Annotated in this window: 34 protein-coding genes, 3 tRNA genes and 3 pseudogenes; 23 read left to right on the top strand and 17 right to left on the bottom strand. The window is 75.1% G+C overall.

What is annotated here, in order from left to right; translation table 11 throughout:
- Positions 1-93 precede the first annotated feature (93 nt).
- The 4 genes from ACPC54_RS39170 to ACPC54_RS39155 form a co-directional block, all read right to left on the bottom strand.
- Positions 94-768, bottom strand: a complete 675-nt coding sequence (locus ACPC54_RS39170) for a nucleoside/nucleotide kinase family protein (protein ID WP_498972000.1) — start codon at positions 766-768, stop codon at positions 94-96.
- Positions 769-786: 18 nt separating this feature from the next.
- Complete coding sequence (locus tag ACPC54_RS39165; RefSeq protein WP_498971998.1) at positions 787-1758, bottom strand: S66 peptidase family protein; 972 nt, start codon at positions 1756-1758, stop codon at positions 787-789.
- Positions 1759-1956: 198 nt separating this feature from the next.
- The gene (gene trpS / locus ACPC54_RS39160) at positions 1957-2997 is read right to left on the bottom strand and encodes a tryptophan--tRNA ligase (protein ID WP_498971996.1); all 1041 of its coding nucleotides are present in this window, start codon (positions 2995-2997) and stop codon (positions 1957-1959) included.
- A gap of 186 nt (positions 2998-3183) precedes the next feature.
- Positions 3184-4755, bottom strand: coding sequence for an APC family permease (locus tag ACPC54_RS39155; protein WP_498971994.1), 1572 nt, complete (start codon positions 4753-4755; stop codon positions 3184-3186).
- 364 nt (positions 4756-5119) lie between these two features.
- Here ACPC54_RS39155 and ACPC54_RS39150 point away from each other — a divergent pair, with 364 nt between their 5' ends.
- On the top strand, positions 5120-6127 hold the full coding sequence (locus ACPC54_RS39150; protein ID WP_498971992.1) for a hypothetical protein: 1008 nt from the start codon (positions 5120-5122) through the stop codon (positions 6125-6127).
- Positions 6128-6231: 104 nt separating this feature from the next.
- On the opposite strand, the gene ACPC54_RS39145 is transcribed toward ACPC54_RS39150, so the two are convergent.
- Entirely contained in the window at positions 6232-6762 is a 531-nt protein-coding gene (locus ACPC54_RS39145; protein ID WP_498971990.1) for an NUDIX hydrolase, read from the bottom strand.
- A 97-nt stretch (positions 6763-6859) separates the two neighbouring features.
- Here ACPC54_RS39145 and ACPC54_RS39140 point away from each other — a divergent pair, with 97 nt between their 5' ends.
- Positions 6860-7813, top strand: a complete 954-nt coding sequence (locus ACPC54_RS39140; RefSeq protein ID WP_498971988.1) for an ATP-grasp domain-containing protein — start codon at positions 6860-6862, stop codon at positions 7811-7813.
- A gap of 89 nt (positions 7814-7902) precedes the next feature.
- On the opposite strand, the gene ACPC54_RS39135 is transcribed toward ACPC54_RS39140, so the two are convergent.
- The gene (locus ACPC54_RS39135) at positions 7903-11964 is read right to left on the bottom strand and encodes an ABC transporter ATP-binding protein (RefSeq protein WP_498971987.1); all 4062 of its coding nucleotides are present in this window, start codon (positions 11962-11964) and stop codon (positions 7903-7905) included.
- Between the two features lie 386 nt (positions 11965-12350).
- Complete coding sequence (locus ACPC54_RS39130; protein ID WP_498971984.1) at positions 12351-13061, bottom strand: TetR/AcrR family transcriptional regulator; 711 nt, start codon at positions 13059-13061, stop codon at positions 12351-12353.
- 132 nt (positions 13062-13193) lie between these two features.
- Between ACPC54_RS39130 and ACPC54_RS39125 the strand changes: the two genes are divergently transcribed.
- The 4 genes from ACPC54_RS39125 to ACPC54_RS39110 all read left to right on the top strand — a co-directional run bounded on the left by ACPC54_RS39125 (position 13194) and on the right by ACPC54_RS39110 (position 19630).
- Positions 13194-14903 carry a carboxyl transferase domain-containing protein gene (locus ACPC54_RS39125; protein WP_498971982.1) on the top strand — a complete coding sequence of 570 codons (1710 nt, stop codon included), beginning with the start codon at positions 13194-13196 and terminating at the stop codon, positions 14901-14903.
- A gap of 134 nt (positions 14904-15037) precedes the next feature.
- On the top strand, positions 15038-17284 hold the full coding sequence (locus tag ACPC54_RS39120; RefSeq protein ID WP_498971980.1) for an acetyl/propionyl/methylcrotonyl-CoA carboxylase subunit alpha: 2247 nt from the start codon (positions 15038-15040) through the stop codon (positions 17282-17284).
- Entirely contained in the window at positions 17281-18267 is a 987-nt protein-coding gene (locus tag ACPC54_RS39115) for a hydroxymethylglutaryl-CoA lyase (RefSeq protein WP_498971978.1), read from the top strand. Before ACPC54_RS39120 ends, ACPC54_RS39115 begins: the two co-directional genes overlap by 4 nt.
- 172 nt (positions 18268-18439) lie before the next feature.
- A complete protein-coding gene (locus ACPC54_RS39110) occupies positions 18440-19630 on the top strand; it encodes an acyl-CoA dehydrogenase family protein (RefSeq protein WP_498971977.1) in 1191 nt (396 codons plus the stop codon).
- A 93-nt stretch (positions 19631-19723) separates the two neighbouring features.
- On the opposite strand, the pseudogene ACPC54_RS39105 reads toward ACPC54_RS39110, so the two are convergent.
- A pseudogene (locus ACPC54_RS39105) lies at positions 19724-20149 on the bottom strand (universal stress protein); the annotation flags it as partial.
- Positions 20150-21231: 1082 nt separating this feature from the next.
- Between ACPC54_RS39105 and ACPC54_RS39100 the strand changes: the two are divergent.
- Positions 21232-22446 carry an HAD family hydrolase gene (locus ACPC54_RS39100; RefSeq protein WP_498971975.1) on the top strand — a complete coding sequence of 405 codons (1215 nt, stop codon included), beginning with the start codon at positions 21232-21234 and terminating at the stop codon, positions 22444-22446.
- A gap of 48 nt (positions 22447-22494) precedes the next feature.
- On the opposite strand, the gene ACPC54_RS39095 is transcribed toward ACPC54_RS39100, so the two are convergent.
- Entirely contained in the window at positions 22495-23310 is an 816-nt protein-coding gene (locus ACPC54_RS39095; protein ID WP_498971973.1) for a GNAT family N-acetyltransferase, read from the bottom strand.
- 989 nt (positions 23311-24299) lie between these two features.
- On the opposite strand from ACPC54_RS39095, the pseudogene ACPC54_RS39090 reads away from it, so the two are divergent.
- The 5 genes and pseudogenes from ACPC54_RS39090 to ACPC54_RS39070 all read left to right on the top strand — a co-directional run.
- Positions 24300-25320: pseudogene (locus ACPC54_RS39090) on the top strand (helix-turn-helix domain-containing protein); the annotation flags it as partial.
- Between the two features lie 883 nt (positions 25321-26203).
- Positions 26204-26806: an oligoribonuclease gene (gene orn, locus ACPC54_RS39085; RefSeq protein WP_498971971.1), complete on the top strand. Its 603-nt coding sequence runs from the start codon at positions 26204-26206 to the stop codon at positions 26804-26806.
- 183 nt (positions 26807-26989) lie between these two features.
- Positions 26990-27065 (top strand) — tRNA-His (locus tag ACPC54_RS39080).
- Between the two features lie 145 nt (positions 27066-27210).
- Positions 27211-27657 carry a DUF4442 domain-containing protein gene (locus ACPC54_RS39075; protein ID WP_498971969.1) on the top strand — a complete coding sequence of 149 codons (447 nt, stop codon included), beginning with the start codon at positions 27211-27213 and terminating at the stop codon, positions 27655-27657.
- Between the two features lie 146 nt (positions 27658-27803).
- Positions 27804-28775: a hypothetical protein gene (locus ACPC54_RS39070; protein WP_498971967.1), complete on the top strand. Its 972-nt coding sequence runs from the start codon at positions 27804-27806 to the stop codon at positions 28773-28775.
- A gap of 30 nt (positions 28776-28805) precedes the next feature.
- On the opposite strand, the gene ACPC54_RS39065 is transcribed toward ACPC54_RS39070, so the two are convergent.
- From ACPC54_RS39065 to ACPC54_RS39055, 3 genes are all read right to left on the bottom strand, one after another.
- Entirely contained in the window at positions 28806-29267 is a 462-nt protein-coding gene (locus ACPC54_RS39065) for a GNAT family N-acetyltransferase (protein ID WP_498971965.1), read from the bottom strand.
- 110 nt (positions 29268-29377) lie between these two features.
- Entirely contained in the window at positions 29378-30346 is a 969-nt protein-coding gene (locus ACPC54_RS39060) for a spermidine synthase (protein WP_498972002.1), read from the bottom strand.
- 201 nt (positions 30347-30547) lie between these two features.
- The gene (locus ACPC54_RS39055) at positions 30548-31060 is read right to left on the bottom strand and encodes a hypothetical protein (RefSeq protein WP_498971963.1); all 513 of its coding nucleotides are present in this window, start codon (positions 31058-31060) and stop codon (positions 30548-30550) included.
- A 268-nt stretch (positions 31061-31328) separates the two neighbouring features.
- Here ACPC54_RS39055 and ACPC54_RS39050 point away from each other — a divergent pair, with 268 nt between their 5' ends.
- On the top strand, positions 31329-32951 hold the full coding sequence (locus ACPC54_RS39050; protein ID WP_498971961.1) for an NsdA family TPR-like regulatory protein: 1623 nt from the start codon (positions 31329-31331) through the stop codon (positions 32949-32951).
- Between the two features lie 28 nt (positions 32952-32979).
- On the opposite strand, the gene ACPC54_RS39045 is transcribed toward ACPC54_RS39050, so the two are convergent.
- Entirely contained in the window at positions 32980-33636 is a 657-nt protein-coding gene (locus ACPC54_RS39045; RefSeq protein WP_498971959.1) for a histidine phosphatase family protein, read from the bottom strand.
- A 294-nt stretch (positions 33637-33930) separates the two neighbouring features.
- On the opposite strand from ACPC54_RS39045, the gene ACPC54_RS39040 reads away from it, so the two are divergent.
- Genes ACPC54_RS39040 through ACPC54_RS39030 form a run of 3 tightly spaced genes read left to right on the top strand, consistent with a single transcriptional unit; the run spans position 33931 to position 38218 of the window.
- Complete coding sequence (locus tag ACPC54_RS39040; RefSeq protein WP_498971957.1) at positions 33931-35232, top strand: hypothetical protein; 1302 nt, start codon at positions 33931-33933, stop codon at positions 35230-35232.
- Complete coding sequence (locus ACPC54_RS39035) at positions 35229-36857, top strand: hypothetical protein (protein ID WP_498971955.1); 1629 nt, start codon at positions 35229-35231, stop codon at positions 36855-36857. Before ACPC54_RS39040 ends, ACPC54_RS39035 begins: the two co-directional genes overlap by 4 nt.
- On the top strand, positions 36857-38218 hold the full coding sequence (locus ACPC54_RS39030; protein ID WP_498971953.1) for an AAA family ATPase: 1362 nt from the start codon (positions 36857-36859) through the stop codon (positions 38216-38218). The genes ACPC54_RS39035 and ACPC54_RS39030 overlap by 1 nt, the downstream gene beginning before the upstream one ends.
- Before the next feature lie 31 nt (positions 38219-38249).
- Here the strand turns inward: ACPC54_RS39030 and ACPC54_RS39025 are convergent, their stop codons facing one another.
- Complete coding sequence (locus ACPC54_RS39025) at positions 38250-38552, bottom strand: hypothetical protein (protein WP_498971951.1); 303 nt, start codon at positions 38550-38552, stop codon at positions 38250-38252.
- Between the two features lie 278 nt (positions 38553-38830).
- Between ACPC54_RS39025 and ACPC54_RS39020 the strand changes: the two genes are divergently transcribed.
- The 3 genes from ACPC54_RS39020 to ACPC54_RS39010 all read left to right on the top strand — a co-directional run bounded on the left by ACPC54_RS39020 (position 38831) and on the right by ACPC54_RS39010 (position 40009).
- Positions 38831-39187, top strand: a complete 357-nt coding sequence (locus ACPC54_RS39020) for a DUF8844 domain-containing protein (protein ID WP_498971950.1) — start codon at positions 38831-38833, stop codon at positions 39185-39187.
- 106 nt (positions 39188-39293) lie between these two features.
- On the top strand, positions 39294-39851 hold the full coding sequence (locus ACPC54_RS39015; RefSeq protein WP_498971948.1) for a bifunctional DNA primase/polymerase: 558 nt from the start codon (positions 39294-39296) through the stop codon (positions 39849-39851).
- Positions 39852-39935: 84 nt separating this feature from the next.
- Positions 39936-40009: transfer RNA gene (locus tag ACPC54_RS39010), tRNA-Lys, on the top strand.
- 124 nt (positions 40010-40133) lie between these two features.
- Here ACPC54_RS39010 and pgi read toward each other — a convergent pair.
- Positions 40134-41795: a glucose-6-phosphate isomerase gene (pgi, locus tag ACPC54_RS39005; RefSeq protein ID WP_498971946.1), complete on the bottom strand. Its 1662-nt coding sequence runs from the start codon at positions 41793-41795 to the stop codon at positions 40134-40136.
- Positions 41796-41971: 176 nt separating this feature from the next.
- Positions 41972-43555 (bottom strand): Na+/H+ antiporter, encoded by a 1584-nt coding sequence (locus tag ACPC54_RS39000; RefSeq protein WP_498971944.1) that lies wholly within the window; start codon positions 43553-43555, stop codon positions 41972-41974.
- Between the two features lie 180 nt (positions 43556-43735).
- Here ACPC54_RS39000 and ACPC54_RS38995 point away from each other — a divergent pair, with 180 nt between their 5' ends.
- The 4 genes from ACPC54_RS38995 to ACPC54_RS38980 all read left to right on the top strand — a co-directional run bounded on the left by ACPC54_RS38995 (position 43736) and on the right by ACPC54_RS38980 (position 46523).
- A complete protein-coding gene (locus ACPC54_RS38995; protein ID WP_498971942.1) occupies positions 43736-44644 on the top strand; it encodes an NADP-dependent oxidoreductase in 909 nt (302 codons plus the stop codon).
- A gap of 73 nt (positions 44645-44717) precedes the next feature.
- Positions 44718-44791, top strand: a tRNA-Lys gene (locus tag ACPC54_RS38990).
- A gap of 131 nt (positions 44792-44922) precedes the next feature.
- On the top strand, positions 44923-45894 hold the full coding sequence (locus ACPC54_RS38985; protein WP_498971940.1) for a GlxA family transcriptional regulator: 972 nt from the start codon (positions 44923-44925) through the stop codon (positions 45892-45894).
- Positions 45894-46523 carry a DJ-1/PfpI family protein gene (locus ACPC54_RS38980; RefSeq protein ID WP_498971938.1) on the top strand — a complete coding sequence of 210 codons (630 nt, stop codon included), beginning with the start codon at positions 45894-45896 and terminating at the stop codon, positions 46521-46523. The genes ACPC54_RS38985 and ACPC54_RS38980 overlap by 1 nt, the downstream gene beginning before the upstream one ends.
- Before the next feature lie 7 nt (positions 46524-46530).
- On the opposite strand, the pseudogene ACPC54_RS38975 reads toward ACPC54_RS38980, so the two are convergent.
- Positions 46531-46613 (bottom strand): annotated as a pseudogene (locus ACPC54_RS38975) (transposase); the annotation flags it as partial.

Genomic DNA, 46613 nt, shown 5'->3' with positions numbered 1-46613 from the left:
CGACCCGGCGCGAACCAGGAAGTGGTGTTTCAAGGGATTGGCCGCCCCGGGACCGTCCGCGCCGATGCGTGTCCGGTGCTCCCTGCCGAGCGACTAGAGAACACTACCCCTGTCCGGCATCGCGGGCAAGTCGCTCCCGGAGACGGTGAGGGTGCAGAGCGAGCGGCCGGCCTTCACGTACTCGCCGTTGGGGTGGTCGTTGCCGCTGACCCACTGGCGGGCGGTGGCCTCGTCGCGCCCGCCGTCGCGGTGGCGGCTCAGCAGGCGCTGCTCGCGGACGGCGTCGTCGGTGTGGACGTACCAGAGCTCGCGCATCCGACGGCGGGCGTCCGGCCAGGGGGCGTCGGCGGAGGCGAGGTAGTTGCCCTCGGTGATGACGAGGCGGGTGTGCGGGCGGACGACGTGGCGGGCCGCGACGGGTTCGTCGAGGGTGCGGTCGAAGTCGGGGACGTAGATGTCCTGGAAGCGGTCCTCGGTGATGCGGCGCAGCAGGGCTACGTACCCGTGGGCGTCGAAGGTGGTGGGGGCGCCCTTGCGGTGGGCGAGGCCGAGGCGGTCGAGCTGGGCGGCGGAGAGGTGGAAGCCGTCGAGGGGGACGTAGGCGGCAGTGCCGGGGCCCTCGATGCGGTCGATCTCGGCGACCAGGTGCCGGGCGAGGGTGGACTTGCCGGCGCCGGGCGGGCCGGCAAGTCCGAGGATCGTGCGGGCGGTGCTGCCCGGGCCGCGGAGGAGTCCGAGGGCGAGGGCGGTGGGCTGGGCCTCGTTCATGGCCGCACCCTAGTGCGCTCAGTGCGCGGCGGGGGCGGGTGTGGTGAGGGCGGGCAGGTCCAGGGTGAGGGTGCCGGCGTCGGCGTCGAGCAGGGCGGGGACGCCGAGCGGGACGGTGAGGCTGGACGGGCAGTGGCCGAAGCCCAGTTCCCAGAGCACGGGTATGCCGAGCGGCCCGAGGCGGTCGAGCATCACCTGTCGCACCCGGTCCGGCCGTCCGCAGCCCTCCCAGGAGCCGAGGGCGATGCCGGCGACGCCGTCCAGGGCGCCGGAGCGCAGGAACTGGGTGAGCAGCCGGTCGAGCTGGTAGGGGTGCTCGTTGACGTCCTCCAGGACGAGGATGCTGCCCGCGAAGGACGGCCGGGCGGCGGGGGTGCCGCGTTCGGCGGCGAGGACGTGGACGCATCCGCCGGCCGTGACGCCGCGGGCCCGGCCGCCGACGAGCGCGGTGGCGGTAGGCGAGGTGAGCACGGTGGTGGCGGCCGGCTCGAAGAGGGTCCGGCGCAGGTGTTCGGCGGTGGGGCCGTCGTCGACGAAGGCGGCGCCTGCGGCCAGCGGCCCGTACAGGGTGGCGAGGCCGAGGCGCTGGGCGAAGGCCTCGTGGAGGGAGGAGACGTCGCTGAAGCCGATGAACGGCTTGGGCGGGACGGCGGCCATGGCCGTCCAGTCGAGCAGGTCGACCATGCGGTGGACGCCGTAGCCGCCGCGGGCGGCGATGACGGCGTCGACGGTGGGGTCGAGCCAGGCGGCCTGGAGGTCGGCGGCACGGTCGGCGTCGGTGCCGGCGAGGTAGCCGAGGCCGGGGTGGGTGTCGAGGACGTGCGGGGAGACGGTGACGCGCAGGCCCCAGGAGCGGAGGATCTCGCAGCCCGCGGTGAGCCGCTCGGGGTCGATCGGGCCGCTGGTCGCGACGACTGCGATGTGGTCGCCGGGGCGCAGGTGCGGCGGTCGGGTCAGCCCCGGTCCGGGTGGGGTCGGGTGCTGGTCCATGGGCCGGTCCGCCTTTCGGGAGGGTGGGGAGGGTGCGGGAGCGTTCGGGCGGCCTCGCACACGTCGAGGCCGCCCGTGACGATATGCCCCCGCGTCGACCGGTCGATGTTCCGATGCGTCGAGCACCGGTACGTCGGGCACGTCGACGCATCGACCCATCGATGTACCGATGCACCGGCCCGAGCGGGTGAGGGCCCTTCAGACGATCGCACCCATCACCTCCCGGACCTCGGCGAGGGTGGCGTCGGCGACGGCGTTGGCCCGCTCGGCGCCGTCGCGCAGGACCTGCCGCAGGTGGCCGCGGTCGCCGGCGAGTTCGGCGCGGCGGGTGCGCAGCGGGCGCAGGTACTCGTTGACGGCCTCGGTGGCGGTGCGCTTGAGGGCGGCGGCGCCGCCGTCCCCGATCTCCTCGGCGACGGCCTCGGGGTCGCGTTCCTGGCAGAGCGCGGTGAGCAGGACGAGGCTGGAGACCTCGGGGCGGCCGGTCGGGTCGTAGCCGATGCGGCGCTCGGCGTCGGTCTTGGCGCCGCGGATCAGGCGGGCGGTCTCGTCCTCGGTGGCGCCGAGGGTGATCGCGTTGCCGCGGCTCTTGCTCATCTTGCCGCCGTCGGTGCCGAGCAGCAGCGGGGCGTCGGAGAGCAGGGCCCGGGGGCTGGGGAAGACGCCGCTGCCGTCCGCGTGCGGGTAGCGCTCGTTGAAGCGGCGGGCGATGGTGCGGGCGACTTCGAGGTGGGGCACCTGGTCCTGGCCGACCGGGACGAGGGTGGCCTTGCAGGAGAGCAGGTCGGCGGCCTGGTGGACGGGGTAGGTGAACATCAGTCCGCTGACGGCGGACTGGCGGGAGTGGGCGATCTCGTCCTTGACGGTGGGGTTGCGGCTCAGTTCGGCGACGCTGACCAGGCTGAGGAAGGGCAGCATCAGCTGGTTGAGGGCGGGGACGGCGCTGTGGGCGAAGATCGTGGCGCGGTCGGGGTCGACGCCCGCGGCGAGGTAGTCGAGGACGAGGTTCTCGGTGTGCTCGGCGAGCCGGTCGGCGACGTCCCGGTCGGTGATCACCTGGTAGTCGGCGACCAGGACGAACAGGTCGACGCCCTGGTCCTGGAGGCGGACCCGGTTCTGCAGGGTGCCGAAGTAGTGGCCGAGGTGGAGCGGCCCGGTGGGGCGGTCCCCGGTGAGCACGCGCTGGGTGGCCGGGTCGGCGGTCGGGGCGGAGGTCCGGGCGGAGATCGGGCTGGTCATCGGGGTTGCTCCTCGGTGCGGCTGCGGTGGTGGCTGCGGCCGTCCGGGGCGAGGGGCCCCGTCCTGCGGAGAAACGCGTCAGGGCCGTCCGAATCCCGGACGGCCCTGGTCAGGCGAGCGTGGTGGCCGTCCTAGGACGGCCACCAGCACAGGCCCGTGAAGCGCTTCATGCGGCCCATCGTAGCGTCAGTCCTCGACGACGAGGGCGGGAATGTCCTTGCGCAGCGTCTCGCCGCGGAAGAACTCCGGCCGGATCCGGCCGTACCCGGTCATCAGCGCGGCGCCGAGGAGCAGGATGCCGACGCCGATGACGAACACCGAGCCGATGCCGAGGACGGAGCCGCTGCCGTAGTCGGGGGCCCAGGCGTCGGTGAGGGTCTGCAGGAAGACGGCGGTCAGCAGCACGCCGCCGAGCAGCGGGGCGACGCCCTTGAGCAGGAGGTCGCGCGGGCTGGTGCGCAGGGTGCGGCGGAAGTACCAGACGCAGGCGAAGGCGGTCAGTGCGTAGTAGAAGCAGATCATCAGACCGAGCGCCAGGATGGTGTCCTGGACGACGTTCTCGCTGATCAGGCTCATGCCGACGTAGAAGACGGCGGTCGCGACACCGGCCGCGACGGTCGCGTAGCCGGGGGTGCGGAAGCGCGGGTGGACGGCACCGAAGCGCGGCGGCACCGCGCGGTAGGCACTCATCGCGAGCAGCGTGCGGGCCACGGGGATGAAGGTGGTCTGCAGGCTGGCGGCGGCGCTGGCGACCACCGCCAGGAACAGCAGGATGCTCCACGGCGAGCCGAGCACCGGACGGGCGAGCGCGGCGAAGACGTTGTCGGCGGTCGCCGGGTTGCCGAGGCCGGTGCCGGCGGTGCCGGCACCCGCGAACATCTGCGCGGCGATCGCGACCAGCAGGTACGAGCCGACCAGGGTGACCATCGAGATCATCGCGGCGCGGCCGGGCGTCCTGGCGCTGCCGAGGGTCTCCTCGTTCATGGTGAGGCAGGTGTCCCAGCCCCAGTACATGAAGATCGACAGCGACAGGCCCGCGGTGAACGCGCTGAACGAGCCCACCTGGAGCGGGTCGAGCCAGGAGGGCGAGAAGCCGATCGAGTCCGGCAGGCCGCCGGAGACGGCCCTGCCGACCGCGATGCCCGAGAACAGCAGCAGGACGGCGAGTTGGAGACCGACCAGGCCGTACTGGAACCACTTGGTGGCCGTCATCCCCCGGTAGCTCATCGCGGTGGCGCCGGCGATCAGCAGGACCACGGTCAGCAGGTGGACGGCCTTGTCCTGGTCGAGGTCGGCGATCCAGCCGCTCCCGGTCATCTCGCCGAGCATCAGGTAGAGGAACTCCGTCGCCACCCCGGCCAGGTTGGACAGCACGATGATGGTCGCGACGGTCAGCCCCCAGCCGGCCATCCAGCCGACCCGGGGGCCGAACGCCCGGGCCGCCCAGGTGAAGGACGTGCCGCAGTCCGGGAAGTCCTTGTTCAGCTCCTTGTACGCGAACGCCACGAGCAGCATCGGCAGGAAGCCCGCCAGGAACACCGCGGGCATCTGCACGCCGACCGCGGTGACGGTCGGGCCGAGCGTCGCGGTCAGGCAGTAGACCGGGGCGACCGTCGAGACGCCCAGCACCACGCTGCCCAGCAGGCCGACCGAGCCGCCCCGCAGGCCCTTGTCCCCCGCTCCCCCGGCCGTCCCACCGTCAGGGACGTCACCACTGGTGCCACTGACCGGGGCACCCTGCGGAGCGCCGGGCGCCATTGCCCGGCCGCTACCTCTGCGCTCTGAGAGCTGCTGATCAAACACCAGCGCACTCTAAGTGCGGACACGAAATGTTGAATAGACCAACTCTTGGTGATTCTTTGCACTTCGTTGGTGTTCGTCCGTGCCGTCCGACCGGTCCCTCCGCGAGCCCCTCGGGACGGCACACGGGTGCGCACGCCCGGCGCGCAGCGGGTGCCGCACGCCCCGGTCGAGGAGCCGCCGCGGATCCCTCGCGCGCGGCATTCGGGCGGCCACCCCCGTAGGGTCGGCGGAATTCCGCGGGCACGCGCCCTGAAATGACGCTTGGAGCTGATCGCGCGGTGCGGGAGGATCATCGGGACCGTCCCCGAAGGGCCCGCCGATGACTTCGCTCCACCCCACCGCCACCGACCCGTCCCAACCGTGCCCGCCGGCGGACAGCGCCGGGGCCCCGCCCCCGCCCGCCGCGCGCTGCGCGATCACGAGGGCCGCCGACGCCGGCCCCGCCGAGGCGGAGCCGTCCGGCTTCACCCGGCCCGACTCGGTGCCGCAGCCGCGTGGACCGCTCGACGCCGCGCTGCGGGACGCCGAACCGCGACGTGCCGAACTGCCGGGCGCCGCACCGCTCGACGCGCCCGTGCCCGTGCCCGTACCCCCGCCCGTACCCCCGTCCGTGCCCGTGCCCTCCGGTCGGTCGGCGCCGGTGTCGGCACCGGCGCCGGCCGCGCTGCCGCGTCCGGCCCGCGAGCGGCCGCACGGCCTCGGCCCCCTGCGGCCCTCGCCCTCACGCCGACTGCGCCGGATGCACCCCGAGCCGGCCCCGACCGGGCAGGAGGCGGCCGCACGGGAGACGGCCGCGACCTGTCCGGCCGGGACGGAACCCCGAGCCGATCTCCGTGCCGGCCTCGGAGCGGCCCGCGAAGGCGCCCCGGCGACCACCGCAGCGGACCCCCGACTCGCCCCGGCCACCGGCACGGTGAACCCTCCGGCGGCGTCGGGCATGGATGCGGGCCCCGGCTGGTCGGCCGGCGGGCCCGGGGCCGGGCCGGGCCGCGCCGAGCCGCCGCTCGGCATCCTGATCAGCGCCGGTCCGGGCCAGTCCGAGACCGTGGGACGGCCGGAGGAGCGGGCACCGGTCCGGGTCGCGGCGCACGCCGTCCGGGTCGGACGCGGCACCAGCCTGGTCGTCCTGCCGTCCTGGCGGCCCGCCATCGCCGTGTCGGTGCCGACCGAGCAGCTGCTGTCCGCGACCGGGCTCGCCGTCGAGCAGTTGGGCGCCGCCCGGCTGACCGTGCTGATGAACCCCGGCGCGCTGCACGACCGGGAGTTGGAGCTGCACGGCTGGGAGTCCGCTCCGGCCGGGCGGGGCCGACGCGGCGGACGCCCGTAGCGGGTCGGATGTCCGTAGCGGGTCGGATGTCCGTAGCGGGTGGGGCACCCATGGCAGGTAGGGCGCCCCGCGGCCCGGTCGCCGTCACTCGGTCGGGCGGTTCCTCAGCGGGCCGCCGGGCCGTTCGGGACGTACCCGAGCTCGACGGGCACCGGGGCGCACCCGTCGACGGCCCAGCCCTCCCGCACGGCGTCCAGCAGCTCCGGCAGCCGGGGCGGCCAGAGCGCGTCGGCGTTCTCGTCGGCGAGGTCGGCCCGGGTCCACCAGCGCCAGTCGAGGATGCGGTCGGTGGCGTGCACCGCGCTGACGTCGCCGACCGGGCCGCGGTGCGGGCCGGTGGTGAGGTAGATGTGCTCGTGCTGGCGCACCGGGGTGCCGTGCCAGGTGAAGTCGTGCTCCCAGGTGCAGAGCAGCGGGCCCGGTTCGAGGTCGGTCCAGCCGGTCTCCTCCCAGAGTTCCCGGCGGGCGCCCTGCTCCGGGGTCTCCCCCGGTTCCAGGCCGCCGCCCGGCATGGTCCAGTGCACGCCCACCTCGTCGTTGTCCGACCGGAGCAGGAAGACCGAGCCGTCCCCGTCCAGGACCACCGTGCGGGCGGCCTGCCGGGGAACGCGCTTACGGCGCAGCAGTTTTCGCATCGGACCACTCTCGCAGCGGCCGGTGAGGGCGTCGAGCGGATCGCGGCACGGCGCGACCGCTCCCCCGCCCCCGTTCGCCGGCCGTACCCTGACCGCCATGCGTGTACCCGCGATCATCTTCCCCGCCGATCCGCTCAACCCGCGCCGGCCCGACCCGCACTTCGCGTGGGAGGCCCGGCTGCTGCGGGAGTTGGGCGGCCGGCACCACCTGGTGGACCACGACGCGCTGCTCGGCGGGGACGCCCGGGAGGCCGTCCGGCGGGTGCCGGAGGACAGCGGCCCGCTCTGGTACCGGGGCTGGATGGTGCCCTCGACCCGCTACGCCGAGCTCGCCGCCGCACTCGCCGAGCGCGGCGGCGCCCTGCTGACCAGCGCGGCCGGGTACGCGGCGGCCCACGAACTGCCCGGCTGGTACGGGGTGTTCGAGGGGGCGACCCCGGACAGCGCGTGGATTCCGTGGGACGGCTCGGCGGCGGGGCCCGGGCCGGAGGAGCTGGCGGCGGCGGTGGCCCGGCTCGGCGGGAGCGGGCCGGCGGTCGTCAAGGACTACGTGAAGTCGCGCAAGCACGAGTGGCACGAGGCTTGCTACGTACCGGAGTTGGCCGACCTGGCGGCAGTCGGGCGGGTGGTGGGGCGGTTCGTCGAGCTGCAGGGCGATTTCCTGGCCGGCGGGGTGGTGATCCGGCGCTACGAGGAGTTCGAGCGTGCGGACACCGGGCCGGCCGGGGGTGACGGCGGCGGGGATCCGGGCGCGGATGCCGAGGACGACGGCACCGGCGGGCGCGCCGTGGAGGCGCGGGTGTGGTGGCTGGACGGCCGGCCGGTGCTGATCGGGCCGCACCCGGACACCCCGCACCTCGCCGTCGAGCCCGACCTCACCGACGTGCCGGCGCTGGTCCGGGCACTCGGCTGCCGGTTCGTCACCACCGACCTCGCCCGGCTGGCGGACGGCTCCGGCTGGCGGGTGGTCGAGGTCGGGGACGGGCAGGTCAGCGACCTGCCGCGCGGGATCGACGCCTCCGGGCTGCTGGCCTCGCTGATCGCCGCCTGACGGCCGGCGGGGCCGGCCGGCTTCGGTCGGATCCGGTCGGGCCCGACCGAACGCGGTCGGGCCCGCTGGCTGCGGCCGCCGTTCGCCGGTTACCCGGCCGGGACCGGCTGGACCGGCTCGGCCTGACCGGCCTGACCGGCCCGCTCGGCCGCGTGGTGGCCGTCCGCGATGAACGCCTGCCAGAGCCGGGCGTACGTCCCGCCCCGGGCGAGCAGTTCGGTGTGCGTGCCGTCCTCGACCACCCGGCCGTGGTCCAGCACGACCACCCGGTCGGCGCGTTCGGCCGTGGTCAGGCGGTGGGCGATGACCAGCGTGGTGCGGCCGCCGCTGAGCCGGTCCGCGGCCCGGTTGACCGCCGCCTCGGTGGCCAGGTCGAGCGCCGCGGTGGCCTCGTCCAGCAACAGGACGTCCGGGTCGACGAGTTCCGCCCGGGCGAGCGCGATCAGCTGGCGCTGGCCGGCCGAGAGGTTCCGTCCGCGGCCCGCGACCTCGTGGTCGTAGCCGCCCGACAGTCGGACGATCATGTCGTGCGCGCCGACCGCCCGGGCCGCCTTCTCCACCTCGGCCGCCGAGGCGTCCGGCCGGCCGTACGCGATCGCCTCGCGTACGGTGCCCGCGAACAGGTAGGCCTCCTGCGGGACCACGCCCAGCCGGTGGCGGTACTGCGCCAGGTCGTAGCGGGTGAGGTCGACCCCGTCCACCCGGACGGTGCCGGCCGTCGCGTCGTAGAACCGGGCGACCAGCTTGACCAGCGTCGACTTCCCGGCGCCGGTCTCGCCGACCAGCGCCACCGTCTGACCGGCCGGGATGCGCAGGTTCACGTCGGTCAGCACGTCCGGGGCGCCGTCCGCACCGCCGTTGTAGGCGAATCCGACGCCCTCGAAGGCGATCTCGCCGCGCAGCCGTCCGGCGACCGGCACCGGGTCGGCCGCCTCGGCGGTGGTGGTCGGGGTGCGCAGCAGCTCGCGGATCCGGCCGAGGCCGACCGAGGCCTGCTGGTAGCCGTCGAACACCTGGGACAGCTGGTTGACCGGCGCGAAGAACAGGTCGATGTACAGCAGGTAGGCGACCAGTGCGCCGACCGTCAGCGTCCCGTCGTCGACCCGGGACGCGCCCACGATCAGCACCAGCGCGGCGGCCACGCTGGAGAGGAACTGGACGAACGGGAAGTAGAGCGATATGTAGAGCTGCGCGCGGACCCGGGCGTCGCGGTAGGCGATGCCGCGGGCGACGAAGCGGTCGGTGTTGGTGTCCAGGCGGCGGAACGCCTGGACGATGCGCATGCCGGCCACGTTCTCCTGCAGGTCGGCGTTGACCGTGCTGATGAGGTCGCGGGACAGCTCGTACTGCTCCCTGGACTTCCTGCGGAACACCAGGGTCGCGATCACCAGCAGCGGCAGCACCGCGAAGACCACCAGGGCCAGGCCCGCGTCGATGATCAGCAGGGCGGCGAAGATGCCGGCGAAGGTCAGCAGGCTGACCACGGCGGTGACCAGGCCGGTCTGCAGGAACGACGTGAGCGAGTCCAGGTCGGTGGTCATCCGGGTCATGATCCGGCCGGTCAGCTCGCGCTCGTAGTAGTCCAGGCCGAGCCGGTTGAGGTGGGCGAAGATCTTCAACCGCAGCGTGTACAGCACGCGCTCGCCGGTCCGGCCGCTCACCCGGTTCTCGGCGCCCTGGACCAGCCAGTCCAGCAGCACGACGACCAGCGCGGCGAGCCCGGCCACCGCGACCCCGGACATCAGGCTCTTGCTCACGCCCTCGTCGATCCCGTCCCGGATCAGCACCGGGAGCACCAGGGCGGCGGCCGCGTCCAGGGCGACCAGCAGGAAGGCGAGCGCCAGCGGGCGGCGGAAGGGGCGCAGCAGGCGGCCGAGGGTGAAGTCGGCGTCGCCCGCCTCGGCCTCGGCGCGGGGGACGGCCGGGGTGTCGGCCGCGGGCGGCAGGGCGGCGACCTTGGCCAGCAGCTCGGGGTCGGCGGTGCGGGCCGCCTTGGTCAGGGCGGGGGTGGGGAGGTCGGGGGTCGGCTCGGCGGCCGGCTCGGGCCGGGCGGGGTCGGCCTTCCCGTTCGATGAGGCCTGCCCGTTCGATTCGGCGGGCCCGTTTGCTTCGGCGGGCTCGTTCGGTCCGGCGAGTTCGTTCGGTTCGGCGGGCTCGTTCGGTTCGGCGAGTTCGTTCGGTTCGGCGGGCTCGTTCGGTTCGGCGGGCTCGGCGGGCCCGGCCTCGGCCGTCCCGCTCTGGGCGGCCGGGGTGCGGCCGGCCTCGGGGTCGGTGATCAGGGCCCGGTACTGGGGACATCGGGCGTCGAGTTCCTCGTGCGTGCCGATGTCCAGCAGCCGGCCCTGCTCCAGGACGGCGATCCGGTCGGCGAGCTGGAGGGTCGAGCGGCGGTGGGCGATCAGCAGCGTGGTGCGGCCGGTCATCACGGACCGCAGGGCGTCGTGGATCTCCGCCTCGATCTGCGGGTCGACCGCCGAGGTGGCGTCGTCCAGCAGCAGGATGCGGGGGTCGGTGAGGATCGCCCGGGCGAGGGCGATGCGCTGGCGCTGGCCGCCGGAGAGGGTCAGCCCCTGCTCGCCGACCTTGGTGTCGTAGCCGTCCGGGAGCGCGCGGATGAACTCGTCGGCCTGGGCGGCGCGGGCGGCGGCGACGATCTGCTCGTCGGTGGCGTCGGGGCGGCCGTACGCGATGTTGGTGGCGACCGACTCCGAGAACAGGAAGCTCTCCTCGGGGACGATGCCGACCGCCGCGCGGACCGAGTCCAGGCTGAGGTCGCGCAGGTCGTGGCCGTAGAGGCGGACGGTGCCGGCGGCCGGGTCGTAGAAGCGGGGCACCAGCTGGGCCACCGTCGACTTGCCGGAGCCGGAGGCGCCGACCAGGGCGAGGGTCTCGCCGGGGGCCAGCGTCAGGCTGAGGCCGTGCAGGACCGGGGCGGGGTGCTCGGGGTCGTAGCGGAACTCGACCTGGTCGAATTCCAGGGCGACGTCCCGGGTCCGTGGGCCGACCGGGGTGCCGGTGGTGGCGGCCGCGGCCGCGGTGGTGCTCGCGTCAGCGGTGGTGTTCGCGTCAACGGTGGCGACGCCGGCCGGAGTCTCCGCGGTGGTGTCGCCGAGGGTGAGGTCCAGGGTGAGCGCGCCCGGGCGCTCCTGGACCAGCGGGCGCTCGTCGATCAGCTGCAGGACGCGCTCGACACCCGCCCGGGCTTGCTGGCCGACCGTGATGATCATGGTCAGCATCCGGACCGGGCCGGTCATCTGCGCGACGTAGGTGGAGAAGGCGACGAAGGTGCCGAGCGAGACCTGGCCGTCGACGGCCAGCCAGCCGCCGAAGAACAGCACCGCGACCTGCGCGAGCGCGGGTATCGCCTGCATCGCGGGGTTGTAGCGGGCGTTGAGCCGGATCGAGCGCAGCCGGGCGGCGAAGAGGTTCCGGGAGGCGCCCTCCAGCTTGTCCAGCTCCTGCGCCTCCTGCCCGAAGCCCTTGACCACGCGGACGCCGCCGATCGCGCCGTCCACCACGCCGGCGACGGCGGCGGCCTCCTGCTGGGCCGCCCAGGTGGCGGGGAACAGGCGCTTGCGGCTGAGCACCGACATCCACCACAGCGCCGGGGCCATCACCAGGGCGATCAGGGTGAGCGGCGGGGACAGCCAGACCATGACGCCCAGCGACATGACGAACATCAGCAGGTAGCCGGTCATCATCGGCAGCATCGAGAGCAGGCCGTTGACCAGCTGGAGGTCGGACGTGGCGCGGCCGACCACCTGGCCGGTGTCCAGGCGGTCCTGGCGGTGACCGTCGAGCCGGCCGAGCGAGCGGAACAGGTCCGCCCGCATGTCGTGCTGGACGTCCAGGGCGAGCTGGCCGCCGAAGTAGCGGCGGACCTGGGTGCAGCCGAAGACCACGGCGGCGGCGAGCAGCAGCACCAGCGCCCACGGGGCCAGGGGCCGGGTGTGGGTGGTGATGACGTCGTCGATGATCAGCTTGGTGACCAGCGGCACCAGCGCGGTGACGGCCATGCCGAGCAGCGAGGCGCCGAAGGCGAGCAGCAGGCTGCGGCGGGACCGCCAGCAGTAGCCGAGCAGGCGGCGCAGCCAGCCGGCGGCCTCCGGGGCGTCACCGGCGGCGGCCGGGCCCGGAGCGTCGTCGGGCACGGCCCGACTCGGGGCGGGGGCCGCGCCGGCCGAGCCCTGGGCCGGGGTCGGGGTGCCGCTCGGGGATGGCTGGGATTGCTCCACCGTAGATCCGTGAGTCTCGGGCATATTTAGGGATGCTAACCATTTCGTCGGGTGGCCGCCACGGCGTTTTCGACCCCGTTGAGCCGAGGGACACGCCCGGGCAGCCCGGATCGTCCGGTCCGGCGGACAGACCAACAGCCTGCGGCCTGCCCCGATTCCCGGTCGAACGCGAATTCGGACCGGCCGGCCGACCGCGCCCCCTCCAGGGTCGCCGAACGGGCGCCGCGCACCCAGCGGCCGGGGGCGGGCGGGCACCGGCCTTTGGACCTAGGGCCGGAGGTGGGGGCGAGGGGGCGGGAGGCTCAGGCCTCGGCTTCGGTCCCGGCTTCGACCCCGGGCTCTGCTCCGGCCTTGCCCCTCGCCTCGGCCCCGGCTCCCGCGCCGGTCGCCGAGTTCGCGGCCGCCGCGAAGGCGCCGTGGGCGAGGGCGTGCAGCAGGGCGGCCATGCCGTCGCGCTGAAGTCCCGCGCGCTCGCCCTGGCCCGGGTTCGAACCGAGGCTGTGCGGGGTCGAGTTGATCAGCCCGAAGACGGCGTGCACGGCCGCCCGGGCCACCGGCTCCGCGCCGGGGGCGGCCAGCGGCGGGTAGGCCTGCCGGACCACGTCCACCCACAGTTCGACGTAGCCGCGCTGCAGCCGCCGGACGGTGCGGCGGTCCTCCTCCTTGAGGTTCAGCAGTTCACGGTCGTGCAGGGTGATCAGGTCGCGGTCGTCGAGGGCGAACTCGACGTGGCCGCCGATCAGCGCGTCCAGGGCGGCGTGCGGTCCACCCCCGCCGCCGGCCCGGCGCCGGCCCTCCTCCAGCAGGCGCTCGCTGATGCCGATCAGCAGATCGGCGAGCATCGCGTCCTTGCCCGCGAAGTGGCGGTAGAGACCGGGGCCGCTGATGCCGACCGCCTTGCCGATCTCGTCCACGCCGACACCGAGGAAGCCCCGGGCGGCGAACAGCCTCGCGGCCTCACGGCGGATCTGGTCACGGCGTGTGAGTGCGGAGGCTGTCGGGACGTTCGGCATGCCGCCCATCGTAGACAGTCGGGTTATCGAGCGTTAACCTGGCCGCGTAAGTTAACGTTCATTAACGTGGGGATCGTGGCCGCACCGCACCCGGCCGCCGTCCTGGTGCCGAGGGCAAGGGAGCTCTTGGGAATGGTCATCTCAACCGCCGGCACAGCCACCGGCGTCCAGCTCAGCGCGACGAACGGCACCGCGGTGCCGGGTGCCGCCGCACCGGGAGCGGCCGCCCCGGCGCCCCGGCTCGGCACCTCCGCGGACCCGGGCTCCGCCGCCTACCAGGCCAACGCCGAGGCGCACCGGGCCCTGGTCGCCGAACTGCGGGCGAAGCTCGACGCGGCCGCGCTCGGCGGCGGCGCCAAGGCCCGCGCCCGCCACACCTCGCGCGGCAAGCTCCTCCCCCGCGACCGGGTGGACACCCTGCTCGACCCGGGCTCGCCCTTCCTGGAGCTGGCCCCGCTGGCGGCCGACGGGATGTACGGCGGGGCGGCGCCCGCCGCCGGGGTGATCTCCGGCATCGGACGGGTCGCCGGCCGCGAGGTGGTCGTGGTCGCCAACGACGCCACTGTCAAGGGCGGCACCTACTACCCGATGACGGTGAAGAAGCATCTGCGCGCCCAGGAGGTCGCGCTGGAGAACCGCCTCCCCTGCGTCTACCTGGTGGACTCCGGCGGCGCCTTCCTCCCCATGCAGGACGAGGTGTTCCCGGACCGCGACCACTTCGGCCGGATCTTCTACAACCAGGCCCGGCTCTCCGCCGCCGGCATCCCGCAGATCGCCGCCGTGCTGGGCTCCTGCACGGCCGGCGGCGCGTACGTCCCGGCGATGAGCGACCAGGCCGTGATCGTCCGCAACCAGGGCACGATCTTCCTGGGCGGCCCGCCGCTGGTGAAGGCCGCCACCGGCGAGGTGGTCACCGCCGAGGAGCTGGGCGGCGGCGAGCTGCACTCCCGCACCTCCGGTGTGACGGACCACCTGGCCGAGGACGACGCCCACGCCCTCTCCCTGGTCCGCACGATCGTGGCCGGGCTCGGCCCGCGCGAGCCCAGGCCGTGGCCGCTCACTCCGGTCGAGCCCCCGGCCGTCGACCCGGCCGGCCTGTACGGGGCCGTCCCGGTCGACCCGCGCACGCCGTACGACGTCCGCGAGGTGATCGCCCGCCTGGTCGACGGCAGCCGCTTCGCCGAGTTCAAGGCCGAGTACGGTTCGACCCTGGTCACCGGCTTCGCCCGGATCCACGGTCACCCGGTCGGCATCGTCGCCAACAACGGCGTGCTGTTCTCCGAATCGGCCCTCAAGGGCGCGCACTTCATCGAGTTGTGCGACCAGCGCGGCATCCCCCTCCTCTTCCTGCAGAACATCACCGGCTTCATGGTCGGCAGGCAGTACGAGGCGGGCGGCATCGCCAAGAACGGCGCCAAGATGGTCAACGCCGTCGCCTGCACCCGCGTCCCGAAGCTGACCGTGGTGATCGGCGGCTCGTACGGAGCCGGCAACTACTCGATGTGCGGCCGGGCCTACTCACCTCGCTTCCTGTGGATGTGGCCGGGGGCGAAGATCTCCGTGATGGGCGGCGAGCAGGCGGCCTCCGTCCTCGCCACCGTCCGCCGCGACCAGCTGGAGGCGCACGGCGAGCAGTGGCCGGCCGAGGCGGAGGAGGAGTTCAAGCGCCCGGTCCGCGAGCAGTACGAGCACCAGGGCAACGCCTACTACGCCACCGCGCGGCTCTGGGACGACGGCGTGATCGACCCGATGGACACCCGCACCGTGGTCGGTCTCGCCCTCACCGCCTGCGCCAACGCCCCGCTGCCGCCCGCCGGCCCGTACGGCGTCTTCCGGATGTGACCCGCCGGCGCCGGCGCACCCCGGTCGCCCGCGCCCCCCCGCCCCCCCCCCCCCCCCCCCCCCCCCCCCCCCCCCCCCGCCCGGTCACCACCACCTCCTTCGTACGGCCCCCTCGACCCGGAGGAACGCCTCCCATGTTCGACACAGTTCTGGTCGCCAACCGCGGCGAGATCGCCCTGCGGGTGATTCGCACCCTGCGGCGGCTCGGCGTCCGTTCGGTCGCCGTCTTCAGCGACGCGGACGCCGACGCCCCGCACGTCCGCGAGGCTGACGTCGCGGTCCGGCTCGGCCCGGCCGACCGCAGCGACAGCTCGGCTGCCGAGACCTACCTGCGGACCGACCAGATCCTCGCCGCCGCCCGCCGCACGGGCGCCCAGGCCGTCCACCCCGGCTACGGCTTCCTCGCCGAGAACCCCGGCTTCGCCCGCGCCTGCGCCGACGCGGGCCTCGTCTTCATCGGACCACCTCCCGGTGCGGTCGAGTTGATGGGTGACAAGATCAACGCCAAGGAGGCCGTCCGGGCCGCCGGCGTCCCGGTGGTCCCCGGCAGCCAGGCCACGGCGCCCAGCGACGAGGACCTCGTCGCCGCCGCCGACGAGATCGGCTACCCCGTCCTGCTCAAGCCGTCCGCCGGAGGCGGCGGCAAGGGCATGCGGCTGGTGCGGGACCCCGCCGACCTGCCCACCGAGATCGCCGCCGCCCGCCGCGTCGCCCGGACCGCCTTCGGCGACGACACCCTGCTCCTGGAGCGCTGGGTCGACCGGCCGCGCCACATCGAGGTCCAGGTGCTCGCCGACGCCCACGGCACCACCGTCCACCTCGGCGAGCGCGAGTGCAGCCTGCAGCGCCGCCACCAGAAACTGATCGAAGAGGCTCCCTCCGTTCTCCTCAATGCCGAGACCCGCGCCGCGATGGGCGCCGCGGCCGTCCGCGCCGCGGAGTCCTGCGGCTACACCGGGGCCGGCACCGTGGAGTTCATCGTCCCCGGCATCGACCCGGACTCCCCCGCCTCCGCCTCCGCCGAGGGGGTGCGGGACTTCTTCTTCATGGAGATGAACACCCGCCTCCAGGTGGAACACCCCGTCACCGAACTCGCCATCGCCATCAGCGAGGACTCAGCCCGACTCGACCTGGTCGAGTGGCAGCTGCGCGTCGCCGCCGGCGAACCGCTCTCCTTCGATCAGTCCGATGTCTCCTTCCAGGGCCACGCCATCGAGGCCCGCATCTGCGCCGAGGACCCGGAACGGGACTTCCTGCCCACCGGCGGCCGCATCCTCACCCTGGACGAGCCCCGGGGCGAAGGCATCCGCGTCGACTCCGGGGTCGCCCCCGGAACCGTCATCACCAGCGCCTACGACCCCATGCTCGCCAAGGTCATCGCGTACGGGCCCGACCGCCCGACCGCGCTGCGCCGGCTCCGCGCCGCGCTGGCCGACACCCGCGTCCTGGGCGTCACCACCAACACCGGCTTCCTGCGCCGACTGCTCGCCCACCCCGAGGTCGTCGCCGGCCGACTGGACACCGGCCTGGTGGAACAGACGGCCCGGCAGCAGCCGGCCCTGCTCGCCTCGCCGTACTCCCCGGCGAACGCGGCCCCGCCGGCAGCGCCCGCCGACGCCACCGACCCCGCGGCGACCGAAGCTCCGTCACCCGCCCACCTCCTCTACTACGCGGCCGCGCTGGCACGGCACCTGGACCTCACCCCGGCCGCCGACCCCGGCGGCTGGACCGACCCGTTCTCCCTTCCCTCCGGCTGGCGCCTGGGCGGCACCCCCGCCTGGACCGCCCACCGGCTCCGGGCCCCCGGCCAGGACCCGGTGTCGGTGCGCATCCGTCCGATCACTGCGGGCAACGTAGCCGACGCCACTGACAATTCCGCCGGGCGCATCATGGAGGTGGAGCTCCGGCTCGACGCCGGGCCCGTCCACCGCGCCCGCGCGGCCCGGGTCGGCGACCGCCTGCACCTGACCGTCGACGGCCTGCAGACCACCTTCGCGCTGGCCGCCGACACCGACCCCGGCCTCGCCGCCGGCCCGGTGACCTGGCTCGGCGTCGACGGCGACGCCTGGGCGGTGCACCCGCACGACCCGGTCGGCGAGAGCGCCGCCGCGGCCGGCGCCCACCACGGCGCCCTGACCGCCCCGATGCCCGGCACCGTCACGGTCGTCAAGACCACGACGGGCGAGACGGTCCGCAAGGGCCAGCCCCTGCTCGTGCTGGAGGCCATGAAGATGGAACACGTGATCGCGGCGCCGCACGACGGCGTGGTCGCCGAGCTGCGGGCCACCGCCGGCGCGACCGTCGCGATGGAGGACCTGCTGGTCGTCGTCACCCCGGCCGAGGACGCCGCCGAGCCGGCCGCCGAGGAGGTCCGGTCATGACCGCCGCGACCCACGAGCCCGACGCCCTCGACCTGGGCCTGCCCGCCCCGGTCCGCGCCGCCGGCCTGCCCGAAGAGGTCCGGATCCACGAGGTCGGGGCGCGCGACGGGCTGCAGAACGAGAAGTCCCTGGTGCCCGTCGAGGTCAAGGCGGAGTTCATCGCCCGGCTCGCGGCCGCCGGCCTGCGGACCGTCGAGGCCACCAGCTTCGTTCACCCGAAATGGGTACCGCAGCTGGCCGACGCCGAGGAGCTGATGCCCCGGCTCGCCGACCTGCCGGAGCGCCACCCCGGCCTGCGGCTGCCGGTGCTGGTGCCCAACGAGCGCGGCCTCGACCGTGCGCTCGCCCACGGCGCCACCGACGTCGCGGTGTTCGCCAGCGCCACCGAGACCTTCGCCCGGCGCAACCTCAACCGCTCCGCGGACGAGGCCATGGCGATGTTCCGCCCGGTCGTGACCCGGGCCACCGAGGCCGGGACGGCCGTCCGCGGCTACCTCTCGATGTGCTTCGGCGACCCCTGGGAGGGGCCCGTCCCGGTCGAGCAGGTGGTCCGGTACGGCGCCGAGCTGCTGGAGATGGGCTGCGCGGAGCTGAGCCTCGGCGACACCATCGGCGTCGCCACGCCGGGCCAGGTCGACGCCCTGCTGGCGGGCTTCGCCCGGGCCGGGGTGCCGACCGACCGGATCGCCGTGCACTTCCACGACACCTACGGCCAGGCGCTCAGCAACACCCTGGCGGCGCTGCGCGCGGGCGTCACCACGGTGGACGCGTCGGCCGGCGGCCTGGGCGGCTGCCCGTACGCCAAGAGCGCGACCGGCAACCTGGCCACCGAGGACCTGGTGTGGATGCTGCACGGGCTCGGCATCCGGACCGGCGTCGACCTGCGGGCGCTGGTCGCGACCAGCGGCTGGATGGCCGACCGCCTGGGCCGGCCGAGCCCCTCCCGAACCGTCCAGGCGCTGCTCGGCGCCGCCCGGGGCTGACCCGCCCCGCACCCGCCGGGCCCGGCCCGGCGCCGGCCGTCCGCACGGCCCGACCGGCGCCGGGCACCACGCCCATCCCCCAACCACACCGCGCGACTGTCACACCGTCAGACAGGAGCCGGTCATTCCGCGAATGCCCGCGGCCACCCCGGCCGGGCACCAGGAGGATCAGATGCTCGACCACCGACTCAGCAGCGAGTACGAGGAACTGCGGCGCACCGTCGCCGAGTTCGCCCAGGACGTGGTGGCCCCGAAGATCGGCGAGTTCTACGAGCGGGAGGAGTTCCCGTACGAGATCGTCCGCGAGATGGGGCGGATGGGCCTGTTCGGCCTGCCGTTCCCGGAGGAGTACGGCGGCATGGGCGGCGACTACTTCGCGCTCGGCCTGGCCCTGGAGGAACTCGCCCGCGTCGACTCCTCGGTGGCCATCACCCTGGAGGCCGGCGTCTCGCTCGGCGCGATGCCGATCTACCGCTTCGGCACCGAGGAGCAGAAGCGCGAGTGGCTGCCCCGGCTGACCTCGGGCGAGATCCTCGGCGCCTTCGGCCTGACCGAGCCCGAGGGCGGCTCGGACGCCGGCGCGACCCGCACCACCGCGCGGTACGACGAGGCCACCGACGAGTGGGTCATCAACGGGACGAAGTGCTTCATCACCAACTCCGGCACCGACATCACCGGACTGGTCACCGTCACCGCCCTCACCGAACCGATCGCTCGTTCGAGTGAAGAAGGCGAATTCCGCTCGCCCACGCGGGAGATCTCCTCCATCATCGTGCCCACCGGGACCCCGGGGTTCACGGTCTCGAAGAAGTACTCGAAGGTCGGGTGGAACGCCTCCGACACCCGCGAACTGTCCTTTACCGACTGCCGCGTTCCCGCGGCCAACCTGCTGGGCGAGCGTGGCCGAGGCTACGCCCAGTTCCTGCGCATCCTCGACGAGGGGCGCATCGCGATCGCCGCCCTGGCCACCGGCCTGTCCCAGGGATGCGTGGACGAGTCCCTCAAGTACGCCGGCCAGCGCCGGGCCTTCGGCCGGCCGATCGGCGCCAACCAGGCCATCCAGTTCAAGCTCGCCGACATGGAGCTGCGCGCCCACACCTCCCGCCTGGCCTGGCGGGACGCGGCTTCCCGGCTGCTGCACGACGAACCGTTCAAGAAGGAGGCCGCGATCGCGAAGCTCTACTCGTCCGAGGCCGCCGTCGACAACGCCCGCGACGCGACCCAGATCCACGGTGGGTACGGCTTCATGAACGAATTCCCGGTCGCCCGGTTCTGGCGCGACTGCAAGATCCTGGAGATCGGGGAGGGGACGTCGGAGGTGCAGCGGATGCTCATCGCCCGGCACCTCGGCGTCGAGTCCTGAGAGTCGATTCCCGAGTCGGGTTCCTGAGGGACGTCACTCAGGAACCCGACTGAGGAACCCGCCCGAGCCGTCCGGCCTTCCGGGTCGGCCGGCTCAGGGGATCACGATCACCGGGCGGTTGGCCCGCCGCGCCAGCCGCCCGGAGACCGAACCGAAGATCTTGCCGAGCAGGCCGTGCGTCGTGCCGACGACGATCGCGTCGGCGGCGTACTCACGGCCGACCTCCTCGATCTCGTGGCAGATGTCGCCGCCGCGCTCGACCAGGATCCAGGGCACCCCGCTGAGGAAGTCCGCACAGGCCAACTCCAGGCCCAGGACCTCGGTCCGGTGGTCGGGGAGGTCGACGAAGACCGGAGGCTCACAGCCGGCCCACACCGTGGCGGGCAGGCGGTTGGCGACGTGCACGATCACCAGGCCGCACTGGGAACGGCGCGCCATGCCAACCGCGTAGGCGAGGGCGCGCTCGCTCGACAGCGAGCCGTCGAAACCGACCACCACACCGTGCTGGAACACCGGGTCGGGGGCGCCCGCCTCGGCCTCCTGAGCCGAGGGCTCGCGGTGCGCACCGCCGGGTGCACCAGGCCCTGCCTCCGGGCGCTCGGCGCCCGGGCCCAGGCGGCCCGTCACCGGAGGTCCCACAGGGCCGGCCGGGGGCTCGCCACGCCGTTGGCGGGGCCCGGGGCGGTCACGGCGGTCGGCGCCGGCACGTCCGGCCTCGCCGCGTCCGGTGAGGCCGCGCAGCGCTCGTGCCAGGCGTCGGGGGCCGGCTCGCTCGGTGCCCGCCACGCCAGGGCCCGCGTCGCCGGACGCTGTCGCGCCAGGAGCCGCGGTACCGCCGGCTGCGGCGCCGGGGCGGCCTCCCGCCTGCCTCCGGTCGTCACGAACGCCGTCACGAGCGTCGTCACCGCGGACGCCGAGGACGTCGGGCCGCTCGTCACCGCGTACCTCGTCGGCTTGCCCGCCGTCGACGCGTTTCCCGTGGTCTTCGGCCGGGACGAGGTCCGCGCGGCCGCCGTCTGCGCCGGTTCCTGCGCCCGCGCTGCGGGGCGCGTCCGGTTCCACCGGTCGGGAAGGCTCAAAACCAGCCATGGCTCACGGCTCTTCGAGGGAGAGGGGCCGACAGGAGTGGACAACGCTGCCCGGGCAGCAGGCCCGCCCACGGGATGACGTCGGTCTGCGCCGCGCAGCACCGTATGTGACCTGTTCCTTTCAGAGTACGACGGGCACGGGGCCCGACCCACCGGCGAAGCCCCGGAGCGACGTTGTTCCCGCGAAAGGGGGATGCGCCCGCCGCGGCGGTGCGCCCTGCCCGCAGGCGGTCGCGCCCCCTCCGGAATGGAGGTTCCCTGGAGCTTGACTGAGCGGACCGGGCGGCGCAACAGGCCCACGGGACACCGTGACCGGACTGTCATGGATCGGCGACGATCCGTTGCGAGTTGTCGCGAACCGTTACGTCGCACGCGTCCCATAGGCCCCGGGCGGCCCGTCCGGCCCACCCGCGCGACCGGTGCCGCGGTCCGTTTCGGCCACTTCGTACGGCTTCGCGACTCCGTCTGGCATTTGCCAGGTGCATAGGCGCGGGCGCTGGCACCATGCTCGACATGCCCCTGCTGCTGTTCGACCTCGACAACACCCTGTTGCCCCGGGACGCCGCCTTCCGGGCCTGGGCGCAGGACTTCCTGTCCGAACACGACCTACCGCCCAGCGACGTGGAATGGTTCGTCACCCTCGACGGCAGCGGCTACGTGCCGCGCAGCACCGTACTGTCCGCCGTCCGGCGCCGCTACGGCCTGGACGCCTCCGTCGAGTTCCTGCTCGCGCACTTCCGACGCGGCATCAACTCGCACATCCACTGTCCGTCCGGACACGTCGCGGCGCTGCGGGCCGCGCGGGACGCCGGCTGGACGCTGGGGATCGTCAGCAACGGCGGCACCCGGCCGCAGTTGGAGAAGATCCGGCGGACCGGGCTGGGGGCACTGGTCGACGGCTGGGTCATCTCCGAGGAGGCCGACTGCGTCAAGCCGGACCCGCTGATCTTCGAGATCGCCGCCCGGCGGTGCGGCGTCCCGCCGACCGGGGACTGGACCTCGCACACCTGGATGGTCGGGGACCACGCGCCCGCCGACATCGCCGGCGCCGAACTCTCCGGGCTGCGCAGCGTCTGGTTGCACCACGGCCGGCCGTGGTCGGAGGTCGGCTACCGGCCGACGCTGAAGGCGGCCGGTCTGCCCGAGGCGGTGGGCCAGGTGCTCGCCGCCCGCACCGCGCCCTCGCCACGGCCGGGCGTCCGAGCGGGCGGGGCGGCCCGACTTCGGGTCGCGGGCGCGCCGGCCCGGGCGACGGCGCCGCTCGGCGCGCGATCCGGCGTGCACTCGGCGACGGCCTCCGCGGACGGCCCGGGTGCGCCCGTTGCCGCGAACGCCGGACCGGGCTGCGCCCCGGGCGCGGGAGGCGGGTCGGGTGTCCGAAACCGCTCCGGCGGGTTTGCCGTGTTCGCGGACAACCTCCCACGCGCGGGAGCGGGCTCCGGCCCGCGGGCGGGCGCGGCGGCGAACGCCCCGGCGACGGCGGGCGTGCAGGGCCGCCGCACCGCTGCGGCGGGGCGGCCAACTCCGCTCCGCACGGCGGAGGATGGGCCGGGCGGCACCCCCGCCGCGGCGCCGGTCATCGGGCCGATCACCGCACCGGTCATCGCACCGGTCACCACACCGGTCATCGCGCCCGTCATCGGGCGGAACGGCGCCCCGCGGACCTCGCAGACCGCCGGGGCGTGCCCCGTCCCGCTCGCCGAACCGGCCGCCGCCGCCGCCCAGTAGTTACGGCAGCCGCGGCGACGGATCGGAAGCCCGGCCCGCCGTCCCCGGTCACCCGCGCGCCACGGTGAGGGACCACCGGCAGGTGCGGGCCGCTTCGGCGAACCCCAGCTTCCGGTAGACCGGTTCGCCGAGCGTGGAGGCGACCAGGGTGGCCGGGCGGTCCGGGTGGGCGTGGGCCAGCGCGGTCCGCGTCACGGCGGCGCCCACCCCCTGACCGCGCCGGTCGGGCAGGGTGGCGACCCAGTAGACGCCGGTCAGCCGGCCGTCGTCGTAGGTGAGGCAGGAGCCGACCGGGGCGCCGTCGATGCTTCCCAGCCAACCGCGGCAGCCGGGTTCGGCCAGCAGTCGCCACGGGAGCGCGTCACCCCGGACCCAGGGCTGCCGGGCCGGCAGCGGGAAACCGTCCACGATCATCCGCTCGACCTGCGCGAAGGCGTCGGGGTCCAGCGCCTCGACGACCGTCAGGGTGCTGCCGCCGCGGGCCCGCGAGGTCGCGGGCGGCGCGGCCGAGCCGCCCGCGGCCGCGCCGCCGTAGACCGGCCCGGGTTCGCGGAACATCACCGGCATCACCGACACCCGGCCGGTGCCGAAGGAGTGCAGGTCGAGCCCGCCGTACAGGTCCTCGACGGCCAGGCCGACGGTCGACCACTCCCGCACGAGCTCGGTCAACTCCCGCTCCACCGCGCCAGGTTCGGAGTACGGACGGGTGATCACCACACGGTGGACGTCGTCCGGGGTGCGGGCGCCGCGGACTGCCGTCCAGCCCGGGCGGATGCGGGTCTCCCAGCCGTGGGTGCGGGCCTGGGCGAGCCAGAAGGAAGCCGAGTTGTCGTTGGCCTGTTCGAGCCGGCGGTCTGTGTTCACGGCAGGACGGTAGCCCGGCTGCCCGGGTGCCGGTTCCGCCGCCGCAGCCATGGCCGGATGAAGCCTGGGAGGCGCACGGTCCGGGCGTGTGCGCCCTCTCGTGCACCGCCGATTTTCGGTCAATTTCGCGCGGGTGGCTCCCGCTTGGACATATCCGCAGCCCAGACCCGCCGCCCGGGCGCGCGGAGGCCGGGCGCCCCAGGAGCGGCCCCGCAACAACCGGCCACCCTTGCCCCCGCCCTCTTCCCAGAAAGGTCGACGGGTGCCACGCTTCGTGATCGAATGCATCACGCCAAATTGCCATGTCGACATAGCGTCGGATGGTGAACTTGTCACAACGGCAATGGTCCACCGGATAGATTTCGATCTTGGCTAGCAGTGCCGCACCACCCACACCACACCACCGAGGGGGCTTGAGCGCCTTGAGCAGGGTGAGCAGGAGCGACGCGGGTCCGGACAGCGGCCAGGCGGTGGCCGGTATCGCGGCTCGATCCGCGAGAAGCACTGGCACCACCGCGATCGCCGCCACCACCCGCACCTCCGGCGCCCCGGGCAGTTCCGGCCCGGCCTCGCACTCCCCCTACGCCTCGACCCCCTCCGCCGGCGGCCCCACCCCGGCCGAGCACGGCGGCCCGGCACCGTACGGCACGCAGCCCGCCCCGGGCGGCCACTCCCAGAGCGGCCACTCCCAGGGCGGCCACCTGGGCCACACCGGACATTCCGTCAGCCGAGGCGCCGTCAACCCGGCCCAGGGCTACGGCGGTGACCACACCGGCAGCCCCGGCCACCTCGGCGCCCCCGGCCACACCTCCCACCCCGGCTACCCGGGCGCCGGCGCGGCCCCGCTCCCCGGTGCCACCGGCTCCCTGGGCGGTTCGCTGGCCGGCCTCACCGCCGGCGCGGCGCTGGGCCACTCCCCGCTCGGCCACAGCCCCCTCGGCTACGGCGGCGGCAACGGCGCGAACGGCTCCCCCGCCTCGGCCGCCGCGGTGGTCTCCCCGCGCAAGCTGTCCGGCCGACGTCGCCGGGAGACCGTGGCGGTGCTGATCTTCGGCGGCGCCCCGATCTTCGAGAGCTCGATCCCGCTCTCGGTCTTCGGCGTGGACCGCCAGGACGCCGGGGTGCCCCGCTACCGCCTGCTGGTCTGTGCCGGCGAGGACGGCCCGCTGGCCACCACCGGCGGCCTGACGCTCTCCGCCCCGTACGGCCTGGAGGCCCTCGCCCGGGCCGGCACGATCGTCGTCCCGGCCTGGCGCTCGATCTCCCAGCCCCCGCCGGTCGAGGCGATCACCGCTCTGCGCAAGGCCCACCACGAGGGCGCCCGGATCATCGGCCTCTGTACCGGCGCCTTCGTCCTCGCCGCCGCCGGCCTGCTCGACGGCCGCCCGGCGACCACCCACTGGATGTACGCGCCGACGCTGGCCAAACGCTACCCCCGGGTGCACGTCGACCCGCGCGAACTGTTCGTCGACGACGGCGACGTGCTCACCTCGGCGGGCACCGCCGCCGGCATCGACCTGTGCCTGCACGTGGTGCGCACCGACCACGGCGCCGAGGCCGCCAACGCGCTGGCCCGCCGACTGGTGGTTCCGAGCCGCCGCGGCGGCGGAGGACAGGCCCAGTACATCGATCAGTCTTTACCGGAGGAGATCGGCAACGACCCGCTGGCCGAGGTGGTCACCTGGGCGCTGGAGAACCTGAACCAGCAGTTCGACGTCGAGGTCCTGGCGGCCCGGGCCTACATGAGCCGGCGCACCTTCGACCGGCGGTTCCGCACGCTCACCGGCAGTGCGCCGCTGCAGTGGCTGATCACCCAGCGGGTGCTCCAGGCGCAGCGGCTGCTGGAGACCTCGGAGCTGTCGGTGGACGACGTCGCGCGCCGGTGCGGGTTCCGCTCGCCGGTGGCGCTGCGCGGGCACTTCCGGCGCCAGCTCGGAGTCTCCCCGGCCGCGTACCGGACCAGCTACCGGGCACGCCGCCCCGGCCAGCCGACGCCCGCGCCGGCCGGCGGGCACGTCGGCGACCTGAGGCTGCCCAGCGCGCTGCCGCACCCGGTGGGAGCGCCGATCGGCGCGGCGGCGGGCGGCGCGGTCTTCGGCGGGACGGCGCACGGCGGTTCCGGCGCGCAGCCGGCGCACCCGTTCGCGGCCGGGCCCGGGGCACCGGCGCCGGTCGGCCCGCACGGCCAGCCGGTCGGGCCCGGACCGTACCCGCAGCAGGCCCAGCACGGCCAGGGCGCGCCCTTCGCCCCGGGTCAGCCCGGGACGCCGGCCGCCCAGGGCTTCCACGCGCGGGCCGGTCAGCCGTACCCGCACCAGCAGGCCGGGCAGCAGCCTGCTGGGCGCGGCCCGGCGCGGCCGCCGGTGGTGCCGCCGCAGGCCGCACCGGGTGCCGGGCGTCCGTCTCGGACCGCCGAGCACGCGGCGGCCGAGGACGGCCACCCGCAGCCCGGCGTGCGCGGCCAGGGCCAGGGGCACCGCAGTGCGGTCGAGCGGCCCTCGGACGAACCGGGGGCGCCCGGCGCGGGTTCGGCCGCGCGCGGTCACGGCCCGGCGTCCGGCCGGATGCCGGCCACCGCCGCCGGTCAGCCGACGGCCGGGGCGGGCGACCTCCGGGGCCGTCCGGGCCGGGCACCGCAGGTCCGCGCCCAGGGCCTCCAGGGCCTCCAGGGCGCTCCGGGCGTGCGGGCCGCGGCGACCGAGGGCGGCCGGGCGGCGGCGCGCGAGGCCCGTCCGGGCCGGGACGGCCGGCTTCCGCACGAGGCCGGGGACCAGTCGGACGACCCCGGCCCGCACGGCGGGGCCCAGGAGCACCGGGCCGAGGCCTGCCCGCCGGATGCCCGCTCGGCTCCGCCGGTGCCCGCGGCGCGTGATCGCGCCGTAGGGTGAGGTGCGTGAATGACCGCTTGGTATGGATCGACTGTGAAATGACCGGCCTCGACCTCGACCGGGACGCCCTGGTCGAGGTCGCGGTGCTGGTGACGGACTCCGAGCTGAACATCCTCGGCGAGGGCGTGGACGTCATCATCCGCCCGCCGGCGGAGGCGCTGGCGAACATGCCCGAGGTGGTGCGCACGATGCACACCGCCTCCGGGCTGTTGGACGAGCTGGAGCAGGGCGTGACCCTGGCCGAGGCCGAGGAGCGCGTGCTCGCGTACGTGCGCGAGCACGCGCCGGAAGCCGGGAAGACGCCGCTGTGCGGGAACTCGGTGGCCACCGACCGGGGCTTCCTGTCGCGGGACATGCCCGCCCTGGAGAAGCACCTGCACTACCGGATCGTGGACGTCTCCTCGATCAAGGAGCTGGCCCGTCGCTGGTACCCGAAGGCGTACTACAACAGCCCGCCGAAGGGCGGGAACCACCGGGCACTGGCCGACATCCGCGAGAGCATCGACGAACTGCGGTACTACCGCGAGGCGGTGTTCGTCCCCCAGCCCGGGCCGGACGCCGACACCGCGCGGGCCATCGCGGAGAAGTACCGGCCCGCGGCCGACTGAGCCGCGGGGCCTCCCGTCCGCGATCCCTGCTCCCCCCGTTCCCCCCGTTCCGGCTCGTCGGAACGGGGGGAACGGGGACCCCGGTCCGCCGGAACGAAACCCTGGCGCGAGCACCCTCTCGGATCCTGTAGAGTTCTTCCTGTCGGAACGGGAACGCGAGAGCGGGAACGGACCGGACAGATGGTGGGTGTAGCTCAGTTGGTAGAGCACCTGGTTGTGGTCCAGGTGGCCGCGGGTTCGAGTCCCGTCACTCACCCCAGAGCCTGAGGGGCCGATCTCTTCAAGAGATCGGCCCCTCAGGCGTTTTCGCATGCCCTCCCGGCGCGGCCTCAACTGCGGCCGGTGGTCCGGCTTTTCCGGTCCGCCCCTGCCGCCGGAAGCTACCGGCTAGTAACATCTTCGCCATGACCACACCTACGATCGGCCAGATGCTCGACGCCACCGTGCCGATGGCGCACACCCTCAAGCTGGAGTACCTGGAGACCACCCCGGAGCGCGCCGCACTCCGGCTGCCCGACCAGCCCGCGTACCACAACCACGTCGGCGGCCCGCACGCCGGCGCGATGTTCACGCTCGCCGAGTCCGCCAGCGGCTGCATCGTGCTCGCCGCCTTCGGCGACCAGCTGTCCCGGGCCGTGCCGCTCGCCGTGAACGCCGAGATCGCCTACAAGAAGCTCGCCATGGGCGAGGTCACCGCCACCGCCGTGCTCGGCCGCCCGGCCGCCGAGGTCGTCGCCGAGCTGGACGCCGGCGGCCGCCCCGAGTTCCCGGTCACCGTGGAGATCACCCGCGCGGACGGCGCCGTCACCGGTGTGATGACGGTCACCTGGACGCTCCGCCCCAACTCCTGACCGCCGTACGGCCGGTGGCCCCGGACGCGGGACCCGCGGGGCCACCGGCGCACCGACCGTCCGGGCCGGGCAGAATGCCGGCGGACGCCGCCGCGGACGGGACGGCGGGCGTGACCTGGCCGCCCATCGGCTCGTTCTCGATTCACGTGCGAGCCAATCACGCGACCGAGCCCCAGGAACCCGCCCCCCGCGGCGTCACCGGCGCGGCCGCCGGTACGCGGCACACGATCGGCCGGCGGCTGCCCCGCCCGCGCGCCGTCGCGGCCGGCGGGGCCCTGCTCGCCCAGCTCTGGGGCTTCGGCGCCCCCGCCGCCCACGCGGTGAACGCCGACCCCGCCGCCGATCGACCGCACCCGGCCGTCCGCCGGGCCCCGCACGACGGAACCGCGCCGGGCGGGGACGCACGGAACGGGGACGCGCGGAGCGGGGACGCGCGGAACGGAGCCGGGCCCGACCCGGCCGTTCACGACGGGACCGTGCGCGACGGGCAGTCAGCCGGACGGTCCGCCGGGCAGGCGCCGGCTGCCGGGAACGGTGCGGCCAACTCCCCCGGGCCGGTCGGCTCCCCGACCGGTGGCAGCCCGGCGGGCGGGGCCGCCGGCCAGACCGGCGACGGCCTCCGGGAACGCATCCGGGCGGGCGGACTGCCCCTGCCCGGCGAACGCGCGGCCCTGCCGGACGCGTTCGCGATCGCCTCCGGCCTGCTCGGCGGCATCCCCGCCCAGCCCCGGCCCGCCGAACCGCGCGCCGCCCGCGACGGCGAACCCGCCGGACTGCCCACCGTCCCCCAGCAGCGCGCCGCCGCCCGTCCCGCCGAAGCCCAGCTCCCGCCCGGAGCCACCGCCGCGCGCCCGGCCCGGGACACGACGGCGACGGACGGGAGCGGCGCCCCGGCCGCACCGGTCGGGGGCGCGGACCTCGCGAGGAGCGCCACCACCCCGACCGGCACGCCGTTCGGGGCCGCGACCCCCGAGGAACTCGCCCTGGCCGACACCGCCACGGTGACGGCGGTGGACGGCTCCGCCACCGCGACCGCCGTCCTCGCCCCCATCGCCGCCGGACTCCTGCTCACCGGCGCCGCCATGTGCAAGCACCGCGGACTGCCGCGCGGGCACTGAGCGGAAGCCGGTGGCCGACGCCTCGGCGGCTCAGCCCGCCGGGGCCAGCTCCACGACCAGCAGCGGGAGTTCCCGCCCCGGTATCGAGCCGGAGGGCGTGGCGCCGACGCGGGCCGCGCCCATCGCCAGGTAGAAGCGCTCGGCGTTCGGATCGGAGTCGATGGTGAACCGGCGCAGGCCGAGCGCCACCGCTCGGGCGCGGACGTGCTCGAACAGCGCCCGGCCGACGCCCCGGCCGATCGCCGGCGGGTCGACGAACATCAGGTCCAGCGCGCCGCCCGGCGGGACGGCGGTCAGCACGGCGAAGCCCAGCAGCCGGCCGTCCTCCTCGGCCACCTCCACGAAGCTCCGCTCGATCGCGGCGGCGTCCACCGTCAGTTCCTCGCGGCAGGCGGCCATGAACGCCTCGTCGTAGCCCCAGTGCGCCTTGGAGCGCAGGGCGAGGTCGGTGAGCCGCCCGGCCTCGCCCGGCCGGGCCGGTCTGATCTGCACGACGCCCCCTCGGATCGGTGACGGCGCCATTGTGAACCGCAACTCGGTCGTCTGCAAACGGTTTTCGGGAGCAGCCCCGGGGTGGCGGCCGGACGGGTCCGCCGCGGCCGTCAGCGGAAGACGCCCGGGGGCGGGGCCGGGGACGGGGCGGCGGTGGCGTCGGTCGCCGGGGTGGCGCCGGCGGCGAAGTCGGTGAGGGCGCGGCCGTGTTCGACGCGGGCGTGGGCGGGGTCGGAGGCGACCCGGCGGGTGAGTTCGGCGATCGGCAGGGGGGTGTGGGCGGCGGCCAGGACGAGGTTGCCGAAGCGCTTGCCGCGCAGGACGGCCGGGTCGGCCATCAGGCACAGTTCGGGGAAGACCGCGCCCAGGGTGGCGATCTGGGAGCGGGCGAAGGGCAGGGCCGAGCCGTCCGCGATGTTGGCCGCGTACCAGCCGCCGGGGGCGAGGGCGCGGGCGGCGAGGGTGGTGAACTCGACGGTGGTGCAGTGGGCCGGGGTGCGGGCACCGGAGAAGACGTCGGTGATGACCAGGTCGACGGCGCCTTCGGGGGTGCGTTCCAGCACGCTGCGGGCGTCCGCGCCGCGCACCTTGATCTGCCAGCCGCGTTCGAGCGGGAGTTCGGCGCGGACGAGTTCGGTGAGCTCGGTGTCGATCTCGGCGACCTGCTGCCGGGAGCGCGGCCGGGTGGCGGCCACGTAGCGGGCCAGGGTGAGGGCGCCGCCGCCGAGGTGCAGGACGGTGAGCGGGCGGCCGGGCGGGGCGACGAGGTCGATCACGTGGCCGAGCCGGCGCTGGTACGCGAAGCCGAGGTGGGTGGGGTCGGCGAGGTCGACGAGGGACTGCGGGGCGCCGTCGATGAGCAGGGACCAGGCGGCGGCGCGGTCACGGTCGGGGCGCAGCTCGGCCAGGCCGGAGCCGACCGGACGGCTGAGCGGCCCCTGCGTGTGGCTGCGGCCGGTCGCGCCGGTCGCACTGGCCGCGCCCTTCGAACCGCCTGTGCCGGTCGGGATGGCCGGCGCCGCCGACGCACCGCCGCGGGCGGTCCTGCTGCTTCGGCTGCTTCGTCCCATGACGGCCATTATCGCCGCAGAACCGAACACGCTCTCGATCGGGAGGGCGGGACGAAGCCGGAACGAGGCCGGAACGAGGGTGGGTCGGGACGACCGCGCGGTTCAGGGGCGTGCCGGGTGGATCCGGCCGGAGGTCACGCCCGGCCCGTGGCCGGGGCGTACGGGCCCGGCTGGATCCGCGGGACACGCTCCGGAAGGAGCGCGAACGCTCTAGAACGGCCCGAGGCCGCCCGCCGTGAGCGTGCAGGCGGCCTCGCAGAGGGCTGAGCGGAGCACCCAGGCGTCGGTGGGGCGGGGGGTGCAGTCGGCGCCGGACGGGGGGATCACCCAGCGCGGGTCGGTGGCGGCGGGGAGCAGGGCGCCCGCCGAACAGGAGCTGCCGGGCAGGTGCCAGGTCTCCCGGGTGCCGGCCGGGACGAGGAAGGCGACGGTACTGCCGTTGCGGCTCTGCAGGACGGCTCCGCAGGCCCGGCGCAGCCGCAGGATGTCGACGGCCTCCAGGCCGTGCCGCAGGGCGACGGTCACGGTGTCGCAGCTGGTGACGAGGGTGCCCTCGGGGGGTGCGGTGCGGTTGCGGCGCGGGCCACCGCAGGGGGCTCTGCCGCCGTCGACCGGGCCCCGGCCGGGGATCCGGTCGTCGGCGGGGTCGGGGAGCAGGGCCGGGGCGGCGCCGGCGAGGGCGCGCGCGGCGACGGGGCGGTACTGCGGCAGTCCGGTGGCCATCACGGGCCCCTCCTCTGTACCTCGTCCGGGTACCTCGTCGGGTCGGAAGCTCCGCCGCCGCGGGTGGGGGACCGGCGGGGGCGGCGGCCGGGGCCTCCGCGTATCAGGACAACGCGGCGGAGGTGCCCGAGGCCACGGGGCGCCTTACAGCAAGGCATGGCATTTCATGGCGGATTACCCGCAACTTCGCCCGTTTCCTCCCGAATTGACAGCAGATCTCCCGCAAACCCGCTGTGGCCGGTCGGTGACTCCGAGTACTGTCGCCCCCATGGCAGCCACCCCACCGGCCGAGCCGAACCGACCGTCCCCCAACACCGTGATGCGCACCCTCCGCGGCGACCGCTCGCCCGGCGAGTTCGCCATGGCGGTGCGCCGGGCCGCCCGCGAGATCGGCGAGCACGTGTCCTGCGACGCCCGGTACGTCGGGCGGGTCGAGTCCGGTGAGATCCGCTGCCCCAACTACGCCTACGAGCGGGTGTTCCGGCACATGTGGCCGGGCCGCACGCTCACCGACCTCGGCTTCGCCCCCCGGACCGCCGTCCGCCGCCGCCCGGTGGACGGCGGCCCGGCGGGCGGAGAGGCGGCTCCGCTCCGTCCACCGTTCCCGCCCCTGCCCGCCCCGCGCTCACCGCTCTCCACTCAACTCCCGTACGCTGCCTCGCCGTACGCGGATTCCGCCGCTCCGGACGGGCCGTCGCGGCCGGGTGCCGGCGCGGGGCCCAGGGGGCCCGGCGGATCGCCCCATCTCGACGAGGAGAACGACGACGTGCGTCGCCGTACGTTCCTGGCCGGCGGCACCACCGCGCTGGCCACCGTGATCGGCATCGACCGGCCGGCCGCCGCCGCGCCCTGGCCCACCGCCGCCGGCGCCCCCGCGCCGGGCGGCGGGGCCGCCGCCCGGGCCGCCCTGTTCGACGCCGGTCCGCTGTACGAGGCCGGCCCGGCCGGCTACGTGCCCGGCCGCCCCGGGCCGGTGCCGCCCCCGCGCCGGGTCGGCCTCGCCGAGGTGCTCGGCGTCGAACAGGCCGTCCGGGACATCCGGCTGGCCGACGACGCGCACGGCGCCGACACCCTGTACGAGCTCGCCGGCCAGTCGCTGCGCAACGCCTACGTCCTGCTCAACGAGGGCGAGTACGGCCTCGAAACCGAGCGCCGGCTGCAGGCCGGGGCCGGCGAACTCGCCATCTCGGTGGGCTGGTTGGCGCACGACTCGAACCGGCTCGGGGACGCCCGCTCGTTCTACGCCGAGGCGCTCGCCACCGCCCGGATGGCCGGGGACTCCGCGCTGGAGGCGCACGTCTTCTGCAACAGCGCCTTCCTGGCCCGGGACGCGGGGCGCCCGCGCGAGGCGCTGCGCGCCGCCCAGGCCGGGCAGGCCGCCGCCCGGCAGCTGGACTCCGACCGGCTGCTCGCCCTGCTCGCCATGCGCGAGGCCGGCGCCTGGGCCGTGCTGCGGGACCGCGCCGCCTGCGAACGGGCGCTCACCCGGGCGTACGTCCTGTTCGACCGCGGCCCTTCGGAGGCCGACCCGGAGTGGATGTCCTTCTTCGGCGAGGCCGAGATCGCCGGGCTGCAGTCCCAGTGCTGGTCCGCGCTCGGCGACTGGGACCGGGCCAGCGAGCAGGCCCTGCTGGCCATCGACCTCCAGGAGTCGCACTTCGTCCGCAACCGGGCGCTGTACACCGCCGAGCTGGCCCACGACCGGCTCGGCCGGGGGGACTTGGCGGGCGCGGCGCACCACGGCGGGACCGCCGTGGTGCTGTTCGCGGAGGTCCGCTCGGCCCGCGTCCGGAGCATGCTCGCGGACACCGCCGAGCGGCTGCGCCCGCACGCCGCCGTGCCGGAGGTCCGCCGCTTCCTGGCCGGGTACGACCGGTCCGCGGCGGCCTGAGCGGCCCGCCGGGCCGCCACCTTCCCGGTCAGTGGCCGGAGTTCAGCCCGTCCAGGTGGGAGAGGTCGTTCCAGACCTCGACCGCCGGCGCGCCGTACTCCCAGGACAGCACGCACAGCGCCGCCGTGCCGAGCTTGAACCGCTGGGCGAACTCGGGCGGCAGGCCCAGCCAGCGCGCGGCCAGGATGCGCAGCAGGTGGCCGTGCGCGAACAGGACGACGTCCCGGTCGGCGCAGTGCATGGTCGTGGTGTCCGACGCGGGGACACCGTGCTCCGCGTTGAGTTCGGCGAGGAAGCCGTCGACCCGGGCGGCCACCTCGGAGAGCTTCTCGCCGCCGGGCACGCCGTCGCGCCAGATCAGCCAGCCGGGCTGGTCGGTGGCGCGGATGTCGGTGCCGGTGCGGCCCTCGTACTGCCCGTAGTCCCACTCCAGCAGTTCGGGGCGCTCGACCGCGCGGTCGCCGAAGCCGGCCAGTTCGCAGGTCTCCTTGGCGCGGTCGAGCGGGCTGGTGTAGACGACCGCGTCCGGCAGCCCGTTCCACGGGGCCTCGGCGAGCCGGGCGCCCAGCGCCCGGGCCATCGCACGGCCCTCCTCGGTGAGCGGGATGTCGGTGCGGCCGGTGTGTCGGCCGGTGGCCGACCACGCGGTCTCACCGTGGCGGACCAGCACGATTCGGGCGGGCATGGGGGCTCCTCGCAGCGGGGCGGTCAACGGTCGGTCTCACCCTTGAGCACCGGGCTCCATGATCCCCCACCCGGCGGGCGGGCACGATCGCGGGGCGGCCGCAGGTCCGGGCCCCGTCCCGGCCCCGCCCGGCATCCCGCCCCGCGCCTCGTCCCGCATCCGCCCGCATCCGCCCGCATCCGCCCGCATCCGCCCGCATCCGCCCGCAACCGCCCAGCCGCCCTGCCCGGTTCCGGCCGGAACGGGCCGGTCCGCCCCGCGTTGTCGGACCCGGATGCGACACTGGGCCGCACCATGAACGTCTCGACGAACGTCCCGCTCGGCGGGCACGCTGAGCCGCTCGCCCAGCGGCTCGCCGAGCTGCGCGGACCGGCTCCCCAGCGCAGTCTGAACGCCCGCTCCCTCGCCGCGCTCGCCGCCAATCCCGGCTGCCACCGCCGTGCCGTGCTCGACGCGGCCGGGGTGGACAAGACCGCACTGGCCGCCCGGCTCGGCCGCCCCGCCCCGTTCGGGCAGTCCCCGTTCGCGATCGCCCGCGGCGTGATCTTCGAGTCCCGGCTGAAGGCGGACGGCTACGCCGCGCTGCTGGAGCCGCTGCGCGCGCACCTCGGCGTGCCGGACGACGGCGCCCCGCTGGAGGTGCCGGACCTGCTGCACCGCTCCGGCCCCGCCGTCCGGGCCGACCGGACGGCCGAGGTGCTGGCCCGGGCCGCCGCCGAGCCGGACACCTGGACCCTGCTGGACCACCCGATGCTGCGGCTGGACGTGGCCGGCAGCGCCGCCTACCTGGAACCGGACGCGCTGGTGGTGCACGGCGGGCGGTGCACGGTGGTCGAGATCAAGTCCTTCCCGGTGCTGGACGGCAGCGCGGACCCGGCCAAGGTCGGCGCCGCCGCCCGTCAGGCCGCCGTGTACGTGCTGGCGCTCCAGCAGACCGCCGCCGCGGCCGCCGGCCGTCCGCTCGCCGCCGACCCCTACACCGAGCAGCGGCTGCCGGGCAGCCCCCGCACCAGCGTGCTGCTGGTCTGCCCGAAGGACTTCGGCAACCACCCGACCGCGGTCGCCGTCGACGTCCGGCGCGAACTCGCCACCACCCGGCGCCAGTTGAGCCGGATGACCGGGATCGGCCGGCTGCTCGCCGAGCTGCCCGCGGGCACCGACTTCGACCTCGCGGCCGACCAGGACGGCGTGCCCGCCCGGACCTCCGAGCAGCTGACCGCCGCCGTCGAGACGATGCCCGCCGCCTACAGCCCGGACTGCCTCTCCACCTGCGAACTCGGCTTCCACTGCCGGGCGCGGGCCCGCTGCGACGACCGGGTCGAGCAGCTCGGCCGGGGCGTGCGCGGCGAACTGGGCAGCATCCGGACGGTGGCCGACGCCCTGGCCGCCGCCACCGGCGCGGACCGCGCGGACGACGCCGCCGAACGCCTGGCCTACGCGGCCGCCCTGCGCGCGGAGGCGCTCGGCCTCGACGTCGAGGCCGTGGTCGGCGCCGTCGATATCGCCGTCGATGCCGACACCGTGGCCGACGCCATGGCCGACGCCGCGGTCGACGCCACAGTCGACGCCGCGGTCGGCGCCGGAGCCACCGCATGAGCCTGCTGACCACCCTCGCCCGGCTGCAGGCCGTCCGCAGCGGGCACGCCGAGCCGCTGGCCACCGTCCGGCACCGGCACCTGTCGGACCGCCCGATGGTGCTGGTCCCGCTGACCGCCGCCGGCGAGTCCGGCGCGCCGCTCGCGGTCATGCTGGGCACCGACCGGGACGCGCCCCGGCTGCACCTGGTGCCGCAGCCGCTCAACCGCACCCTGCGCTTCGACTTCCTGGCCGAGCTGGCCGCCGACCTGCTGCCCTACCTGGAGTCCTTCGCCGACGACGTCGAGCAGATCGAGGGCTCCGAGAAGGACCCGGAGACCGGCGAGAAGTCCCAGGTGTTCCGCGCGCTGTGCGCCGACGCGCCGCAGCTGATCGTGCCGAACGGCGCGGGCCTGCGGCACCTCGCGCTGATCGGCCGCTCGACCCGGTTCCGCCGCACCGTCGAGGACGCGGAGCCGGGCCCGTACCCGGCGCCGGCCCGGGTGCCGCTGCTCGGCCGCTGGCTGACCCACCTCACCGACCGCGCCCAGGTGCCCGGTTCCAGCCTGCTGCTGCCGATGACCGGCCTGCTCGCCCGGCACTGGGCCACCGGCCAGAGCCACCTGGAGGACCAGCACCTGGCCGCGCTGCTCGCCTGGCACGCCCCGCCGCCCGGGCTGAGCGGCGCGCAGGCGGCCGAGCGGGCCGAGTCCACCCGGGACGAGCAGGGGCAGCTGCTGCACCCGCCGGCCGGGCCGGCCACCGACCCGCGCTTCGACGAGTTCGTGCTCGCGCCCGCGATCGCCCGCTACGACGCCACCGTCACCGCGCTGCACCACAGCGCCGAGCAGCGCGACGAGGCCGCCGCCGAGCGGGCCCGGAAGGCCGTCCGGGCCGCGGTCGACCAGCTGGAGCAGGTGCTCACGGCCGTCCTGCTGCCCACCTGGCGGGACGTCTGGCACGGCCTGGACCTGCTGCGCGCCCTGCCGCCGGCCGGTCACCTGGAGGAGCGCTGGACCGGCGACCGCTGGTCCTACACCGGCCACCGGGACCGCCTGGCGGCCGGCGAGCCGCCGCAGCCCCGGCAGGACGACGCCGTCACGGCCGCCCGCAAGCTCGCCCAGCGCGAGCGCGAGCAGGCCCGGCTGGACGTCCAGGAGGCCCTGGACGACCCGCTGGCGATGGCCGAGCACCGGCTGGCCGGCGAGGCGTTCGCGGGCGTGGTGACCGAAGTGGTGCCGGACTACGACACCACCGGCCGCTCCCCCAAGCCCCGCCCGCTGGTCACCCTGCGCACCGCCGACCGCCCGCACGCCGATCTCGGCCGGGAGGCGCACCGGGTGTGGGGGTCCCCCCGCCCGGAGGCCGGGGGCGGGCCGTCCGCGCAGAAGGCCGAGATCGTCGCCGTCGACCCGGCCGGGGGGACCATCACCCTGCGGGTGCTGTCCGGCATGGGCCGCAAGAAGGAGCCCGAGCCGGGCAGCCTGCCCGAGCCCGGCGAGTCGGTCACCTTCACCCTGTTCGAGCTGACGGTCCGCCAGTCGGCGCCGCTGCCCGAGCCGGACGACACCCCGTGGACGCACGGCGGCCCGCCCGGCACCGCGCCCGCACCCGCCGCCCCGTCCGCCTCCGAGGAGTGGGAGTGATGACCGAACCGATCAGCGGGGAGCCCCCGGGCGCGGCCGCCGACGCCGCCGTGGCCCGGATCCTGGCGGCCACCGTCCGCCCACCGGCCGGCGCCCCGCGCGGCGTGGTGGTGGACTCGCCGCCCGGCGCGGGCAAGTCCACCCTGGTGGTGCGGGCCGCCCGCGAGCTGGTCGAGGCCGGCGAGCGGCTGATGATCGTCGCCCAGACGAACGGCCAGGTGGACGACCTGGTCGGCCGACTCGCCGAGAAGGCACCGGAGTTGACGATCGGCCGGCTGCACGCGGCGGACTCCCGGCCCGGCCCGGAGGTGCTGCGGCACGCCAACGTGACGCCCTCCGCCAAGCTCGCCGACCTGGTCGAGCACGACGTGGTGATCTCCACCTCGGCCAAGTGGCAGTGGGTGCGGGCCGAGGCGCCGTGGCGGCACGCGATCGTCGACGAGGCCTACCAGATGCGCTCGGACGCGCTGCTGGCCGTGGCCCGGCTGTTCGAGCGGGCGCTGTTCGTCGGCGACCCGGGCCAGCTGGACCCGTTCACCGTGGTCGGCACCGAGCAGTGGGCGGGCCTGTCGTACGACCCGTCCGGCAGTGCGGTGGTCACGCTGCTGGCGCACAACCCGCAGATCGAACCGCACCGGCTGCCGGTCTCCTGGCGGCTGCCCGCCAGCGCGGCGCCGCTGATCTCGCGGGCCTTCTACCCGTACACGCCGTTCCGCTCCGGCACCGGCCCGGACGACCGCCGGCTGACCGTCGCCGTCCGCCCGGACGGCTCGGCGCTGGACGCGGTGATCGACCGGGCCGCCGAGCACGGCTGGGCGCTGCTGGAACTGCCCGCCCGGCACACCGTGCGGACCGACCCGCAGGCGGTGGCGGCCGTCGCGGCCACCGTCCGCCGGCTGCTGGAGCGCGGGCTGACCGCCCACTCCGAGCAGGGCGAGGGCCCGCTCACCGCGGACCGGATCGCGGTCGGCACCGCGCACCGGGACCAGGCGGCGGCCGTCCGCGCCGCCCTGGTCGCGGCGGGCGTCCCGGTGGACGGCACGGCCGGGCCGGCCGTCACGGTGGACACCGCCAACCGGCTGCAGGGCCGCGAGTACGACGTCACCGTGGTGCTGCACCCGCTCTCCGGCCGCCCGGACGCGACCGCCTTCCACCTGGAGACCGGCCGGCTCTGCGTGCTCGCCTCCCGGCATCGGCACGCCTGCATCGTGGTGGCCCGGGCCGGGATCGCCGAGCTGCTGGACGAGCACCCGGCCACCGAGCCGGTGCAGCTGGGGGTCCCGGTGGCCTTCCCGGACGGCTGGGAGGCCAACCACCAGGTGCTCCAGCACCTGAGCGACCACCGGGTCCACCTGCGGTAGGGCCCGGGAGCCGGCCCCCGGGCCCGGCAGGTCAGTCCTCGGTCTCGCACACGGCGAAGGCGACCACCGAGCCGCGCTCGGCCTGGGCGCTCCACCCGGTGGCGTCGGCGGTCGGCCCGTTGGCGCGGACCGGGCCGGCGGCGTCCGGCTGGAGCCGGTAGCCGCCGCCGGTGAGGTGCGTGCCGGCCGGGCAGGTGGCGGTCGAGACGCCGCCCGGGCTGCTCGGCGGCCCGGAGACCACCTTCGCGGTCTCGGCGGCGGTGGCCGCCGGGGCGCCGGCGAGCAGGAGGGGCAGCGGCAGGGCGAGGACGGGCAGGGCCTTGAGCAGGCGCATGTGCGGGTCTCCCGAGGGGTGGGCGGCGCGATGGACGGCGCGGTGGACGACGTGGACACCCGGAACAACCGGTTCGCACGCGATCCGGATGCGCGGCGCCCGGGGCTCGGGACCGGCGCACTGCGGGAAGTCCGGCGCGCCGCCCGGGAATAGCGCCCGCACGCGCACCGTTCCGCTACCGGCCGCCTCCGCGAGACAATGGACGACGGCCACATCCGGGCGGCCCGGCCCGGAGCAGCCCTGCCCGCCACCCGCCCGAACCCCGGAGGTGTCCGTCCATGCCCGACTCCCCTGCAGAGTCGACCGACCCCACCAGGCGCCTGCGTCCGGCGCAGCTGCTGTTCGAACCGCAGTCCGCCGAACCGGAGCCGGAACGATTCTTCGACCTGGAGTCGATCGAGGACCCGGCCGAGCTGCTGCGCCGCTCCACCGAGTTGGCGCTGGCCTTCCGGGCGGCCGCCGAGCGGGCCACGGACTTCCAGGCGGTCGCGGCCGCGCAGCTGGCCGACCCGCGCCGGTTCGACGCGCTGCCGGCGGCCGAGATCGCGCAGCGGGCGGACTGGACGCCCGACTACGCCGCCAAAATGATCGAGTACGGCCGGGGCCTGCTCCAGCCGCGCCGGCACGAGGACTGACCCCTGGCATATGCCAGTGGCGCAGGGTACGCGATGCCCCGCCGCCCTGTCCGGCAAACCGTGCTTTCCGCCCCACCGGGGCCGCGCACCGCGCAGGCTGCTGGGCGTGGACATCTGGACGCACCAGTCGGTGGAGTACGTGACCGTGGCCGGGGAGGCCTGGCTCGCCTCCGCCAGCGAGTACCCGAGCAGCATGCGCGCCCTCTGGGAGGACCGCCCGTGGGCGCCTTCGGTGCTGCCCTGCGGGCGCGCCTTCGACGTGATCAGCATGCCGGGCCTGTTCGGCCGCCGGGTGCTGGACGAACTGTGGACCTCCGGCCCCGGCTGCGGCCCGGTGGCGGCCTACCGGGGCCGGACCCTGCTGTTCGTCCAGCCGGGCGCGGCGCCCCGGCTGCGCCGGCTGCTGGCCTGGGAGGAGTGGGCCCGGGACGTGCCGCCGCTGCTGTGCCACGGCCGGGGCGACACGGTGACGGTGCCGCCGGTCCAGCGGATGGTGCACGGCCCCGCGTCCCCCGGGCAGGGCGCCGGGCGGTGGATCGTGGCCCCGGAGGAGCGCGAGCCCTGGCTGCCCGGCGCCTCGGTGGTGCTGTGGGCCTGCGTCCGGGCGGCGCGCGAGGCGGACGCCCCGCCCCTCGCCGACCCGGCCGCACTGACCATCGGATGAGTTGACCGGCGGGTGAACGGCGGGCGACCGATATTCGATTTTGGCCCGGCCGCACGGCGCTGCTAGAGTCTTCTCTGTCAGCAGGCGCCGCTAGCTCAGTTGGTTAGAGCAGCTGACTCTTAATCAGCGGGTCCGGGGTTCGAGTCCCTGGCGGCGCACAGACAGCCGGAAGGCCCTTCGCGAGAGCGAAGGGCCTTCCGGCGTTTTCGCGCACCCGCGAGGCGGCCGGGCCACCGACGAGGCAGCCGGGCCGCCCGCCGGAGCGGACGACCCGGCCGGGGCTCAGCGGCCGCGCAGCGCGCGGTAGCGGGCGACCAGCGCGGCGGTGGAGCCGTCCAGCTGCTCGCCGCCCTCGCCGGAGAGCAGCACCGGCTCGATCCGCTTGGCGAGCACCTTGCCCAGCTCGACGCCCCACTGGTCGAAGGAGTCGATGTTCCAGACCGCGCCCTGGACGAACACCTTGTGCTCGTACAGCGCGACCAGCTGGCCGAGCACCGAGGGGGTCAGCTCGGCGGCCAGGATGGTGGTGGTCGGGTGGTTGCCCCGGAAGGTCTTGTGCGGGACGAGCTCGGCCGGCACGCCCTCGGCGGCGACCTCCTCCGGGGTCTTGCCGAAGGCCAGCGCCTGGGTCTGGGCGAAGAAGTTGGCCAGCAGCAGGTCGTGCTGGGCGGCCAGCTCCCGGGGCAGGTCGGCGACCGGCCGGGCGAAGCCGATGAAGTCGGCCGGGATCACCTTGGTGCCCTGGTGCAGCAGCTGGTAGTAGGCGTGCTGGCCGTTGGTGCCGGGGGTGCCCCAGACCACCAGGCCGGTCTGCCAGTCGACCGGGGTGCCGTCGCGGGTCACCGACTTGCCGTTGGACTCCATGTCCAGCTGCTGCAGGTAGGCGGTGAACTTGGACAGGTAGTGCGAGTACGGCAGCACCGCGTGCGCCTGGGCGTCGAAGAACGCGCCGTACCAGACGCCCAGCAGGCCGAGCAGCAGCGGGACGTTCTGCTCCGGCGGGGCGGTGCGGAAGTGCTCGTCGACCAGGTGGAAGCCGTCCAGCATCTCGCGGAAGGCGTCCGGGCCGATGGCGATCATCAGCGAGAGGCCGATCGCCGAGTCGTAGGAGTAGCGGCCGCCGACCCAGTCCCAGAACTCGAACATGTTGGCGGTGTCGATGCCGAAGTCCTGCACGCCCTGGGCGTTGGTGGACAGCGCGACGAAGTGCTTGGCCACCGCCTCGGTGCCGGCGCCGAGGCCGGCCAGCAGCCAGGAGCGGGCGGAGACCGCGTTGGTGATGGTCTCGATGGTGGTGAAGGTCTTCGAGGCGACGACGAACAGCGTCTCGGCCGGGTCGAGGTCGCGGACGGCCTCGTGCAGGTCGGCGCCGTCCACGTTGGAGACGAAGCGGACGTCCAGGTCGCGCCGCGCGTACGAGCGCAGCACCTCGTAGGCCATCGCGGGGCCGAGGTCGGAGCCGCCGATGCCGATGTTGACGACGGTGCGGATCCGCTTGCCGGTGTGGCCCGTCCACTCGCCGCCGCGGACCCGGTCGGCGAAGGCCGCCATCTTGTCCAGGACGGCGTGCACGGCGGGCACCACGTTCTCGCCGTCGACCTCGATCACGGCGTCGCGCGGGGCGCGCAGCGCGGTGTGCAGGACGGCCCGGTGCTCGGTGTTGTTGATCTTCTCGCCGCGGAACATGGCGTCGCGCAGCGCGGCGACACCGGTGGCGGCGGCCAGCTCGCGCAGCAGCTCCAGCGTCTCGTCGGTGACGAGCTGCTTGGCGTAGTCCACGTACAGGTCGCCGACCTGCAGGGTGAGGCGGCGGCCGCGCTCCGGGTCGGCGGCGAAGAGCTCGCGCAGGTGGGTGTCGCCCAGTTCGTCGCGGTGCTTGGCCAGGGCGGCCCACTGCGGGGTGCGGTCGAGCGGGGTGCGGGCGTCGGCGCGGGTCTCCGACATCGGTGGGTCCTCGATTCATCTGGGTGCAGAAACCGGCAGGGCCAGGCGGTGAGGGTATGTCGCGAGGTCGTGCGGGTGCTGGGTGGTGCGCCGACTCCGTTGACGGCCTGCCCGGGTTCAGCCTATGCAACCTCAGACCCGGTCGCGCACATTCCTCGGCGCCGGCGGACCGCCCGTCACTTCCGCTCGGAGCGCAGGTCCAGACCGCGCAGCACCTGGTCGACCAGCTCCGGGTCGGCGCCGGTCTCGCTGCGGGCGACGAGCATCTCGCGCCGGGAGGCGGCGATCATCTCCTGCTCGACGTCCCGGGCGGCCCGCCACTGGGCGAGGCGCAGCTTGGCCTCGACGGCCTCCTCCTCGGCGTAGTTCTCCGGGCAGAGCCGGGCCAGCCGGTCGTGCTGGCGGTCGCGCAGCCGATCGGCGACCTCGCCGGGCAGCCGGTCCTGCTCCTCCAGTTCGCCGAGCCGGGTGAGCCCGGCCTTGGCGGCCCGCCACCACAACCGGCGGACGGCCTGCTCGTGCGCGTCCTGGTCGATGTCCAGCCGGAGCCGCTTGGCCAGCCAGGGCAGGGTGAGTCCCTGGACGAGCAGGGTGAACAGCACCACGCTGAAGGCGATGAAGACCAGCCGGCCGCGCTCGGGGAAGTCCTCGCCGGAGTGCAGGGTGAGCGGGATGGCGAGGGCCAGCGCGACGGTGGCCACGCCGCGCATGCCGGACCACCAGAGGACCACGCTCTCCTTCCAGCTGAACGGGGTGTCCTCGTCGTCGCCGCTGCGCAGCTTCTTGGAGAGCCAGCCGGCCGGCAGCAGCCACAGCAGCCGGACCACGACGACCACCGCGATGACCACGGCCGCGTCGCCGAGGAAGCCGGTCCAGCCGTTGCCGGCCTCCTTGAGCACGGTGGCCAGCTCCAGGCCGATCAGGCCGAAGGCGACGCCGGTGATCAGGATCTCGACGACCTCCCAGAACGCGTTGCCGACCAGCCGGTAGGCGACGGCGTCGGCGTCGGAGGCCCGCTCGGCCAGGTAGAGCGCGCAGACCACGACGGCGAGCACGCCGGAGCCGTGGATCTCCTCGGCGATGGTGTAGGCGGCGAAGGGCACCAGCAGGTTGAGCGCGACCTGCTGGGTCGGGTCGTCCAGGCGTTCGGCGACCTTGGCGTTCACCCAGCCGAGCACGATGCCGACGACCACGGCGAGCACGGCGGACAGCACGAAGCGCAGCACCGCGTTGCCGACCGAGAAGTCGCCGCTGACCATGGCCTCGATGGCCAGCGAGTAGACGACGATCGCGGTGACGTCGTTGAACAGGCCCTCGCTCTCCAGGATCGCCACCAGGCGCCGGGGCAGCCCGACGCTGCTGGCCACCGCGACGGCGGCCACCGGGTCGGGCGGGGACACCAGCGCGCCGACCGCGATCGCGGCGGCGAGCGGCAGGGCGGGCAGCAGCCAGTGCACGGTGGCGGCCACCGCGATCGTGGTGACCACCACCAGGGCGACGGCGAGCAGCAGGATCGAGCGGGCATTGGCCTTGAAGTAACGCACCGAGGAGCGCCGGGCGACGGCGAAGATCAGCGGCGGCAGGACCATCGGCAGGATCAGCTCGGGCTCGACGCTGACGTCCGGGATCTGCGGCACGAGGGCCATGACGATGCCGAGCAGGGTCATCAGGACGGGTTGCGGCACGCCCGTACGGCGGCCGAGCGGCATGGTGACCACGGAGGCGAGCAGCACCAGGAAGAACAGGGGCAGCTGGCCCACGGGGAGGTTCCTCTCGACGACGGACGGCTGAGCGCCGCCCAGGATAAATCTGACAATGCGCCCATCAGTGCCGACACGCTGAACGTCCGCTTGACCTCAAGCGGACTTCAGCTCCGAGGATCGGTGGCGTCGAAGGCATTCGAACGGTCGGGGAGCGGCCGGCGTCGAGGGGAGCCCGTCATGAAGGCCGTCACCGTCCCGGAGTTCGGCGGACCGGAGGTCCTGCGGATCGCCGAACTGCCCGACCCGCAGCCCGGGCCGGGCGAGGTGCGGGTGCGGGTGCACGCCGCCGGGGTGCAGCCGGTGGACCTCGCCGTCCGGGCGGGGTACAGCCCGCCCGGGGCGACGCTCGCCCTGCCGGCCGTCCTCGGCAACGAGTTCGCCGGGGTGGTGGACGCCCTCGGCCCGGGCGTTGCGCGGTGGCGGGTCGGCGACGAGGTGATCGGCTTCCGGACCCTGAACGGGCAGGCCGAGCTGGTCGTCGTGGACGCCGGGCAGCTGGTCGCCAAGCCCGCCGGAATGCCCTGGGAGCACGCCGGCGCGCTCTCCGCCTCCGGCCAGACCGCGCACACGGCGCTGCGGCTGCTCGGCGTCGGCCGCGGGGACACCGTGCTGGTGCACGCCGCCGCCGGCGGGGTCGGCACCGTCGCCGTCCAGCTCGCCGGGGCCTGGGGCGCCACGGTGATCGGCACCGCGAGCGCGCGCAACCACGACTACCTGCGCGGGCTGGGCGTGATCCCGGTGACGTACGGGGAGGGGCTGGTCGAGCGGGTCCGGGCGGTGGCGCCGCAGGGGGTGGACGTGGCCTTCGACGCGGCCGGGCGCGGCGCCCTGGAGGCCTCCGTCGAGCTGGTCGCGGACCGGGGCCGGATCGGCACCGCCGTCGACTTCGAGGGCGCCGAGCGGCTCGGGCTGCTGAAGGTGCGGACCGACCGCACCGCCGGGCGGCTCACCGAGCTGGTGCGGCTGTGGGAATCCGGCGGGCTGCGGCTGGAGATCGCGGAGGCGCTGCCGATGGAGCGGGCCGCCGAGGCGCACCGGCTGGTGGGCGCCGGGCACGTCCGGGGCAAGGTGGTGCTGACCTTCTGAGGCGGCCCGGGGCGGGCTCCGGACCGATTGTGTGTTCCGGCTGCTGACCAGGTAATGTTCTCCACGTCAGCAGGCGCCGCTAGCTCAGTTGGTTAGAGCAGCTGACTCTTAATCAGCGGGTCCGGGGTTCGAGTCCCTGGCGGCGCACAGACAGCCGGAAGGCCCTTCGCGAGAGCGAAGGGCCTTCCGGCGTTTTCGCGCACCCACGGGCCGCCGGTGGCAGAAAAGGTGGGAATCAGGTCATTGCTGCCGCCACGGCCCGCTGACAGGCTGGCCGCATGAGAGCGCGCAGCGTGGTCGTCGTCCTCTACGACGGCATGCAGAGCCTGGACGTCACCGGCCCCGTGGAGGTGTTCGCGGGGGCGGGCGCGGCCGCCCGGCGGCCGGGCGCGTACCGGGTGACCACGGCCTCCCCGGGCGGCGCGCCGGTGCGCAGCTGCAGCGGGCTGCGGCTGCTGCCGGACGCGGACCTGGCCGGGGTCGGGCCGGTGCACACCCTGCTGGTTCCGGGCGGGGTGCGCCCCGAGGACCCGGACGACGGCCTGGTGGCGCGGATCCGGGAGCTGGCCGGGCGGGCCGAGCGGGTGGTGTCGGTGTGCACCGGCGCCTTCCTGCTCGCCGAGGCCGGGCTGCTCGCCGGGCGCCGGGCGACCACGCACTGGGCGTACTGCGAGGAGCTGGCCCGGCGGTTCCCGGACGTGGCCGTCGACCCGGATCCGATCCACGTCCGGGACGGGCACGTCGCCACCTCGGCCGGGGTCACCGCCGGGATCGACCTGGCGCTGGCCCTGGTCGAGGAGGACCTCGGCCGGGACGTCGCGCTGCTGATCGCCCGCCACCTGGTGGTCTTCCTGCGCCGGCCGGGCAACCAGGCCCAGTTCAGCACCCAGCTGGCCGCCCAGGTGGCGGCCCGGCAGCCGCTGCGCGAGGTGCAGCGGTGGATCGCCGAGCATCCGGAGGCCGACCTGTCGGTCGAGGCGCTGGCCGCCCGCGCGGCCCTGTCGCCGCGGCACTTCGCCCGGGCCTTCGCCGCCGAGGTGGGGGTCACCCCGGGCCGGTACGTGGACGGGGTCCGGCTGGAGGGCGCCCGGCGGCTGCTGGAGGACACCGACGACGGCATCGAGGAGATCGCGCGCTCCTGCGGCTACGGCACCCCGGAGGCGATGCGGCGCGCCTTCGTCCGGGCCCTGGCCGCCCCGCCCGCCGAGTACCGACGCCGCTTCCGTTCCGTTCCCGATGGAGGTCGATGATGCGCATCGCCGTTCTGCTCTACCCCGAGTTCACCACCCTGGACGCGGTCGGCCCGTACGAGGTGCTGTCCCGGATCCCGGGCGCCGAGGTGGTGTTCACCGCCGCCGAGCGCGGGCCGGTCCGCAACGACATGACCAGCCTGGCGCTCACCGCGGACGCCGCCCTGGACGAGGTCGACTCGGCCGACCTGCTGCTGGTGCCCGGCGGGCCCGGCACGCACGCGCAGCTGGCGGACGAGGCGCTGCTGGACTGGGTGCGCCGGGTGGACGCGACCACCACCTGGACCACCTCGGTCTGCTCCGGCTCGCTGCTGCTGGGCGCCGCCGGGCTGCTCAAGGGCCGCCGGGCCACCTCGCACTGGTGCTGTCTGGAGGAGCTGACCCGGTTCGGGGCGGAGCCGACCGGGGCGGAGCGGGTGGTCGTCGACGGCAAGTACGCCACCGCCGCCGGGGTCTCGGCCGGGATCGACCTCGCGCTGACGCTGACCGGCCGGCTCGCCGGGGACGCGACCGCGCAGGCGATCCAGCTGCTGATCGAGTACGACCCGCAGCCGCCGTACCGCGCGGGCTCGCTCGCCACGGCGTCGCCCGAGGTGGTGGCGGCGGCGAACCTGCTGCTGCAGGGCTAGTGCCGCATCAGGCAACGTTCGCCCTGGTGACGACTTCGCGTAGTCGTTCGTCGGCGGCGTGCTTGTTCCGCCAGATGATGTAGCGGCGGA

Source organism: Kitasatospora sp. NPDC094028 (genome assembly GCF_049543595.1).
GTDB lineage: Bacteria > Actinomycetota > Actinomycetes > Streptomycetales > Streptomycetaceae > Kitasatospora.
This window is presented reverse-complemented; position numbering and strand designations above follow the sequence as displayed.

Bases quoted from the DNA above. Each gene is read 5' to 3' on its own strand.
- ACPC54_RS39170 (WP_498972000.1), bottom strand. From the start codon at position 768: ATGAACGAGGCCCAGCCCACCGCCCTCGCCCTCGGACTCCTCCGCGGC.
- ACPC54_RS39165 (WP_498971998.1), bottom strand. From the start codon at position 1,758: ATGGACCAGCACCCGACCCCACCCGGACCGGGGCTGACCCGACCGCCG.
- trpS (WP_498971996.1), bottom strand. From the start codon at position 2,997: ATGACCAGCCCGATCTCCGCCCGGACCTCCGCCCCGACCGCCGACCCG.
- ACPC54_RS39155 (WP_498971994.1), bottom strand. From the start codon at position 4,755: ATGGCGCCCGGCGCTCCGCAGGGTGCCCCGGTCAGTGGCACCAGTGGT.
- ACPC54_RS39150 (WP_498971992.1), top strand. From the start codon at position 5,120: ATGACTTCGCTCCACCCCACCGCCACCGACCCGTCCCAACCGTGCCCG.
- ACPC54_RS39145 (WP_498971990.1), bottom strand. From the start codon at position 6,762: ATGCGAAAACTGCTGCGCCGTAAGCGCGTTCCCCGGCAGGCCGCCCGC.
- ACPC54_RS39140 (WP_498971988.1), top strand. From the start codon at position 6,860: ATGCGTGTACCCGCGATCATCTTCCCCGCCGATCCGCTCAACCCGCGC.
- ACPC54_RS39130 (WP_498971984.1), bottom strand. From the start codon at position 13,061: ATGCCGAACGTCCCGACAGCCTCCGCACTCACACGCCGTGACCAGATC.
- ACPC54_RS39125 (WP_498971982.1), top strand. From the start codon at position 13,194: ATGGTCATCTCAACCGCCGGCACAGCCACCGGCGTCCAGCTCAGCGCG.
- ACPC54_RS39120 (WP_498971980.1), top strand. From the start codon at position 15,038: ATGTTCGACACAGTTCTGGTCGCCAACCGCGGCGAGATCGCCCTGCGG.
- ACPC54_RS39115 (WP_498971978.1), top strand. From the start codon at position 17,281: ATGACCGCCGCGACCCACGAGCCCGACGCCCTCGACCTGGGCCTGCCC.
- ACPC54_RS39110 (WP_498971977.1), top strand. From the start codon at position 18,440: ATGCTCGACCACCGACTCAGCAGCGAGTACGAGGAACTGCGGCGCACC.
- ACPC54_RS39100 (WP_498971975.1), top strand. From the start codon at position 21,232: ATGCCCCTGCTGCTGTTCGACCTCGACAACACCCTGTTGCCCCGGGAC.
- ACPC54_RS39075 (WP_498971969.1), top strand. From the start codon at position 27,211: ATGACCACACCTACGATCGGCCAGATGCTCGACGCCACCGTGCCGATG.
- ACPC54_RS39060 (WP_498972002.1), bottom strand. From the start codon at position 30,346: ATGGCCGTCATGGGACGAAGCAGCCGAAGCAGCAGGACCGCCCGCGGC.
- ACPC54_RS39055 (WP_498971963.1), bottom strand. From the start codon at position 31,060: ATGGCCACCGGACTGCCGCAGTACCGCCCCGTCGCCGCGCGCGCCCTC.
- ACPC54_RS39050 (WP_498971961.1), top strand. From the start codon at position 31,329: ATGGCAGCCACCCCACCGGCCGAGCCGAACCGACCGTCCCCCAACACC.
- ACPC54_RS39045 (WP_498971959.1), bottom strand. From the start codon at position 33,636: ATGCCCGCCCGAATCGTGCTGGTCCGCCACGGTGAGACCGCGTGGTCG.
- ACPC54_RS39040 (WP_498971957.1), top strand. From the start codon at position 33,931: ATGAACGTCTCGACGAACGTCCCGCTCGGCGGGCACGCTGAGCCGCTC.
- ACPC54_RS39035 (WP_498971955.1), top strand. From the start codon at position 35,229: ATGAGCCTGCTGACCACCCTCGCCCGGCTGCAGGCCGTCCGCAGCGGG.
- ACPC54_RS39030 (WP_498971953.1), top strand. From the start codon at position 36,857: ATGACCGAACCGATCAGCGGGGAGCCCCCGGGCGCGGCCGCCGACGCC.
- ACPC54_RS39025 (WP_498971951.1), bottom strand. From the start codon at position 38,552: ATGCGCCTGCTCAAGGCCCTGCCCGTCCTCGCCCTGCCGCTGCCCCTC.
- ACPC54_RS39020 (WP_498971950.1), top strand. From the start codon at position 38,831: ATGCCCGACTCCCCTGCAGAGTCGACCGACCCCACCAGGCGCCTGCGT.
- pgi (WP_498971946.1), bottom strand. From the start codon at position 41,795: ATGTCGGAGACCCGCGCCGACGCCCGCACCCCGCTCGACCGCACCCCG.
- ACPC54_RS38995 (WP_498971942.1), top strand. From the start codon at position 43,736: ATGAAGGCCGTCACCGTCCCGGAGTTCGGCGGACCGGAGGTCCTGCGG.
- ACPC54_RS38985 (WP_498971940.1), top strand. From the start codon at position 44,923: ATGAGAGCGCGCAGCGTGGTCGTCGTCCTCTACGACGGCATGCAGAGC.
- ACPC54_RS38980 (WP_498971938.1), top strand. From the start codon at position 45,894: ATGCGCATCGCCGTTCTGCTCTACCCCGAGTTCACCACCCTGGACGCG.